We start from the raw sequence: 49,865 nt of genomic DNA, 5'->3' as shown, positions 1-49,865 counted from the left end.
AGACTTCCTCCACACCTACAACCACCACCGCTGCCACACCGCACTCGACGGCAAGCCACCCATCAGCCGTGTGAACAACGCTGCGGGTCAATACACCTAGCAGCCGAGCAGGCGGCTGCCGAGGTAGCTCTGGATCTGGTCCAGGGAGACGCGCTCCTGCTTCATGGTGTCGCGCTCGCGCACGGTCACCGCGTTGTCGTCCAGGGTGTCGAAGTCGACGGTGACGCAGAACGGCGTACCGATCTCGTCCTGGCGGCGGTAGCGGCGGCCGATGGCGCCCGCGTCGTCGAACTCGATGTTCCAGTTCTTGCGCAGGTCGGCGGCGAGGCCCTTGGCCTTCGGCGACAGCTGCGGGTTGCGGGACAGCGGCAGGACGGCGACCTTGATCGGGGCCAGGCGCGGGTCGAGGCGCATCACGGTGCGCTTCTCCATGACGCCCTTGGCGTTGGGGGCCTCGTCCTCGATGTACGCGTCGAGCATGAAGGCGAGCATGGCGCGGTTGACACCGGCCGCCGGCTCGATGACGAACGGGGTGTAGCGCTCGCCGGCCTCCTGGTCGAAGTAGGTGAGGTCCTGGCCGGAGGCGGCGGAGTGGGCCTTCAGGTCGTAGTCGGTGCGGTTGGCCACGCCCTCCAGCTCGGAGAACTCGTTGCCGCCGAAGTTGAAGCGGTACTCGATGTCAGCGGTGCGCTTCGAGTAGTGGGACAGCTTCTCCTTCGGGTGCTCGAACCAGCGGATGTTCTCCTCGCGGATGCCGAGGTCGCGGTACCAGTTCCACCGCTCCGCCATCCAGTACTCCTGCCACTGCTCGTCCTCGCCCGGCTTGACGAAGAACTCCATCTCCATCTGCTCGAACTCGCGGGTGCGGAAGATGAAGTTGCCCGGAGTGATCTCGTTCCGGAAGGACTTGCCCATCTGCGCGATGCCGAAGGGCGGCTTCTTGCGCGAAGTGGTCTGCACGTGGGCGAAGTTGGTGAAGATGCCCTGGGCGGTCTCCGGGCGCAGGTAGGCCTTGGAGTCCTGGGTCGGGCCGAGGTGGGTCTCCAGCATGCCGGAGAACTGCTTGGGCTCGGTGAACTGGCCCTTCACGCCGCAGTGGGGGCAGTTGACGTCGGCGAGGCCGTTGGCGGGCAGCCGGCCGTGCTTGGCCTCGTACGCCTCTTCCAGGTGGTCCGCGCGGTGGCGCTTGTGGCAGGCGGTGCACTCGGTCAGCGGGTCCGAGAAGGTCGCGACGTGGCCGGAGGCCACCCAGACCTCGGGGGCCAGGATCACGGACGAGTCGAGGCCGACGATGTCCTCACGCCCGGTGACCATCGCCTTCCACCACTGGCGCTTGATGTTCTCCTTGAGCTCGACACCGAGCGGGCCGTAGTCCCAGGCGGCCTTGGAGCCGCCGTAGATGTCACTGCAAGGGAAAACGAAGCCACGGCGCTTGCTCAGGCTGACGATGGTCTCGATCTTGTCGGCGGCCACGGTGCTCTCTTCAGTACGAGGACGAACGGCGAAGCCTTTAGGTTACCGGCGCCCGTACCCTCCCCTTCAAATCGGATCCCCCTTCCACGGCCCGCCCCCGCCCTCCCACCTGGCTTGTTGACAACCGTTTCCATCTTTGATGAAAATGGATGTCATGAACGTACGACGCCTCATACCCGCAGCCGCCCTCGCCGGAGCCGTAGCCCTCGGCGCCACGGCCCTCACCGCCTGCTCCGACGCCGGCGCCGCCAGTGGGAGCGGGAGCGGCGGGCTCGACGTGACGGCGTCGTTCTACCCCATGCAGTTCCTCGCCGAGCGGATCGGCAAGGACCACGTGAAGGTCTCCACCCTGACCAAGCCGGGTGTCGAGCCGCACGACCTGGACATCACCCCCAAGCAGACCGCGCAGCTCGGCGAGGCCGACGTGGTCCTCTACCTCAAGGGCCTCCAGCCCGCCGTGGACGAGGCCGTCGCGCAGTCCGGCGTGAAGAACGTGGTCGACGCCGCCACCCTCACCGAGCTCGAGGCGCACGCGGCCTCCGGCCACGACGGCCACGACCACGCGGCCGAGGGCGGAGCCGAGGCCGAGGGCCACGGCCACGACCACGGGCACGACGAGGGCGGCAAGGACCCGCACGTGTGGCTCGACCCCAGCAAGTACGCGGAGATCGCCAAGGGCGTCGGCGCGTCCCTGGAGAAGGCAGACCCCGACCACGCGGCGGACTACAAGAAGAACACTGCGGACCTGGTCGCCGAACTGGGCGCGCTGGACACCGAGTTCAAGGACGGCCTGAAGAACACCGCCTCCAGGACCTTCATCACCACCCACTCCGCCTTCGGCTACCTCGCCGAGCACTACGGCCTGGACCAGGAGGGCATCGCCGGCGTCGACCCCGAGTCCGAGCCCAGCCCCGCCCGGATGAAGGAGCTCCAGGCGGTCGCGAGGAAGGACAATGTCACCACCGTGTTCTTCGAGACCCTGGCCAGCGACAAGACGGCCACGACCCTCGCCCGGGACACCGGCCTGAAGACCGACGTCCTCGACCCCCTCGAGGGGATCAGCGACACGTCCCAGGGCGACGACTACTTCGAGGTCATGCGGTCGAACCTGAAGAACCTCCAGAAGGCGCTCGGAGCCAAGTGATGACAGCAGCAGCAACGGAGGCGCGAGCCATGCAGTCCACACCGGGACGGGCAGCGGACCAGCCCGTCATATCCCTGCGCGGGGCCTCGGCCTCGCTCGGCTCGCGCCCCGTGCTGCGCGGGGTCGACCTCGCCGTCCACCGCGGGGAGGTCGTCGCCCTGCTCGGCGCCAACGGCTCCGGCAAGTCCACGGCCGTCCGCGCCGTGGTCGGCCAGGTCCCGTTGACCGACGGCGCCCTGTCCCTCTTCGGTACGGACTTCAGGCGCTTCCGCACCTGGTCGCGGGTCGGGTACGTCCCCCAGCGCACCACCGCCGCCAGCGGCGTCCCCGCCACCGTGCGGGAGGTCGTCTCCTCCGGGCGGCTCGCCCGGTCCCGCTTCGGCCTCCTGCGCAGGGCCGACCGGGAGGCCGTCACGCGCGCCCTGTCCCTGGTGGACATGGATGCCCATGCCGACGCCTCGGTCAACGCCCTCTCCGGCGGCCAGCACCAGCGGGTGCTCATCGCCCGGGCCCTCGCCGTCGAGCCCGAACTCCTGATCATGGACGAGCCGATGGCCGGTGTGGACCTCGCCAACCAGGAGGTCCTCGCCAACGCCCTGCGCACCCAGGTCGCCGCCGGGACCACCGTCCTGCTCGTCCTGCACGAGCTGGGTCCGCTGGAACCGCTGATCGACCGCGCCGTCGTCCTGCGCGACGGCTGCGTCGTCCACGACGGCCCGCCGCCCGAGGCCGTGGGGCAGCACGCCCTGCCCGGCCACGACCACGTACACCCCCACGCGGCGCACGACGCCGAGCCCCTCCGGACGGGACTGCTGAGCTGATGGAGATCCTCGACTACGCCTTCATGCAGCGGGCCCTGCTCGCGGCCGTCCTCGTCGGCCTGACCGCCCCGGCCATCGGCACGTACCTGGTCCAGCGCCGCCAGGCCGTCATGGGCGACGGCATCGGCCACGTGGCCATGACCGGCGTCGCGCTCGGCTTCCTGCTGAACACCAGCCCCGTGTGGATGGCCACCCTGGTCGCCGTCGTCGGCGCCGTCGGCATGGAACTCATCCGCTCCCGCGGCAGGACCAGCGGCGACATCGCGCTCGCCATGCTCTTCTACGGCGGCCTGGCCGGCGGCGTCATGATCATCAACCTGTCGCCGGGCGGCTCCACCGCCAATCTGACCAGCTACCTCTTCGGCTCCATCACCACCGTCTCGGCCGAGGACATCACGGCCGTGGTCGTCCTCGCCGCGTTCGTCCTCGCCGTCACCGTCGGTCTGCGCCGCCAGCTGTTCGCCGTGTGCCAGGACGAGGAGTTCGCCCGCGTCACCGGCCTGCCGGTGCGCGCGCTCAACCTGCTGATGGCGGTCACCGCCGCCGTCACCGTCACCGTCGCGATGCGCATCGTGGGCCTGCTGCTGGTCAGCGCCATGATGGTGATCCCCGTCGCGGCCGCCCAGCGCGTCACCCGCGGGTTCACCGCGACCCTCTCGGCGGCGATGGCCATCGGCGTGCTGGTCTCGCTGACCGGCACGGCCACCACGTACTACCTCGACGCGCCCTCCGGCGCCACCATCGTGCTGCTCGCGATCGCCGTCTTCACGGTGATGACGGCGCTGTCGACGCCCCTGGCCCGGCGCCGGGCGAAAGCGGCGCGCGCGGCCGAAGAGGTCTGCACCCGAGACGACGTGAAGGTCTAGGGGAGTCGGCCGCCTGGCACAATGGGCCGAGGCCGATACGAGGAGGAACCGGTGGCGACTGCGCCTGGCGAGATGAATACCGCGCCAGTACGAGGACGATCCACCCGGCAGCGGGCCGCAGTGGCGGCGGCGCTGGACGAGGTGGACGAGTTCCGCAGCGCCCAGGAACTCCACGACATGCTCAAGCACCGTGGCGATTCCGTGGGCCTGACCACCGTCTACCGCACCCTCCAATCCCTCGCGGACGCCGGCGAGGTCGACGTCCTGCGCACCAGCGACGGCGAGTCGGTCTACCGGCGCTGCTCCACCGGGGACCACCACCACCACCTGGTCTGCCGCACGTGCGGCAAGGCCGTCGAGGTGGAGGGTCCGGCCGTGGAGAAGTGGGCGGAGTCCATCGCGGCCGAGCACGGTTACGTGAACGTGGCCCACACGGTGGAGATCTTCGGCACCTGCGCGGACTGCGCGGCCGCCCCCGCTCCCGCCTAGGCCCTGTCGGTTCCCGCCGGTCCCGCATTCGGCGGGACCGGCGGATGCCTACCGCCTGCGCAGGTGCGCGTCCAGGACCGCGCGCAGGCCGTCCGCGTCGGCCGGGGCCCGGATGCCTCTCTTGGGCAGGACCGTCATGGCCACCGCCCTTTTGTCATCGCTGAGCATGAGGAACGCCTCGGCCGTCTCCACGTACGTCGGCTGCGCCTCCCAGCCGATGTGCGTCCGGCAGGTGGCGGCCGTCACCAGGACCCCGGAGTCGTCCACGACGGTGCGGGTCTCCCCCGCCTTCTCCAGCATCCCTGCGAAGGCCCGCGCTTGGAGCCGCGGGCCGAAGAGCGTGTGGACCCACAACGCGACTCCGCAGGCGAGGAAGAGCAGCGGCTTCCCGACAAGCGGCTCCCCCCACACCGTCGCCAGCACGCTGAACCCCAGGCCCAGCGTCCCTCCGACGGGGAACGCCCACCGCCTGCGGCGTCCCGCGGCGGTGTGGGCGTCCCGCGCGCGCAAGGCGTGCTCGAGGTCCGCCCGAGTCGTCCGGTAGACGAGCTCGACCGCCTGCCCGGTCCGTTCCACCGACTGCACCCCATCCGTGTCCATGACAGCGGATCGTAGGGCAGCGGGCGACGGCCGGGCGTATCGGCCCTGGTCAGCCGGTGGGGCCCTCCGCCTGGTTCGGGAGGGCGCCGCCGAAGCGGCGGTCGCGCTGGGCGTACTCCAGGCAGGCCGCCCAGAGGTTGCGGCGGTCGAAGTCGGGCCACAGGACGTCCTGGAAGACCATCTCGGCGTACGCGCTCTGCCAGAGCAGGTAGTTGGACGTGCGCTGCTCGCCGCTCGGCCGCAGGAACAGGTCCACGTCCGGCATGTCCGGGTAGTACATGTACTTCGCGAAGGTCTTCTCGTTCACCTTCGACGGATCGAGCCGCCCCGCCGCGACGTCGCGCGCGATGGCCTGCGCCGCGTCCGCGATCTCCGCGCGGCCGCCGTAGTTCACGCAGAAGTACAGGGTCATGGCGTCGTTGTCGACGGTCTGCTCCTGGGCGACCTGGAGCTCCTGGACGACCGACTTCCACATCTTCGGCATGCGGCCGACCCAGCGGATGCGGATGCCCAGCTCGTTCATCTCGTCGCGGCGGCGGCGGATGACGTCGCGGTTGAAGTTCATCAGGAAGCGGACCTCGTCGGGCGAGCGCTTCCAGTTCTCCGTCGAGAAGGCGTACAGCGAGAGGTTCTTGACACCCATCTCCAGGCAGCCCTTGAGCACGTCGAGCACGACGCCCTCGCCGACCTTGTGCCCCTCGGTGCGCGGCAGTCCGCGCTCCTTGGCCCAGCGGCCGTTGCCGTCCATGACGACCGCGACGTGGTTCGGAACCAGCTCGCCGGGGATCTTCGGCGGGCGGGCACCGGACGGGTGCGGCTCGGGAACCTTGTACTCGCGGCGAGAGCGTCCCAGAATCCCGCGTCGTGCCATGTGCCCAGCTCCTATTTCTCGACGTATCGCAGGGAGCGCAGCCCGCGCTCCAGATGCCAGTGCAAGTAGGCGGAGACCAGTCCGCTGCCCTCCCGCACGTGACGCGCCTCGCACGCGTCGGCATGGTTCCAGTCGCCCGTCAGCAGGGCGCTGAGCAGGGCGATGGACTCAGACGAGGGTACGACGCTGCCGGGCACCCGGCAGTCCCCGCATATCACCCCGCCCGCGGCGACGGAGAAGTGCCGGTTGGGGCCGTGGATCCCACACTTCGCGCAGTCCTCGAAGCTCGGCGCGTAGCCGTTGACGGCGAGGGAGCGCAGCAGGAAGGCGTCGAGGATGAGGTGCGGCTCGTGTTCGCCGCGCGAGAGCGTGCGCAGGGCGCCCACGAGCAGCAGGTACTGCTGTACGGAGGGTTCGCCCTCGTTCTCCGTGAACCGTTCGGCGGTCTCCAGCATGGCGGTGCCGGCGGTGTAGCGGGCGTAGTCGGTGACGATGCCGTTGCCGTACGGGGCGATGATCTCGGTCTGCGTGCAGAGGGGGAGGCTGCGGCCGATCAGCTCGCTGCCGCGGGCGAAGAACTGCACGTCGGCGTGGGAGAAAGGTTCCAGCCGGGAGCCGAACTTGGACTTCGTCCGCCGAACCCCCCGGGCGACCGCCCGGACCCGGCCGTGGCCCCGGGTCAGCAGTGTGATGATGCGGTCCGCCTCACCCAGCTTCTGGGTGCGCAGCACGATGCCGTCGTCGCGGAACAGGCTCATGCGCCCATTGTCCCCTGCCGCTCACCCGTACGGGGACACCCGTACGGGGACAGCGCCGTCGCCCCGCCGGGACCGGGGTCCGGGCGGGGGTGGCGGCCCCGGGGAGGGATCAGGTGGCGGGCGTCCCCGCGCCGTCCGCGTGCTCGACCGGAGCGGGAGCCGCGGCCGGAGTTGAGGCCGGGGCCGCAGTCGCGGCCTGAGCCGGGACCGGAGCCGCGGCAGCCGGGGCCGGGGCCCGGCCCGGTTCCGCGCCCTGGTCCGGCTCCGCCGCCCGGGGCGGCAGCTCGACCCCGGGGACGGCCGGCACGTCGTCCTGGGCCAGGCCGTTGAAGATCAGGTTGAGGACGATGGCGGCCGTCGCACCGAGGGTGACTCCGCTGTTCAGGAGGGACGAGAGGTCCGCGTCCATGTGCCGGGTGAAGAAGACGGGGACGGTCGCGGGAAGCAGGGCGAAGGCCAGGGAGACGCCGACGATCAGCGCGTTCTTCTCCTCCTTGAGGTCCACCTGGCCCAGGGTCTGGATGCCGGCCAGCGCGACCATGGCGAACATGACGGTCGCCGCGCCGCCGAGGACTCCGTGCGGGACCGCGGCGACGATCGCCGCGGCCTTGGGCAGCAGACCCAGGACGATCATGAAGACGCCGGCGGCGACGACCACGAACCGGCTCTTGACCTTCGTCATCCGCACGAGCCCGACGTTCTCGGCGAAGGCCACGTACGGGAAGGAGTTGAGGATGCCGCCGAGGGCGGTCGCGGCGCCGTCGGCCCGCAGCGCGCGGGCCACGGTCTCGCTGTCGATGTCCTTCTCGACGATCTCGCCGACGGCATGGGTGTCGCCGGTCGTCTCGACCATGGTGATCAGCATGACGATGAGCATCAGGAGGATCGGGAACCACTCGAACTTCGGGACGCCGAAGTGGAAGGGCGTGGTGACGCCGATCCAGCCGGAGTCGCCGACGTCGTCGAACTTCGCGTCTCCGAGGAGGAAGGCGACCGCGGTGCCGCCGACCAGGCCGAGGAGGATCGAGATGCTGGACAGGAACGGCCTGCCGATCTTCATCAGGACGAGGATGAAGAGCATCGTGCCGCCGGCGTAGGCGAAGTGCTTCGGGTCCCCGAAGTCCGGGCTCCCGACACCGCCGGCCGCGTCGTTGAGGCCGACCGGGATCAGGACGATGCCCAGCACCGTGATGACCGTGCCGGTGACGACCGGCGGGAACAGCCGCATGACCGTCCGGAACGCCCGGGCGGGCAGCCAGGCGAAGGCGAAGGTCGCGATGCCGGCGGTGATGACCGCTCCGTAGATGACGAGCAGCGCGGCGGTGCCGCCGCCCGCGCCGAGGCCTATCGCGATCATCGGGGAGACGGCGGTGAAGGTCACGCCCTGGATCAGGGGCAGTCGCGCGCCGATCCGGCCGATGCCCCAGGCCTGGATGATCGAGGCGATACCGCAGGTGAAGAGGTCCGCGTTGATCAGGTAGACGAGCTGTTCGGGACTCAGCTTCAGCGCGTTGCCGACGATGATCGGGACGATCACCGCGCCGGCGTAGAAGGCGAGTACGTGCTGGAAGCCGTACAGAGCGAGCTTGGGGAGGGGGAGCACCTCGTCGACCGGGTGCGTGTTCTTCTGTCCGCTGGCGGAAAGCCGGGCGGCGACACGTGACATCTCTGCCTTGCCCTTCAAGAGGTGGGATGCGCGAGGGAGATCTGGTTGCCCCGGCCGGAGTGGGTCGCCAACCCGTTGATCCGTCAGGGCCGTCAGTGAGTTCACGTGCATCGAAGCCGCGCTGTGTTACCGGCGGCGTCTCGTCGTGTGACCGGAATTGAACGCCTGTGGGGGTGCTCACAGATACCGTCGACTTCTACAGACTGTTGCCCCTGCGGCGCTGTCGATCTGGAGGTTCCTCCCATGGCGCCGTCCGTGGCGCAGGAGTATGGGGCACGCGTCCGAAAGCGGAGCCCCGGCCCCTCGCGGCAGCCCGGAGCCCCCGGGGTGACCTGCGCACGAGGCCTTTACGAAGATCCGGCGGGACGGAGGCGACGCCCTGGTTGCGGCCCGTTCGCCTGGCCGGTACACCGGGCGCGGACCGGCGCCCTCCACCGCTGCGCAGGGTGTGCGCGGGCCTCCGGTCCGGCGTTGCGAGGCCGGATCGTTACGTCGGACGCGGCCGTGGTGGCCGGTTTCGGATACGGCCGGTGCGGTGGAGGCGGGGCGCGGCCACGCGGCGCCGCCACCGCCCTACGGGGCCCGTACCTCCGACAGCAGCCGGACCACCTCGTCCGTGTCGATCCGCAGCGCCGCGCCCACCGTGGCGAGCACCTCGCGCTCGGCCGGGATGTACGGGCCGTCCGCCAGGGCGATCCGGGCGCCCTGCAGCAGAATTGATTCGCGGCCCGGCGCGGCCAGGTGCGGGGCCAGCGGCTCCAGCGCCTCGTGGAGCTCTATCGACAGCGCGGCCCCGCAGCACTCGGGCACGTCGTACAGCCCGAGCCGGCCCTCGTCGCTGGACAGCGCCTCCACCAGGGCTTCCAGTTGCCCCTCCGAGCAGTCCTGGAACCCCGCGGCCCGTACGGTGCCCACCGCGGCCTCCAGGGCGCTGCGCGAGCCCGTCCCGCCGGCCGCCAGCACGGCCAGGGTCACCGTGTGCACCGCGTCGCGCAGCAGCGCCGTGAAGCGGGTGGTCGTCAGGTGGTCCAGGACCTCGGTGTCGAAGCGCTCGCGGCAGCCGTGGCACTCCACGACGGGCCCGGCCTGCCCGCGCGGCACCAGCGGCACCCCGAGGACGGTGAAGCGGCGGCGACCGGTGCGCCGCCGGTAGTTGCGGTCCCCACCGCAGGCGGGGCAGAAGAACTCCCCGTCGCCCACGGTGCTCCAGGTGGTACGGGTGCCCCAGACCCTCAGCTTCCGGCCGTCCCCACCCCGAACTGGCAGCACGTCGCACCTCCGTAACCCTCCGGCAACATCGCCGGGTGGCCGTGATGTTAGCCACATCGGTGAGGATGCGTCAGTCGTGTGACCGGACAACCTTGCCGCGGGGCCGGGACTTGGCCGGTCTGCGCCCCCGCGGTACGGCGGCACCCCGCCCCTCCACGGGGGAGGCGGCGGGGTTTTCCGAGGGGTGGGTCAGCGGCCCGCGCGGTTGACGGCGGAGATGACCGCCTTCAGGGAGGCGCGGGTGGTGTTGGCGTCGATGCCGATGCCCCACAGGACGCGGCCGTCGATCGCGCACTCGATGTACGAGGCGGCGACGGCGGAGGCGCCCTCGCTCATGGTGTGCTCGGTGTAGTCCAGCAGGCGAGCGTCGATGCCGATGCCGGCCAGTGCGTCGAAGAAGGCCGAGATCGGACCGTTGCCGGTGCCGTCCAGCACGGTGTCCACGCCGTCCACGACCGCCTCGACGGTCAGCGTGTCCGTACCGTCCTTGTCGGTGGTGGTCTGGCCGGAACGCAGCTGGACGCGTCCCCACGGGTTCTCGGGGTTGGGCAGGTACTCGTCCTGGAAGACCGACCAGATCGCCTTCGGCGTGACCTCGCCGCCCTCGGCGTCGGTCTTGGCCTGGATGATCCGGGAGAACTCGATCTGCATACGGCGCGGCAGGTCCAGCTTGTGGTCGTTCTTCAGGACGTAGGCGATGCCGCCCTTGCCGGACTGCGAGTTGACGCGGATGACGGCCTCGTAGGAGCGGCCGACGTCCTTGGGGTCGATGGGCAGGTACGGCACGGCCCACTCGATGTCGTCCACGGTCTTGCCGGCGGCGGCCGCGTCGGCCTCCATCGCGTCGAAGCCCTTCTTGATGGCGTCCTGGTGGGAGCCGGAGAAGGCGGTGTAGACCAGGTCGCCCGCGTAGGGGTGGCGCGGGTGGACCTCCATCTGGTTGCAGTACTCGCTGGTGCGGCGGATCTCGTCGATCTGCGAGAAGTCGATCTGCGGGTCGATGCCCTGGGAGAACAGGTTCATGCCCAGGGTGATCAGGTCGACGTTTCCGGTGCGCTCGCCCTGACCGAACAGGCAGCCCTCGATGCGGTCGGCGCCGGCCATCAGGGCCAGCTCGGCGGCGGCGACGGCGGTGCCGCGGTCGTTGTGCGGGTGCACGGAGATGCAGACGTGCTCGCGGCGGGTCAGGTGGCGGGCCATCCACTCGAAGCGGTCCGCGTGGGTGGAGGGCGTCGAGCGCTCCACGGTGGCGGGCAGGTTCAGGATGATCTCGCGCCCCTCGCCCGGCTGCCAGACGTCGCAGACGGCCTCGCAGACCTCCAGGGCGAAGTCCAGCTCGGTGTCGGTGAAGATCTCCGGGCTGTACTGGTAGCCGAAGGTCGTCTCCGGGCCCAGCAGCTTCTCGGCGTACTCCATGACCAGGCGGGTGCCGTCGACGGCGATCTGCTTGATCTGCTCCTTGGAGCCGCGGAAGACGACCCGTCGGAAGGTCGGGGCGGTCGCGTTGTACAGGTGGACGGTGGCGCGCCTGGCGCCGACCAGGGACTCCACGGTCCGCTCGATCAGGTCCTCGCGGGCCTGGGTCAGTACGGAGATGGTGACGTCGTCCGGGATCGCGCCCTCTTCGATGATGGAGCGCACGAAGTTGAAATCGGTCTCGCCGGAGGAGGGGAAGCCGACCTCGATCTCCTTGTAGCCCATGCGCACCAGCAGGTCGAACATCTCGCGCTTGCGGGCGGGGGTCATCGGGTCGATCAGCGACTGGTTCCCGTCGCGCAGGTCGGTCGACAGCCAGCGGGGAGCCTTGGTCACGCGGGCGTCGGGCCACGTGCGGTCCGGGATCTCGACCTGCTCGTAGAAGCCGTACTTGTGGATCGGCATCCCGGAGGGCCGCTGGGTGTGGGTCGCGTTGGTGATGGGCGTGGGGCGACCGACAAAAGGCTGCTGGCTCATGGCGTTGGGCTCCTCGCGTGTCCGCGTGTAGTTCGCTGGGACGGCCGACGGGCGGTGGCGAAACCGCAGCACCGAACTCCGCGGGGAGGGGGCCGGCCTACGACTACAGACCCTCGCCGCGGCGGCTAAGGAGAAGCAGCCCGAAACGCATGATGGGCCGAGCCTAGCCGAGCCGCGCCGGGTACGGGGGTCCTGTTTCAGTATGCAAGACCCTCCGGTCCGATTTACACCCTGTGTGAAGTATGCCGCTTTTACCCAACCGATTTCGGCGGGTCCGTCAACTCGGCGGCCCGCCGTTCAGACGAGTGAATGAATCATGGTTGCAGGTAGTGACAGGCGCGTGACCCACTGCCACATTTCCCGCATGGACGCCTCCCGCTCTCACCCCCACCCCGTCTTCTGCACCGTCGTGCCGCCGCACCTTCTCGACCGCATCGCCCGGTCCCGGAACCCCCGCTTCGCCGATCTCGCCCGGCGCACCCTGGAGCGCGACTCCCTGCTGCGCACCCGCCGGCGGGTCACCGCCGTCCGGGGCGTCGCGCCCGCCCCGGACGCACTCCCCCCGGCCGCGCCCGCCACCGACGGACCGGACCGGACCGTCCACGACGCACAGCACCGCACCCGGCTGCCCGGCCTGAAGGTGCGCGGCGAGGGCGATCCGGCGGGTGACGACGTCACCGTCAACCGCGCGTACGCCGGGCTGGGGGCGACGTACGAGCTGTTCCTCCAGGGCTTCGGCCGGCACTCGATCGACGGCGCCGGGCTGCCGCTGGACGCGACCGTCCACTACGGCCGGGAGTACAGCAACGCCTTCTGGGACGGGCAGCAGATGGTCTTCGGCGACGGGGACGGGGAGCTCTTCCTGGACTTCACGGTGCCGGTGGACGTCATCGGGCACGAGCTGACGCACGGAGTCACCCAGTACACGGCGAACCTGGAGTACCACGGCCAGTCGGGCGCCCTGAACGAGTCCGTGTCGGACGTCTTCGGCTCCCTCATCAAGCAGTACGCGCTCGACCAGACGGCCGCCGAGGCGGACTGGCTGATCGGCGCCGGGCTGCTCGGACCCGCCGTCGACAGCGGCCTGGCGCTGCGCTCGATGAAGGCGCCCGGGACGGCCTACGAGGACGACGAGCTCGGCAAGGACCCGCAGCCGGCCACCATGGACGACTACGTCGAGACCGTCCGCGACAACGGCGGCGTGCACATCAACTCCGGCATCCCCAACCACGCCTTCTACATCGCGGCGTCCGAGCTGGGCGGCAGGGCCTGGGAGCGGGCCGGACAGGTCTGGTACGACACGCTGACCGGCGGGGAACTGGCCGCCGACGCCCGGTTCGCGGACTTCGCCGCCCTGACCGTCGCGGCGGCCGTCGCCCGGTACGGGGAGGGCGGCGCGGAGCACCGGGCGCTCCAGAAGGCGTGGTCGGCGGTCGGCCTGGGGTAGGAGGCGGACATGCGGATCTCAGTGGTGCGGACGGGCGGTTTCGCGGCGATCGAGCGGCGCGGCGAGGTGGACACCTCGGGGGCGCCGGACGAGGACGAGTGGCGGGCGCTGGCCGACCGGGCGCTGCGGCCCGACCCGGCGGGCGGCCCCGACCCGGGGGGCGATCCGGCGGGCGATCCGGCGGGCGAGGTCCGGGACGGCTTCTCCTACACCATCACCGTGGACGGCCGGACGGTGGCGTGCCGGGAGCCGCACCTCTCCGAGGCGCAGCGGTCGCTGGTCTCCCGCGTCCTAAAAGAGGGTGCCTGAGCAGGGGCGCTTTGCTTGGATGGCCCGATGACCGATCAGATGGCCGACCGCACCCTGTCCGAGCTGGAGCAGTACTACGACACCGTGCCGCGGGTGGGCGGGGCCCGGGCCGAGGACTTCGGGTCGCTGACCCTCTTCGTACAGGAGGGCGAGGGCTGGCAGTACTACGCCCGGCCCGCGCTCGGCGGCGTCGCGGGGGCCGCCCCGGCTGAGGTGGAGCGGGTGCTGGCCCGGCAGCGGGAGCTGGAAGTGCCCCAGTCCTTCGAGTGGGTGGCCGAAACCAGCCCCTGGCTGCGGGCCGCCGCCGAGGCGGCGGGGCTGGAGGTCCACGCGCACCCCCTGATGGTGCTGGACCCGGACTCGGCGCCGGTCCCCGCGCATCCGGAGGTCCGGCTGCTCGCCGCGGACGACCCGCTGCTGACGGCGGCGGTGACGGTCCCGGCCCTGGCCTTCGCGGCTCCGGGCACGGCGGTGGGCGAGGCCGGTCCGGCCGAGCTGGCCGCCGCCGCGGCCGGGCCGGACGCGGAGGCGGGCCGGGCCCGGGTGTCCGCGATGATCGCGTCGGGCCGCACCGTGATGGCGGCCGCCGTGCGGGACGGCGTGGTGCTGTGCGCGGGCCAGTACAACCCGGTGGGCGGCGTCGCCGAGGTCGTCGGCGTCGGCACCCTCCCGTCGGCCCGCCGCCAGGGCCTGGCCCTCGGGGTCACGGCGGCCCTGGTCGCACACGCCCTCGGGCGGGGGGCCCGTACGGTCTTCCTCTCGGCGGGCGACGAGGACGTGGCGCGCGTCTACGGGCGCATCGGTTTCCGCCGGGTGGCGACGGCACTGATCGCGGAGCCGCGGAACGGCTGATCCGCCGGACCGCTTCCGCGACGACGCCGCCCGCCGGACGCGGTTTGCCGGAACGGCAACGTAGTTTGCCCATCGGGCGGGCCGGGCGCAGCATCGGCGCTGTCACCGCAGTCCCGGTCGAGGAGGATCACGTGTCCGAGCAGCACCAGCACCAGCACCCCCGGCACCCCCGGCCCGAGAACGAGCACGCGCCCCCGCACGAGGACGCGCGGATCGCCGAGGGCGGGGAGGAGTACTGGGACGGCCGCTACCGCGAGAGCGAGCGGATCTGGAGCGGCGACGCCAATGCCGCCCTGGTCCGGGAGGTGGCCGCACTTCCCCCGGGCCGGGCGCTCGACCTCGGTTGCGGCGAGGGCGGCGACGCCGTGTGGCTGGCCCGGCGCGGCTGGCGGGTGACCGGGACGGACATCTCCGGAGTGGCGTTGGAGAAGGCGGCCGGGCACGCCGCCGAGGCGGGGGTGGCCGACCTCGTCGAGTGGCAGCGGCACGACCTGGCCGAGTCGTTCCCGGCGGGCGAGTTCGACCTGGTGTCCGCGTGCTTCCTGCACACGTACGGCGAGTTCCCGCGGGAACGGATTCTGCGCAGGGCTGCGGCCGCCGTGGCCCCGGGCGGGATCCTGCTGGTCGTCGGCCACGGCGGCTGGGCGCCCTGGCAGGAGAACCCGCACCCGGAGGTGCACTTCCCGACCCCGGACGAGGTGGTGGAGCAGCTGGAGCTGCCCGAGGGGGACTGGGAGGTGCTGGTGGCCGAGGAGCACGAGCGGGTCCAGACACAGCCCGACGGCACCCAGGGGATGCGCACGGACAACGCGGTCAAGGTCCGCAGGCTGCCCCGGCCCGCGTCCGCGCGGGCGTAGGGGGGACGGGAACGGGGCCCGTGCTCAGGCACGGGCCCCGTCCTCGTTCGGCGTCCGGGTGTTTCGGCGGCGGGTGTTCCGGCAGCCGGATCAGAAACCGAGCTTGCGGAGCTGCTTGGGGTCCCGCTGCCAGTCCTTGGCGACCTTCACGTGCAGATCGAGGAAGACCGGGGTGCCGAGCAGCGCCTCGATGTGCTTGCGCGACTTCATCCCGACCTCCTTCAGGCGGGCGCCCTTGGGGCCGATGATGATGCCCTTCTGGCTCGGCCGCTCGATGTAGACGTTGGCGTGGATGTCGAGCAGCGGCCGGTCCGCCGGGCGGTTCTCGCGCGGGATCATCTCCTCGACGACCACGGCGATGGAGTGCGGGAGCTCGTCGCGCACGCCCTCCAGGGCGGCCTCGCGGATCAGCTCGGCCACCATCACCATCTCGGGCTCGTCCGTGAGGTCGCCCTCCGGGTACAGCGGCGGGCTCTCGGGCAGCAGCGGCGCGATCAGGTCGGCCAGCAACTGGACCTGGCTGTCGCCGACGGCGGAGACCGGCACGATCTCGGCCCACTCGAAGCCGAGCTCGGCGGCGAGCTGGTGGATGGCCAGCAGCTGCTCGGCGAGCTGCTTGGACTCGACCAGGTCGGTCTTGGTCACGATCGCGATCTTGGGGGTCTTCTTGATCCCCGCGAGTTCCTTCGCGATGAACTTGTCGCCGGGGCCGAGCTTCTGGTCGGCCGGCAGGCAGAAGCCGATGACGTCGACCTCGGACCAGGTGCTGCGGACGACGTCGTTGAGACGCTCGCCGAGCAGGGTGCGCGGCTTGTGCAGGCCGGGCGTGTCGACGAGGACGAGCTGCGCGTCGGGGCGGTGCACGATGCCGCGGACGGTGTGGCGGGTGGTCTGCGGCCGGTTGGAGGTGATCGCGACCTTGGTGCCCACGAGTGCGTTGGTGAGGGTCGACTTGCCCGCGTTGGGGCGGCCGACGAAGCAGGCGAAGCCCGCACGGTGCGGGCTGGTGGACTCGGGGGAACGATCGCTCATACGGGCCATTCTCCCCGATGCCGCTCCCAGCGCCGACCAAGGCCCGGCCGCGAGGGCGCTCCCGCCCGCGACGAGGGGGACGGGCAGGGGGTGCCCGGTGTGTCCGGCACGGCCCTGAGCTGTGGTTCCGTCGGCCACGGCCCGTACGGTCAACCCGGCCGCCTCCGGAATCTCCACACCCGCCGGGACGACCCGCCCGGCCCACCCGGCCCCGGCACCCGGCCCGGGGGCACCTCCGCCCCGCCGCCCGCTCAGCCGCCCTCCCCGTCGTCTGCCCCGTCGTCCGCCCCCGCGGAGCGGAAGGTGCGCCGGTACGCCGTCGGGCTCACCCCGATCGCCGCCTGCACGTGCTTGCGCAGCGACTGGGCCGTCCCGAAGCCCGTCTCCCGCGCCACCTGCTCCACCGGCAGGTCGGTGCGCTCCAGCAGGCGCCGGGCCCGTTCCACGCGCTGCCCGGTGATCCACTGGCCGGGGCTGATCCCGGACTCCTCCCGGAAGCGGCGGGTGAAGGTCCGCACCGACATCGACTCCTGCCGGGCCAGCTCGGTCAGGCGCAGCGGCTCGTGCAGCCGGTCCAGTACGAAGGCGCGGGCCGCCGTGGTGCTGGCGAGCTGCGGCTCCGGCACCGGGCGCTCGATGAACTGCGCCTGACCGCCGTCCCGGTGGGGCGGTACGACGGTCCGCCGGGCGACGTCGTTGGCGACGGCCGCGCCGTGGTCCCGGCGCACGATGTGCAGGCACAGGTCGATGCCGGCGGCCACCCCCGCGGAGGTCAGCACGTCCCCGTCGTCGGTGTAGAGCACCCCGGGGTCCACCCGCACGGCCGGGAAGAGCCGCTGGAAGTGCTCGGCGCAGGCCCAGTGGGTGGTGGCCGGGCGGCCGTCGAGGTATCCCGCCGCGGCCAGCACGTAGCCGCCCGTGCAGATGGCGACGAGCCGGGTGCCGGGGCGGATGTGCGCGAGGGCGGCGGCGAGCTCCCCGTCCAGCCGTCCGTGCTCGTGCACCGGCCCCAGCTCGTACGAGGCCGGCACCACGATCGTGTCGGCGGTGGCCAGCAGCTCCGGCCCGTGCTCGACGTGGATCGCGAAGTCGGCGTCGGTGCGCACCTGCCCGGGGGCGAGCCCGCAGGTGAGGATCTCGTAGAGCGGCCGCCCCGACGGGTCCTTGGCGCGTCCGAAGATGCGGTGCGGGATGCCGAGCTCGAAGGGCAGCAGCCCGGTGAGGGCGAGGACCACGACGCGGTGCCGCGCGCGACCGTCCGGCCGCGGACCGGACCGCGCCGGCCGTTCCCCCTCCGGGCGTTCCCCCTCCGGGCGCTGCTCCGAGGGCTGCTGCGGGCGCTGTTCCGGGGGCTGCTGCTGCGCGGACGGCTCCATGGCCCGATCGTAGCGAAGCATGACAGTCAGGCCACTGTCTGCGGGGGTCCGGCGGCCGGAGACTGGCCGCGTGACCCAGACAGCCCCCGCCTCCACGGCCCTTCCGCCCGCCCCCCGTCCGGCGGGGCGCGTCCACCGCGCCTGGTTCGTCGCGGCCGTCGCCTTCGTGACGATCATCGGCGCCGCCGGCTTCGCCTCCCTGCCCGGACTGCTCATCGATCCGCTGCACACCGAGTTCGACTGGTCCCGCGGCACGATCGGCCTGGCCGTCTCCGTCAACATGGCCCTGTACGGGCTCACCGCCCCCTTCGCCGCCGCGCTGATGGACCGCTTCGGCATCCGCCGGGTCGTCGCGGTGGCCCTGCTCGTCATATCCGGCGGCTCGCTGGCCACCGTGTGGATGACCGCCTCCTGGCAACTGGTCCTGTTCTGGGGGGTGCTGGTGGGGCTGGGCAGCGGCTCGATGGCGCTCGCCTTCGCGGCGACGGTGACCCACCGCTGGTTCACCGCCCGGCGCGGGCTGGTCACCGGCGTCCTGACCGCGGCCGGGGCGTCCGGACAGCTGATCTTCCTGCCGTTGCTCGCCTGGCTGGTGGAGCACCACGGCTGGCGTCCGGCGGCGGTGACGGTCTCGGCGGCGGCGGTCGCCGTCGTCCCGTTCGTGTGGCTGCTGCTGCGCGACCATCCCGCGGACGTGGGCCTCGCGCCGTACGGCGGGGTGTACGCCGCCAAGCCCGCGCCCGTCCCGGGAGCCGCGCGCCGGGCCGTGGCGGTGCTGTTCAAGGCGGCGCGGACGGGCCCGTTCTGGCTGCTGGCCGGCACCTTCGCCATCTGCGGCGCCTCCACGAACGGCCTGGTGCGGACCCACTTCGTACCGGCGGCACACGACCACGGGATGCCGGTGACGGCAGCGGCCGGGCTGCTCGCGGTGATCGGCGTGTTCGACGTGGTCGGCACGGTGGCCTCGGGCTGGTTCACGGACCGCTTCGAGGCCCGGCGGCTGCTGGCCGTCTACTACGCCCTGCGGGGGGTCTCGCTGCTGTTCCTGCCGATGCTGCTGGCCCCGTCCGTCCGCCCGCCGCTGATCTTCTTCATCGTCTTCTACGGCCTGGACTGGGTCGCGACCGTCCCGCCGACGATCGCACTGTGCCGGCAGCAGTACGGGGACGACGGCGCGATCGTCTTCGGCTGGGTGCTGGCCTCGCACCAGATCGGCGCGGCGGTGGTGGCCTTCCTCGGCGGCCTCGCGCGGGACGCCTTCGGCTCCTACGACGTGGTCTGGTACGCCTCCGGGGCGCTGTGCGCGGTGGCCGCCCTGATGGCGATGGTGATCCGCCGGACCCCCGCGCACCCCGCGCCGCCGCCGCCCGCGCCGGCCTGACCCCCTCGGCCGGGCCAGGAGCCGGGCCCCCCGGAGCCGGGGCGGGCGAACGGCCGCGCGGGGCCGGTCGGCATCAGCCGGCCGGGGGCGGCTTCCGCCCGCCGGGCCGGTCGGCGTCAGCCCGCCGGGGTGGTCGACTTCAGGGTGCCGTCCGGGCCGGCCAGCAGGACCGGGGTGTCCGGGCCGCCGAGGTCGCGTACGGCCGCCCGGTCGGCCGGGGCCGGGGAATCAGCCGTACTGACGACGGCGGCGGCCTCCAGGGACCGCGCCCCGCTGGCCACGGCCATCGCAACGGCGGTCTGCAGCGCGCTGAGCTTCAGGGAGTCGAGCTCCACCGTTCCGGCGACGTAGGTGCGGCCCGTCTCGTCGCGCACCGCCGCCCCCTCGGGCACGCCGTTGCGGGCCCTGGCACTGCGCGCCAGCGTGATGATCTTGCTGTCCTCGGGGTCGATCCCGGTGCTGTCGGTCATGGGCGGAAGCATAGGGAGCGTCCGGGCCACGCCGCACGACGACCCCGCCCGGACGCTTCCCCTCCCCTGCGGTGACCGCACGCCCGCACCCCCGGGCCGGTCCCGCGCACCCGTCCTACGGGCGGTCGAGGCGCAGTCGCTCCGCCTTCGGCAGGCCCGCCACCACGAGGTCGTACGAGTCCTCGACCAGCTCCCGCACCAGCGCGTCCGGCAGCCCGCCCGGCCCGCCCACCGTGACGGTGTTCCAGTGCCGCTTGTTCATGTGGTAGCCCGGCACGATCGCCGCGTGCTCCTCCCGGAGCCGCACCGCGAGCTCCGGTTCGCACTTGAGGTTCACCTTCAGCGGCTCCGCGTCCAGCGCGCTGAGGGCGAAGACCTTGCCCAGCACCTTGAAGACCGAGGTCTCCGGCGTGAAGGGGAACTCCTCCACCGCCGCGTTGAAACCCAGGCAGAGCGCGCGCAGCCGCGCCGGGGTCATTCGCCCTCCTCGCCTTCGCCGGCCGACGGGTCGACCGGCTCCACGAGTACCGTCACGATCTTGTTGCGCCGGCCCGCCGGGGACTCGGCGGTCAGCCGCAGCGGACGCCCGTCCGGCAGCTCCACCATCGCCGAGGCACCCGTGATCGGGACCCGGCCCAGCGCCTTGGCCAGCAGCCCGCCGACCGTCTCGACGTCCTCGTCGTCGAAGGCCTCGACCTTGAACAGCTCGCCGAGGTCGGTGATGTCCAGGCGGGCCGTGACGCGGTAGCGGTCGCCGCCCAGGTCCTCGACCGGCGGGAGCTCCCGGTCGTACTCGTCGGTGATCTCACCGACGATCTCCTCGAGGATGTCCTCGATGGTGACGATGCCGGCCGTGCCGCCGTACTCGTCGATGACGACCGCCACGTGGTTGCGCACCGACTGCATCTCGCGCAGCAGGTCGCCCGCGTTCTTGGTGTCGGGCACGAAGAGGGCCGGGCGCATGGCCGTCGAGACCAGGTCGGACTCCGCCTCGCGGCTGATGTGCGTCTTGCGGACCAGGTCCTTCAGGTAGACGATCCCGACGATGTCGTCCTCGTTCTCCCCGGTCACCGGGATGCGCGAGAAGCCGGACCGCAGCGCGAGCGTGGTCGCCTGACGGATCGTCTTGTAGCGCTCTATGCAGACCAGGTCGGTGCGCGGCACCATCACCTCGCGCACCAGGGTGTCGCCGAGCTCGAAGACCTGGTGCACCATCCGGCGCTCGTCGTCCTCGATCAGCGACTCCTTCTCCGCCAGATCCACCATCGCGCGCAGCTCGGCCTCGGAGGCGAACGGCCCCTTGCGGAAGCCCTTCCCGGGCGTGAGCGCGTTGCCGATGAGGATCAGCAGCTGCGGGATCGGCCCCATGACCCGGGCCAGCGGCACGAGGACGTACGCGGAGGCCGTCGCGGTGTTCAGGGGGTGCTGGCGGCCGATCGTGCGGGGGGAGACGCCCACCGCGACGAAGGAGACGAGCACCATGACGCCGATCGCGACCAGCAGCGCGGTCCAGTTGTCGCCGAACTCGTCGAGGCAGACGTACGTGACCAGTGCGCCCGCCGCCATCTCGCAGGTGACGCGGACGAGCAGCGCCACGTTGAGGTAGCGCGTCGGGTCGGAGGCCACCTGGGCCAGCTTGCCGCTGCCGCGGCGGCCCTCGCGCACGGCCTGCTCGGCGCGGAAGCTGGAGATCCGGGCGAGCCCGGACTCGGCGCAGGCCGCGAACCAGGCCACGACCACGAGCAGGACCGCGCCGGTGATCAGCTGGGGCGCGTTCACGAGACGGTCGGGGCCGGGGACGGGCCGGTGATGCCGCGCTCGGCGCGCCAGCCGTCGACGATGGCCGCCTGGAGGCCGAACATCTCGGCCTTCTCGTCCGGCTCCTCGTGGTCGTACCCGAGCAGGTGCAGCACCCCGTGGACGGTCAGGAGCTGGAGCTCCTCGTCCATGGAGTGCTGCGTCGCGGCTTCCTCGCCCTGCTTCTTGGCGACCTCGGGGCAGAGCACGATGTCACCGAGGAGTCCCTGCGGGGGCTCCTCCTCGTCCTTCGCCGGCGGACGGAGCTCGTCCATCGGGAACGACATGACGTCGGTGGGTCCGGGCAGGTCCATCCACTGGATGTGGAGCTGCTCCATCGCCCCCTCGTCGATCACGATGACGGAGAGCTCGGAGAGCGGGTGGATCCGCATCCGGGCGAGCGCGTAGCGGGCGATGTCGAGGATCGCCTGCTCGTCGACCTCGGTTCCGGACTCGTTGTTGACGTCGATCGACATGGTGCGCTGGGGTCTACTTCCGCTGATGGCCGCCCGGGGCCGGCCGGCTCTCGTCGTACTTCTCGTACGCGTCGACGATACGGCCGACCAGCTTGTGCCGGACGACATCCTCGGACGTGAGCCGCGAGAAGTGGACGTCCGGCACGCCCTCCAGGATGTCCTGGACCTGCCGCAGGCCGGACTTGGCCCCGCCGGGGAGGTCGACCTGCGTCACATCGCCGGTGACGACGATCTTCGAGTCGAAGCCGAGCCGGGTCAGGAACATCTTCATCTGCTCGGTGGTGGTGTTCTGCGCCTCGTCGAGGACGACGAACGCCTCATTGAGCGTGCGACCCCTCATGTATGCCAGCGGCGCCACCTCGATCGTGCCCGCGGCCATCAGGCGCGGGATCGAGTCGGGGTCGATCATGTCGTGCAGCGCGTCGTAGAGCGGGCGCAGGTACGGGTCGATCTTGTCGAAGAGGGTGCCCGGCAGGAAGCCGAGCCGCTCCCCCGCCTCGACGGCCGGCCGGGTCAGGATGATCCGGCTGACCTGCTTGGACTGGAGCGCCTGGACGGCCTTGGCCATGGCGAGGTAGGTCTTTCCGGTACCGGCGGGGCCGATGCCGAAGACGATCGTGTTCTTGTCGATCGCGTCGACGTACCGCTTCTGGTTCAGCGTCTTGGGGCGGATGGTGCGGCCGCGGCTGGAGAGGATGTTCTGGGTCAGCACCTCGGCGGGCGTCTCCTGCGGACCGCCGCCGTTGCCGCTGGCCTTGAGCATGCCGATCGACCGTTCCACTGCGTCCTCCGTCATCGGCTGCCCGGTGCGGAGCACCAGCATCATCTCGTCGAACAGGCGCTGGATCAGGGCGACTTCCGCCGCTTCGCCGACCGCGCTGACCTGATTGCCCCGCACATGGATGTCGGCCTTCGGAAAGGCCCTCTCGATCACGCGCAACAGGGCGTCGCCCGAGCCGAGCACCGTGACCATCGGATGGGTCGCGGGGACGGTGAAGTGGGCGCGCGCCTGGCCCGGCGCCGGGGTATGGGATGTCGGTGTCTGAGTCATGGGCCGGCACTGTGGCCTGCACATACCTCCCGCTGAGGGGCCGCGCCGATCGCCGACCTCGGACTACCAAGCCTACGTCGCCGCCGCACCTTCCCCGAGGGGTTTTAGGCCAGGTCCGCCGGGGGGCCGCCGTTGGGCGCCGGACCGGCCCCCGGCCCCCGGCCCGCGGACGGGGACGGCGCGGTTCGACGGGGGCCGGGGGCCGGGGGCCGGGTGCGGCGCCCGGCCGGGTGCGGCGCCCGGTCCGGTGCGGGGTGCCCGGCCCGCCCGTCGCCGTACCCCGCCCGGCAGGGCCTACGCGGAGTGGCGGAAGCCGATCGTCGGTACGGCCCGCCGCCGGGCCGCCGGGGTGGTGCCCGGCGGCATCAGCTCGTCCAGGAACGCGTACGGACCGCGCAGCTCCCGCGGCGCGGCGTGCCACCAGTGGGCCACCTCCGGCCAGCCCGGCGCCGACAGGGAGCCGCCGAACTCCTGGACCGACAGCGCCGCCGTCAGCCCCGCGAAGGCCAGCCGGTCCGCCAGCGGCCAGCCCGCCAGGGTCCCGGTGACGAAGCCCGCCACGTACACGTCGCCCGCGCCCGTCGGGTCGAGCGCGTCCACGGCGATCCCCGGGACCCGCGCCGTCTCCCCGGTACGGCCGTCCACCGCGTACGAACCCTCCGCGCCCATCGTCACCACCGCGATCGGCACCTTCTCGGCCAACGCCCGCGCCGCGGCGAGCGGACAGTCGGTCCGCGTGTACCGCATCGCCTCCCCCGCGTTCGGCAGGAAGGCCTCGCAGTGCTCCAGGTCGGCCAGTGCCCCCAGGTCCCAGCGGCCGCTCTCGTCCCACCCCACGTCGGCGAAGACCCGCGACCCGCGCCGCGCCGCCTCGGCGATCCACTCCTCACCGCGGCCGGGCCCCAGTGACGCGACGGCCGCGCGGGCCAGCGGCGGACACCGCGGGAACGGCCCGGGGCCCGAGGGGAGCGGTGCCTCGTGGCCGTGCGAGACCATCGTGCGCTCGCCCTCGTACGCCATCGAGACCGTGACCGGGCTGTGCCAGCCGGGGATCGTGCGCGACATCGACAGGTCGATGCCCTCGCCCTGCTCCAACGCGTCCCAGCAGTACTCGCCGTAGTGGTCGTCCCCGAAGGCGGCGGCCAGGGAGGTGCGCAGGCCGAGGCGGGCCAGGGCGGTGGCCATGTTGGCGACGCCGCCGGGGCTCGATCCCATGCCCCGCGCCCAGGACTCCGTGCCCCGCACCGGAGCCGAGTCGAGGCCGGTGAAGATGATGTCGAGGAAGACCGTTCCGGTCAGGAAGACGTCGCAGCCGGGTTCCTGGGGGTCGCGCAGCGGGCCGAGCGGGTCCACGGCGGCTGAGCGGCTGTCGATGCTGTCCCTACTGGTCACGGTGTACTCCCCGTTGCTCTTGGAGGGTCGTTTCTGCGCGCGGGTGTTCGGTGGAAAGCTGCCAGCTCTGCCCGCTCCGGACGGTACCAAAACCCAGTGTGGCGCAGATCACCACAGGAGCGCTCTTCTCCTCAACTCGGGCCGCTCGATAGACAGGGGCCCCGCTCATTCTGCGGCGGCTCCCCCGCACCACGAGGCCGCGGGCTTCCCCGGCATGGGGCTGGTCCTGGGCGGGCTGCTGCTGGCCGTGGCCGGGCCGATGGCCGCCGTGGCCCTGCACGCGGGCGGGCGCCCGCTGACCGCCGGGTCCGTCCGCCGGCGCGGCGGCGCCCCCGCCGCGGTCCTGGCGGCCGGTGCGGGCACCCCGTCGGGCGCGGTGCCGCGCGTGGGCGCCGTGGAGCTGGAGGTCGCGGAGATCCGGCTCCGCCGCGCCCCCCGCCGGACCCTGCTGCGCTCCCCGGCGGCCCGCCGTCCCCGCCAGCGGGCCTGACGGCGGTCCACGGCTCCGGCCCGCCCCGCCCGGGGGCGCACGCACCGCCGGGAAACCGCGCGGGAGCGACCGGTCCCGCCGGCTCCGGCACGAAAACCCGGCCCGGGAACCAACCGCAGCGCCCGGCCCCGCCGGGTCCACGGACCCCGCCGGGGCATCGGCACGGCAACCCGGCACGGGGAGCGGGCCCGAAGACCGGCACGACGGCGCCGGGCCCCGCCCCGCCCCGCCTACGGCCCCCGCCGACTCCGGCACGGCAACCCGGCACGGGAACCGGCACGACGGCGCCCGGCCCCGCCGGGGCTACGGACCCCGCCGGGGCATCGGCACCCGGGCCAGGTCCGCCGCCACCGTCAGCTCCCCTTCGAATCCCGCCGCCCTCGCCTGCCGCTCGAACTCCGAGGGGTCGGAGTACCGCTGCGAGAAGTGCGTGAGCACCAGGTGCCGCACGCCCGCCTCCCGTGCCACCCGCGCCGCCTGACCCGCGGTCAGGTGTCCGTGGTCGGTGGCCAGCCGGACGTCCTCGTCGAGGAAGGTCGACTCGATCACGAGCATGTCGCAGCCCGCGGCGAGCTCCGCCACCCCGTCGCACAGCCTGGTGTCCATGACGAAGGCGAACCGCTGGCCGGTCCTGGTCTCGCTGACCATGTCCAGGGTGGTCTCCCCGAGGCGCCCCTCCCGCTGGAGCCGCCCCACATCCGGTCCCTTGATCCCGTGCCGCGCGAGCAGCTCCGGCACCATCCGCCGGCCGTCCGGTTCGGTGAGCCGGTAGCCGAAGGACTCCACCGGATGCGAGAGCGGACGCGCCTCCAGCGTGTACGAGTCCTCCCGCGCCAGGACCCCGCCCCCGGCCACGGGCTCCTCGCGCAGCGCCACCGTCTCCCGGTAGGCCGTCGCGTACCGCAGCCGGTCGAAGAACTGCTGCCCGGACGCCGGGTAGTGCGCGGTCACCGGGTGCGGGACCCGGTCCAGGTTGATCCGCTGGATCACCCCGGCCAGCCCCAGGCTGTGGTCGCCGTGGAAGTGCGTGACGCAGATCCGGTTGATGTCGTGCGCGGCCACCCCGGCCCGGAGCATCTGGCGCTGGGTGCCCTCGCCCGGGTCGAAGAGGATGCCCTGCCCGTCCCAGCGCAGCAGGTAGCCGTTGTGGTTGCGGTGGCGGGTGGGCACCTGGCTGGCGGTGCCCAGCACCACGAACTCGCGTACGGACACGCTCTATCCGGGGGGCCACTCGAGGCCGCGGCCCCCGAGGACGTGCGCGTGCGCGTGGAAGACGGTCTGGCCGGCGCCGGCGCCGGTGTTGAAGACGATCCGGTAGCCCTGGCCGTCGACCTTCTCGTCGGCCGCGACCTGCCCGGCCTCGCGCAGCACGTCGGCGGCGATCCCCGGCTCGGCGGCGGCGAGCGAGGCCGCGTCCGGATAGTGCGCCTTGGGGATGACGAGCACGTGCGTCGGCGCCTTCGGGGTGATGTCCCGGAAGGCGAGGGTGGTCTCGGTCTCCCGGACCACGGTCGCCGGGACGTCCCCTGTGACGATCTTGCAGAACAGGCAGTCGGCCTGCGGTTCCCCGGCCATTGGTGCGCCTTTCGTGACGGTGATCGGTCCGGGCATCGTATCCAGCCCGGGTCCGTCCAGGACGAGCGGCCGCTGCCGAGGAGCCGCGGCCGCGCGAGCTATGGCCGCGCGAGCTACGGCTCGCGCAGACCGCGGCCCCCGCGGACTGCCGCCCGCCCGCGCGACCCGAGCGTCAGGACCAGCGCCCCGTGCGCGCGAGCAGGACCGCCGTCGCCGCGGTGCCCGCCGTGGAGGTGCGCAGGACCGAGCGCCCCAGCCGGTACGGGTGGGCGCCAGCCGCGGCGAACGCCGCGAGCTCCTCCGGGGACACCCCGCCCTCCGGGCCGACCACCAGCACGACGGAGCCCGCCTCCGGGAGGGCCGCCGCGGCCAGGGCCTCGGAGGGGGTGTCGCGGTCCTCGTGGAGGACCATCGCCAGGTCGGCGTCGGCCAGCAGCCCCGCCACCTGCTTGGTGGACAGGGCCTCCGCCACCTCCGGGAAGCGGACCCGGCGCGACTGCTTGCCCGACTCGCGGGCCGTGGCCCGCCACTTGGCCAGCGACTTGGCGCCCCGGTCGCCGCGCCACTGCGTGATGCAGCGCGAGGCCTGCCACGGCACGATCGCGTCCACGCCCGTCTCGGTCATGGTCTCGACGGCCACCTCGCCGCGGTCGCCCTTGGGCAGGGCTTGGACCACGGTGATCCGGACGGCCGGCTCGGCTTCCTCGAAGACGCCGGACACGGTCACGACCAGCCGGTCCTTGCCCTCGGCCGCCTTCACCACGGCCTCGGCCCAGCGCCCCCGGCCGTCCGCGAGGACGACGGCCTCGCCCGGGTTCAGCCGCTTGACCGACACCGCGTGCCGGCCCTCCGGGCCGTCCAGGACGAACTCCGGCCCCGCGGGGACCTCTTCGACCACGAACACCGGGGCGGTCATGACGCACTCCTCATCTGCATGGCTTTCAACGTGCTCTGCGCCTCGGCCAGTTCGGCCGCCAGCACCTCCATCAGCTCCCCGGCCGGCAGCCTCCGCGCCAGCCGGTGGCCCTGGCCCGCCCACAGGGCCATGCCCTGCGGGTCCCCGGCCGCGGCGGCCGCCTTGCGCAGCCCCGAGGTCAGGTGGTGGACCTGCGGGTACGCGGCCGGGGCGTACGGTCCGTGCTCGCGCATGAACCGGTTGACCAGCCCCCGCGCGGGCCGCCCGGAGAACGCCCGGGTCAGCTCCGTCCGGACGAACAGCGGGTCCGTGAGCGCCTTCTTGTGCAGCGGGTGCGCGCCCGACTCCGGGCACGCCAGGAAGGCCGTCCCGAGCTGGGCCGCCACCGCGCCGGCCGTGAGCAGCGCCGCGATCTGCGAGCCGCGCATCAGGCCGCCCGCCGCGATGATCGGCAGGGCGACGGACTCCCGTACCTGGGCCACCAGCGCGAGCAGCCCGACGGACGCGGTGCCGTCGGCCTGCGGGTCGTCCCAGTGGGTGCCCTGATGCCCGCCGGCCTCCACGCCCTGGACGCAGAGCGCGTCGGCGCCCACCTCCTGCGCACTGCGGGCCTCGTCCACGGAGGTCACGGTGACCACCGTGTACGTACCGGCCTGGCGCAGGGCGGTGAGCGCGGCGCCGGACGGGCAGCCGAAGGTGAAGGAGACGACCGGCACCGGGTCTTCGAGGAGGATGGCGAGCTTGGCGTCGTAGCCGTCGTCGCAGGTGCCGATGATGTCGTCGTCGGCGAGGGAGACCCCGTACCAGTTCGCCTCGCCGGCCAGCTGTCCCCGGTAGGCCTCGACGGCGGCCGGGTCCACGTGCCCGGTCTGCGGCAGGAAGAGGTTGACGCCGAAGGGGCGCCGCGTGAGCGCGCGCACCTGCTTGATCTCCTGGTACATGCCGTCGGCGGTCTTGTATCCGCCGGCCAGGAAGCCCAGTCCGCCCGCCTCGCACACGGCCGCGGCGAGCGGCGGGCACGAAGCGCCGCCCGCCATGGGAGCCTGCACGATCGGATACGGGGAGAGACCGTTCGGTGCGGTGGACATGGACTGCATCGTGCCATGTCCGGCTCATCGCACCGAATCACGGCATTCGCCTGGCATAGTCCGCTTCCCGGCCGGCCCGGGAGGATGCGGCGAGCCCGGCCGGGGTCGTCCCCGGCCGGGCTCGTACGCAGGTCGCGGGCGCGTCAGCGGCCGTTGAAGGCGTCCTTCAGCCGGCTGAAGAGACCCTGCTGCCCGGGCGCGAACTGTCCCGTCGGCCGCTCCTCGCCGCGCAGCTTGGCCAGCTGGCGCAGCAGCTCCTCCTGCTGGGCGTCGAGCTTGCTCGGGGTGGTGACCTCGACGTGCACGATCAGGTCGCCGCGCCCGCCGCCGCGCAGGTGCGTGACGCCGCGCCCGTGCAGCGGGATCGCCTGGCCGGACTGGGTGCCGGGCCGGATGTCGATCTCCTCCAGGCCGTCCAGCGTCTCCAGCGGGCACTTGGTGCCCAGTGAGGCCGCCGTCATCGGGATGGTGACCGTGCAGTGCAGATCGTCCCCGCGGCGCTGGAACGTCGAGTGCGGCAGCTCGTGGATCTCCACGTACAGATCGCCGGCGGGACCGCCGCCGGGGCCGACCTCGCCCTCGCCCGCGAGCTGGATGCGGGTGCCGTTCTCGACGCCGGCCGGGATCTTGACCGTCAGGCTGCGACGGGAGCGGACCCGGCCGTCGCCCGCGCACTCGGGGCAGGGCGTCGGGACGACGGTGCCGAAGCCCTGGCACTGCGGGCAGGGGCGCGAGGTCATGACCTGGCCCAGGAAGGACCGGGTGACCTGCGAGACCTCACCGCGGCCGCGGCACATGTCACACGTCTGCGCCGAGGTGCCGGGTGCGGCGCCCTCGCCGGAGCAGGTGGTGCACACGACGGCCGTGTCGACCTGGATGTCCTTGGTCGTCCCGAAGGCCGCCTCGTCCAGCTCCAGGTCCAGGCGGATCATGGCGTCCTGGCCCCGGCGGGTCCGTGAGCGCGGGCCGCGCTGCTGGCTCTGGCCGAAGAAGGCGTCCATGATGTCGGAGAAGTTGCCGAAGCCACCCGCCCCGAAACCGCCCGCGCCGCCGCCGCCCGAGGAGGACAGCGGATCGCCGCCGAGGTCGTAGACCTGCTTCTTCTGCGGGTCCGAGAGCACCTCGTACGCCGCGTTGATCTCCTTGAAACGCTCTTGCGTCTTGGGATCGGGGTTCACATCCGGGTGCAGCTCGCGCGCAAGCCGCCGGAATGCCTTCTTGATCTCGTCCTGGGAGGCGTCGCGGCGCACGCCGAGAACGGCGTAGTAGTCCGTGGCCACTTACGACTCCGCCAGGATCTGTCCGACGTAACGTGCCACTGCGCGTACCGCTCCCATCGTTCCGGGGTAATCCATGCGGGTCGGTCCGACCACGCCGAGTTTGGCGACGGATTCGCCGCCCGAACCGTAACCGACCGAGACGACGGACGTGGAGTTCAGTCCCTCGTAGGCATTCTCATGCCCGATCCGTACGGCCATTCCCGACTCACTGGCCTCGCCCAGCAGCTTGAGGAGCACGACCTGCTCCTCCAGCGCCTCGAGCACCGGCCTGATCGTCAGGGGAAAATCGTGTCCGAAGCGGGTGAGATTGGCGGTTCCGCCGATCATCAGCCGCTCTTCGGCCTCCTCGACCAGGGTTTCGAGGAGCGTCGCGAGCACGGTGGAAACCGTGCCGCGGTCCTCCGCCTCGAAGGATTCGGGCAGGTCCTGGACGAGCGGGGGCACATCGGTGAAGCGGCGCCCGACGACGCGGCTGTTGAGCCGGGCCCGCAGGTCCGCGAGCGAGGTGTCCGCGAAAGGGGCCTGGCAGTCGATGAGCCGCTGCTCGACGCGCCCGGTGTCCGTGATCAGTACGAGCATCAGCCGGGCCGGGGCCAGCGACAGCAGCTCGACGTGGCGCACGGTGGAGCGCGTCAGCGAGGGGTACTGGACGACGGCGACCTGCCGGGTGAGCTGCGCGAGCAGCCGCACCGTGCGGCCGACCACGTCGTCGAGGTCCACGGCGCCGTCGAGGAAGTTCTGGATGGCCCGGCGCTCGGGGGTCGACAGCGGTTTGACCCCCGCCAGCCGGTCGACGAAGAGCCGGTAGCCCTTGTCCGTGGGGATGCGGCCGGCGCTGGTGTGGGGCTGGGCGATGTAGCCCTCCTCCTCCAGCACGGCCATGTCGTTGCGCACGGTGGCGGGCGAGACGCCGAGCCGGTGCCGCTCGGTCAGCGCCTTGGAGCCGACCGGCTCCTCCGTCCCGACGTAGTCCTGGACGATGGCGCGCAGGACTTCGAGTCTGCGTTCACTGAGCATCGCGCACACCTCCAGCTGTGGTCCGTTGCCGCGGTCGTTTGGCACTCTGGGAGTTCGAGTGCCAGAGATCCCCCGCTCAGTGTACGGCCGGGTGGTCAGACCCTGGCAAGGGCGGCCCGCCAAGGTAGCGTCGCCGCATGGACGTGCGTTGGGAAGAGGCGGGCTGGGAACGGCTGACCGGACGGACCGGACGGCGCCGCCTTCCGGTGTGGGACTGCACGGTGGGGCTGGTGGTGGGCGACGACGCGGTGCTCCTCGTCGACCCGGGCTCGTCCCTGCGGGAGGGCGCCCGGGTCCGCGCGGAGGCGGAGCGCCTGACGGGCCGGCGCGTGACCCATATCGCATTCACGCACGGTCATTTCGATCACGTGCTGGGTGCGGCCGCCTTCTCCGGGGCCGAGGTGTACGCGGCGGTCGGGCTGGACTCCGTACTGGACAACACCGGGCGCGAGCAGCTGCGGCAGTCCGCCGTGGGGCACGGTCTCGCGGAGGCGGAGGCGGCGCAGGCCGTGGAGGTGCTGGTGCTCCCCCGGCACCCGGTGTCCGGCGAGTGGACGCTGGAGCTGGGCGGGGTGCGGGTGCTGCTGGCCAATGTGGGACCGGGGCACACGGGGCACGACCTGGCGGTCTTCGTGCCGGGCGAGCGGGAGGTGGCCTTCTGCGGGGACCTGGTCGAGGAGTCCGGCGAGCCGCAGGCGGGCCGGGACGCCGTGCCGTCGCGCTGGCCCGAGGCACTGGACCGGGTGCTCGCCCTCGGCGGTGACGACGCCCTGTACGTGCCGGGTCACGGAGCGGTGGTCGACGCGGCGTTCGTCCGCGTGCAACGCGCCGCACTGGCCGTGCGTTTCGGCGTGTCGGGGGCGTGAGCGCCGCGGCTCTCCTAGTGTCGGCCGGATGCGCGAGTACTCCCCCGACCTGACCCCGCAGTGGAAGCGCCCCCGGGCCGTGCCGGAGGTGGCGGCCGAGCCCGACCTGGTGGTCGAGGTGGCCGGTACGGACTTCTGCGGTGCGGTGGTGGGCTGCGAGGCGGGCACGGTCACCCTGGAGGACCGCTTCGGCAAGCGCCGGGTGTTCCCCATGGAGCCCGCCGCCTTCCTGCTCGACGGCGCGGTGGTCACGCTGGTCCGCCCGGCCCGGGGCCCGGCGGCCCCCTCCCGTACGGCGTCCGGGTCGATCGCCGTGCCGGGGGCGCGCGCCCGGGTGGCGCGGGCGGGCCGGATCTACGTCGAGGGCCGGCACGACGCCGAGCTGGTGGAGCGGGTCTGGGGCGACGACCTGCGGATCGAGGGCGTGGTGGTGGAGTACCTGGAGGGCATCGACGACCTCCCGGCCGTCGTGGCGCAGTTCGGTCCGGCCCCGGACGCGCGGCTGGGCATCCTGGTGGACCACTTGGTGCCGGGGTCGAAGGAGTCCCGCATCGCGGCCTCGGTGACCTCCCCGCACGTCCTGATCGCGGGCCACCCGTACGTGGACGTCTGGCAGGCGGTGAAGCCGTCCGCGCTGGGCATCGGCGCCTGGCCGGTGGTGCCGCGCGGGCAGGACTGGAAGACGGGTGTCTGCCGGGCGCTGGGCTGGCCGGAGAACACCGGCGCCGCCTGGCAGCACATCCTGTCGCGGGTGACCTCGTACAAGGACCTCGAGCCGACGCTGCTGGGCCGCGTCGAGGAACTGATCGACTTCGTGACGGCCCCCTAGGCCCTGTCGTCCACGCCGGAACCGCGCCGCGGGGGCCCGGTCGGCCGACCGGGTCCCGCGCCGCGGGGCGCGGTCAGTCGACCAGGTCCCGCACCACGGCGTCGGCCAGGAGCCGCCCGCGCAGGGTGAGGACCGCGCTCCCGGCCTCGTACGGAACGGGCTCCAGCAGGCCGTCGGCCAGGGCGCGGCGGGACGCCGCCAGGCCCGCCGGGGCCAGCAGCGACAGCGGGCAGCCCTCCAGCAGCCGCAGCTCCAGCAGGATGCGCTCCACGCGCCGGTCCTCCGCCGAGAGCAGTTCGCGCCCGGCGCCCGGGGACCGGCCCCCGGCCAGGGCGGCGGCGTAGGCGCCGGGGTGCTTCACGTTCCACCAGCGGACCCCGCCGACGTGCGAGTGCGCTCCGGGCCCCGCTCCCCACCAGTCGGCCCCGCGCCAGTACAGCTCGTTGTGCAGGCAGCGCCCGGCCTCGGTGGTGGCCCAGTTCGACACCTCGTACCAGTGGTAGCCGGCCTGGGCCATGACCTCGTCGGCGATCAGGTACCGGTCGGCGTGGACGTCGTCGTCCGTCATCGGGACCTCACCGCGGCGGATCCGCCGGGCGAGCTGCGTCCCCTCCTCCACGATCAGCGCGTAGGCGCTGACGTGATCGGGGCCGGCTCCGATGGCCGCCGACAGGGACGCGCGCCAGTCGTCGTCGCTCTCGCCGGGGGTCCCGTAGATCAGGTCGAGGTTGACGTGCTCGAAGCCGGCCGCACGCGCCTCCGCGACGCAGGCCTCGGGGCGCCCGGGCGTGTGCGTGCGGTCGAGCACCTTCAGGACGTGCTGCCTGGCGCTCTGCATGCCGAAGGAGACCCGGTTGAAGCCGCCTGCGCGCAGCTCCGCGAGGTACTGCGGGTTCACCGACTCCGGGTTGGCCTCGGTGGTGATCTCGGCGTCCTCGGCCAGGCCGAACTCGTCCCGGACGGCGGCGAGCATCCGGACGAGGTCCGCGGCGGGGAGCAGGGTGGGGGTGCCGCCGCCCACGAACACGGTCCGCACCGCGCGGGGGTCGTCGCCGAGGACCTTGCGGGCGAGGCGGACCTCGTCGATCAGGGTGTCGGCGTAGTTCTCCCGGGAGGCGAGCACGCCGCCGGTACCCCGCAGCTCGGTGGCCGTGTAGGTGTTGAAGTCGCAGTATCCGCAGCGCGTGGCGCAGTACGGCACGTGCAGGTAGAAGCCGAGCGGCCGCTCGCCGGCGCCCGCCAGGGCGTGCGACGGCAGCGAGCCGTCTTCGGGCATGGGTTCACCGTCGGGCAGTGCGGAAGGCATGCCCCCATTGTCCCGCACCCGCCGCACCGCCCGGCCCCGCGTGCGTCCGGTCCCGGCTGCGTCACGTCGGGCCCCGCCGGCGTTCGGGGCGCGGGGTCCGGGACGGAGCCACGGCCGACGGCTCGCGGGCGACGCCCGGGGCCGCCGGGAAAGGCCGGGTCCGCGGGGCGGGCCACCGCCCCGCCCCGCACAGCCCGCGGCGGGCGCTACACCTCGCGGGAGCCCTCGTACATCTCCTCGATCAGGTGCTTGAACTCACGCTCGACCACCGGCCGCTTCAGCTTCAGGCTCGGCGTGAGGTCGCCGTGCTCCACGTCCAGGTCCCGGGGCAGCAGCCGGAACTTCTTGACCGTCTGCCAGCGCTGCAGGCCCTCGTTGAGGGTCTGGACGTACGTCTCGATCAGCCGCGTGGTCTCCGGAGCGGCCACGACCTCGGCGTACGTCTTGCCCTCCAGCCCGTTCTCGGCGGCCCAGCCCAGGATCGCCGGGCCGTCCAGCGCGATCAGCGCCGAGCAGAAGTTCCGGTCCGCGCCGTGCACCACGATGCTCGACACGTACGGGCAGATCGCCTTGAACTGCCCCTCGACCTCGGCGGGGGCGACGTACTTGCCGCCCGAGGTCTTGATCAGGTCCTTCTTGCGGTCGGTGATCCGCAGGTAGCCGTCGGCCGACAGCTCGCCGATGTCCCCGGTGTGCAGCCAGCCGTCCGCCTCCAGGACCTCGGCGGTCTTGTCCGGCAGCCCGTGGTAGCCCTCCATGATGCCGGGGCCGCGGAGCAGGATCTCGCCGTCGTCGGCGATCCGGACCTCGGTGCCGGGGAGCGGCTTGCCGACCGTGCCGGTGCGGTAGGCCTCGCCCGGGTTGACGAAGGAGGCGGCGCTGGACTCCGTGAGGCCGTAGCCCTCCAGGATGTGGATGCCCGCGCCGGCGAAGAAGTAGCCGATGTCGGGTGCCAGGGCGGCGGAGCCGGAGACGGCGGCGCGCAGCTTGCCCCCGAAGGCCTCGCGGAGCTTGGAGTAGACGAGCGCGTCGGCGATCTTGTGCTTGGTGGTGAGGCCGAAGGGAGCCGTGGCGTTGCCGGTGCGCCGGAAGTTGTCCTGCGTGACCTTGGCGTATTCGCGGGCCACGTCCACCGCCCACCGGAAGATCTTGTACTTGGCCCCGCCGCCGGCGCGGGCCTTGGCGGCGACCCCGTTGTAGACCTTCTCGAAGATGCGCGGGACGGCCGCCATGTAGGTCGGCTGCACGATCGGCAGGTTCTCGATGATCTTGTCGATGCGGCCGTCGACGGCGGTGACGTGCCCGACCTCGATCTGCCCGGAGGTGAGCACCTTGCCGAAGACGTGGGCGAGCGGCAGCCACAGGTACTGGACGTCGTCCTTGGTGATCAGGCCGGTCGCCACCGTCGCCTTGGCCATGTACGACCAGTTGTCGTGCGGCAGCCGTACGCCCTTGGGGCGGCCCGTGGTCCCGGAGGTGTAGATGAGGGTGGCGAGCTGGTCGGCGGTGATCGCCGCGATGCGCTCCCTGACCGCCTCGGGGTTCTTGGCGAGGTGCTCCGCACCGCGCCTCTCCAGCTCGGCGAGGGAGATCACCCAGTCTTCCGGGTCCCCCTCGACCGCCACGGCGTCGGCGGTCTCCACGACCACGACGTGCGCCAGTTCGGGCAGGTCGGCGCGGTGCGCGCGGGCCTTGGCCAGCTGCTTGGCGTCCTCGGCGATCAGCACCCGGCTCGCGGAGTCCGCGAGGATGTACGCCGACTCCTCCGCGTTGGTGCTCGGGTAGACCGTGGTGGTCGCGGCGCCGGCGCACATCACGCCGAGGTCGGCGAGGATCCACTCGACCCGGGTGTTGGAGGCGAGCGCGACGCGGTCCTCCGCCCGCAGGCCGAGGGTGATCAGGCCGGCGGCGATGGAGAAGACTCGCTCGGCCGCCTGGCCCCAGCTGAGCGACTTCCAGTCGTCGGGGGCGTCGGGGCCGGCGCCGGCCGCGGGCACGGGGAACCGGTATGCCTCCGCGTGGGGCGTGGCGGCGACGCGCTCAAGGAAGAGGGCCGCCACGGTGGGCGGACGGTTCTCGATCAAGGTCTGTGTGTCGCTCACGACATCCTCCGGACCGGTCCACGCGGCAGTGCGTGGGGGTGGGGCGCTTGGGGGGCGCTTGGGACTGGCGGGGTTTGAGGCGCGCCGGTTAGTGACTGGCGGGTAACCATCGAGCAGTGATCAGACTAGAGGCCGTCCGGCCGGTGCGTAAGGGCTCGCAAGCGGCCGGTTCATAACGAAAGGAGCCCCCACGCCTGCGCGTGGGGGCTCCGTTCCGTACCGGTCGCTACTTCTTCTTGCCGCTGGACTCGTCGCTGGACAGGACGGCGATGAAGGCCTCCTGCGGGACCTCGACCGAGCCGACCATCTTCATCCGCTTCTTGCCCTCCTTCTGCTTCTCCAGCAGCTTCCGCTTGCGGGAGATGTCACCGCCGTAGCACTTGGCGAGGACGTCCTTGCGGATGGCGCGGATCGTCTCGCGGGCGATGACGCGGGAGCCGATCGCGGCCTGGATCGGGATCTCGAAGGCCTGGCGCGGGATGAGCTCGCGCAGCTTGGCGACCAGGCGCACCCCGTAGGCGTAGGCCGCGTCCTTGTGCGTGACGGCGGAGAAGGCGTCCACCTTGTCGCCGTGCAGCAGGATGTCGACCTTGACCAGGCCGGAGGCCTGCTCGCCGGTGGGCTCGTAGTCCAGGGAGGCGTAACCGCGCGTCTTGGACTTCAGCTGGTCGAAGAAGTCGAAGACGATCTCCGCGAGCGGGAGGGTGTAGCGGATCTCGACCCGGTCCTCGGAGAGGTAGTCCATCCCGAGGAGGGTGCCGCGGCGCTGCTGGCAGAGTTCCATGATCGCGCCGATGAACTCGGAGGGCGCGAGCAGGGTGGCCCGTACGACCGGCTCGAACACGTCCGAGATCTTGCCCTCGGGGAACTCGCTCGGGTTGGTGACGGTGACCTCCTTGCCGTCCTCCAGGACGACGCGGTAGACCACGTTGGGCGCGGTGGCGATCAGGTCGAGGCCGAACTCGCGCTCCAGGCGCTCGCGCACCACGTCCAGGTGGAGCAGGCCGAGGAAGCCGACGCGGAAGCCGAAGCCCAGCGCCGCCGAGGTCTCCGGCTCGTAGACGAGCGCCGCGTCGTTGAGCTGGAGCTTGTCCAGGGCCTCGCGCAGGTCCGGGTACTCCGAGCCGTCGAGCGGGTACAGGCCCGAGAAGACCATGGGGCGCGGGTCCTTGTAGCCGCCGAGGGCCTCGGTCGCGCCGTTGTGCAGGCTGGTGATGGTGTCACCGACCTTGGACTGGCGGACGTCCTTCACGCCGGTGATGATGTAGCCCACCTCGCCGACGCCGATGCCGTCGGAGGGGGTCATCTCCGGGGAGGAGACACCGATCTCCAGCAGCTCGTGCGTGGCGCCCGTGGACATCATCCGGATGCGCTCGCGCTTGTTCAGCTGGCCGTCGACCACACGCACGTACGTCACGACGCCGCGGTACGAGTCGTAGACCGAGTCGAAGATCATCGCGCGGGCGGGGGCGTCCTTGACGCCGACCGGGGCCGGGACGGTGGCCACGATCTTGTCCAGCAGCGCGTCCACGCCCAGACCGGTCTTGGCGGAGACGCGCAGCACGTCCTCCGGCTGGCAGCCGACGAGGTTCGCGAGCTCCTCGGCGAACTTCTCCGGCTGGGCCGCCGGCAGGTCGATCTTGTTCAGGACCGGGACGATCGCGAGGTCCTTCTCCATCGCCAGGTACAGGTTGGCGAGGGTCTGCGCCTCGATGCCCTGGGCGGCGTCCACGAGGAGGACGGTGCCCTCGCACGCGGCGAGGGAGCGCGAGACCTCGTAGGTGAAGTCGACGTGCCCGGGGGTGTCGATCATGTTGAGGACGTGGGTGGTGCCCTTGTCCCCGCCCTCCGTGGGCGCCCAGGGCAGACGGACCGCCTGGGACTTGATCGTGATGCCGCGCTCACGCTCGATGTCCATGCGGTCGAGGTACTGGGCGCGCATCTGCCGCTGGTCCACCACACCGGTGAGCTGGAGCATCCGGTCGGCGAGGGTCGACTTGCCGTGGTCGATGTGCGCGATGATGCAGAAGTTGCGGATCAGCGCCGGGTCGGTACGGCTCGGCTCGGGCACGTGGCTGGGGATCGCGGGCACGCAGTGTCCTGATTCTCGGGTCGCAGTCGGAAGCGTTTGCGGAGCGTCGGTCTCAGCGGCAGTCCGGCTCCCGCCGCTCGCGGCGGGGTGACACGGATCTGTACGCAGACTCCCATGGTCCCATGGACGGGGCAGTGCGCTCGGTTTGGGCCGCCCGGAGCGTGCCTGGTAGCCTGAGCAGCTGTGTCTCGTCTGCCTTCTCCATCGGGGTCCCCCCGGGACGGAGTCTGCGGGAGGGGCGCAATCCGAAGAACAAAACTCTGAACCTGAAAAGGCTCTTTCGTGGCGAACATCAAGTCCCAGATCAAGCGGAACAAGACGAACGAGAAGGCGCGCCTGCGCAACAAGGCCGTCAAGTCCTCGCTCAAGACCGCGATCCGCAAGGCCCGCGAGGCCGTCGTCGCCGGTGACGCCGAGAAGGCCACCGCGGCTTCCCGTGACGCCGCCCGTGCGCTCGACAAGGCTGTCTCGAAGGGTGTCATCCACAAGAACGCCGCCGCCAACAAGAAGTCGGCGCTGGCCACCAAGGTTGCCTCCCTGCAGGGCTGAGCCCTCGATGTGAATCGCCGGTAAGGACCCAGCGGGCCCTCTCTCCCGCTCCGGACCGGCACCCCGCGCCGCACGCGGCCTGCGTTCGCCACGCGGGTGCGGCGCACACGAGCAGCGCACAGCGGTGCTCGGCAGAACTCGGCAGTACGACGAAGGCCCCGGCCTCCGCCCTCCCCAGGGCGGCGACCGGGGCCTTCGTCCTACCCGGGCGGGCTCCGCTCAGCGGGCGGATCGCTGCGGGCGGGCAGCGCGGGCCACCGCGACCACGGCCTTCTCCAGGGCGTACTCCGGGTCGTCGCCGCCGCCCTTGACACCCGCGTCGGCCGCGGCCACGGCGCGCAGGGCGTCGGAGACCCCGTCGGCCGACCAGCCCCGCATCTGCTGGCGGACCCGGTCGATCTTCCAGGGCGGCATCCCGAGGTCCCGGGCGAGGTCCCCGGGACGGGCCCCGCGCGGAGCCGAGGCCAGCTTGCCGATGGCCCGGACCGCCTGGGCCAGCGCGCTGGTGATCAGCACGGGGGCCACGCCGGTGGACAGGGACCAGCGCAGGGCTTCGAGGGCCTCCGCCGCGCGCCCCTCGACGGCCCGGTCGGCCACCGTGAAGCTGGAGGCCTCGGCCCGGCCCGTGTAGTACCGGCCGACCACGGCCTCGTCGATGGTGCCCTCGACGTCCGCGCACAACTGCGCGGCGGCGCTCGCCAGCTCCCGCAGATCGCTGCCGATCGCGTCCACCAGGGTCTGGCAGGCCTCGGGCGTGGCGGACCGGCCGAGCGTGCGGAACTCGCCCCGGACGAAGGACAGCCGGTCCGCGGCCTTGGTCATCTTCGGGCAGGCGACCTCGCGGGCCCCGGCCTTGCGCGCCGCGTCGAGCAGGCCCTTGCCCTTGACCCCGCCGGCGTGGAGCAGGACGACGGTGATCTCCTCGAAGGGCGAGGCGAGGTACGCCTTGACCTCCTTGACCGTGTCCGCGGACAGGTCCTGCGCGTTGCGCACGATCAGCACCTTGCGCTCGGAGAAGAGCGAGGGGCTCGTCAGCTCGGCCAGCGTGCCGGGCTGGAGCTGTTCCGGCGCGAGGTCGCGCACGTCCGTGTCGGCGTCCGCGGCGCGGGCGGCCACCACGACCTCCCGTACGGCGCGGTCGAGCAGCAGGTCCTCCTGCCCCACCGCGAGGGTGAGCGGGGCGAGGAGGTCGTCGGTGGAATTCTTCCTGGTGGCCATCGGCTCCAGCATCCCACGCCGCACCGACAGTCCCCGGCGCCGCGTGCCCGAGAATGGTCGCGTGAACGTGCGACATGTACTCGTCCTGCCCGACCGCGACACCGCCGAGGAGGTGGCTCAGGAGGCCGCCGACCGTTTCGGCCTGCCCGAGGAGCCGCAGCTGGTCCGCGACGCCCTGGCCGGCGAGGACGACGCCGAGGACGCCCAGTGGCTGGTGGTGGTCGAGGACCCGCGCGAACGCCTCGACCCCGCGGTGCTGGACGCCCTCGCCGCCGAGTACGAAGGCTGGCTGGAAGCCCCTTGACCTGGCGGGAGGCCCCCTGACCCCTTCCGCTCCCCGCCCCCGGCGGTCCGGGGAACGGGAGGCCGAGCGGGAGGGGCGCGGGGCAGTCGCGGAAGGGGCGCCGGCTCGTCAGGCCTTGTGGACGATCTGGACGTCCAGCGTCACGTCCACGTTCGAGCCGATCGCCGCGATCCCGTGCGCCAGCATCGACTGCCAGTTCAGCGTGAAGTCCTCGCGGTGCAGCTCGGCGGTGGCCCGGCAGGCGGCCCTCGGCTCCCCCTCCAGGCCCGTGCCCAACCCCAGGTACTGGGTGTCCAGGGTGACGGAGCGGCTGACGCCGTGCATGGTCAGGGCCCCGGCGACGGCCCAGCGGCTGCCGCTGCGGTGGATGAAGCGCTCGCTGTAGAACTCCACCGTGGGGAAGCGGGCCGCGTCCAGGAAGTCCGCGGACCTCAGGTGGTCGTCGCGCCTGCGCATGCCCGTGTCGATGCTCCCCGTGTCGATGATCACGTGCATGGAGGAGTCCTCCATGCGCTCGGCGATCCGCACCCCGCCGGCGAAGGTGGTGAACCGGCCGCGAATCCGGGCGAAGCCGATGTGGCGGGCCGAGAAGCCGATCGAGGAGTGCGTGGGGTCGAGCTCCCAGTGGCCGGGCTGGGGCAGCAGCGGCGGCTCCACCGCGTCGAGGACGATCTCCGCCGTGCCGGGCTGCGCCGGGTCCCCCACGAGCGTCGCCCCGTGGAACGGCGCGTACCCCTCGGCGGTGACCGAGAGCCGGTACTCCCCCTCCGGCACCGCCGCCGTGAACCCGCCGTACGGGTCGGTTTCCCCGCTGACGACGTGTCGGCCGATCGGGTCGGTCACCTCGAACGCGGCCAGCCGGACGGGCTGGTGGACCGTGTCGAGAACCCGACAGCTGAGCAGACGTGCCGTCGGCGGCAGCGTCAGTGTCGCGGAAGTGTGCGGACTGGAACTTCCGACCGTCTCGATCCCACGTCGGCGACCGAACATGGCTGATGCACCCCCGTGCTGTGTGGACTTGTACCGCTATGGCGAAGACGCATTCGATCATGCTGTCGGGTTGTGGGCAAACAGAACGGTCGCGCCCGGTATGCCCGCGCCGGTTCCGACGCCGGTTGGCCGGGAATGCCCGCAGGTGCGGACCCGCTCCGGTGACGGCGATCGAACCGTCGGTGTCGGTGCGCAGCACGGTCGCCCCCGACGCCCGTAGCTGCGTGAGCGTACCCGGTGCGGGGTGCCCGTAGCGGTTGTCCGCGCCGACCGGCACGATCGCGAACCGCGGCCGGACCCTGGCGAGCAGCTCGGGGGCCTGGTGCGCCGAGCCGTGGTGGGCGACCTTGAGGACGTCCACCGGGCCCAGGTCCGGATGCGCCCTCAAGAGGGCCTGCTGCGCCGGGGGTTCGAGGTCTCCCAGCAGGAGGATGGTCAGACCCGCTCCGCGCACCAGCAGGGCCACGCTCGCGTCGTTGGGCCCCTCGGGCGGCGGCCCCGCCGGCGGCCACAGCACCTGCCACTCCAGCGGCCCGGCCCGGCGCCGCTCCCCGGCCGACACCGGTACGACGGGCACCCCCGCGCCCGCCGCGGCCCGGCGGACGGAGTGCGCCTGTCCCGGCGGCTCTTCCAGGGTGGTGGTCTGAATCACACCCACGGACCGGCCCCGCAGGACTCCCGCCAGTCCGCCCACGTGGTCGGCGTGGAAGTGCGTCAGCAGGAGCAGCGGCACCCTGTGGACGCCCAGCGCGCGCAGGCACGCGTCCACCGGGCCGGGCTCCGGGCCGGTGTCCACGACCACGGCCTCGCCCGGCGCCAGGGCCAGTACGGCTGCGTCCCCCTGGCCCACGGCGCACTGGACGTGGCTCCAGCCGGGCGGCGGCCAGCCCGTGAGCGTACGGGTCGCCTGCGGCGGCCGCAGTACCGCGAAGAGCAGCAGCGCGGCCAGGACGGGGCAGAACCATCGCCGACGGCCGAGCCGTGCGCCGAGGCCGACAGCGGCCAGGGTGGCGGCGGCCAGCAGCACGCCGCCGGTGAGTCCGCCGGGCCAGGGCAGCTCCGCGCCCGGCAGCGCCGCCCCGCCCCGGGCCACGGCGGCGATCCACCCGGCCGGCACTCCCGCACATCGGGCCAGCAGCTCCGCGGCGGGCATCCACACCGGGGCCGCGGCGAGCGCCGCGAAGCCGAGGACGGTCGCCGGGCCCGCGGCGAGCTCGGCCAGCAGGTTGCACGGCACCGCCACGAGGCTGACCCGGGCCGCGAGGACGGCGACCACGGGGGCGCACACCGCCTGGGCGGCCGCGGCGGCCCCGAGCGCCTCGGCGAGCCGGGGCCCCACCCCGCGGTTCCGCAGCGCCCCGCTCCACCGCGGGGCGAGGGTCAGCAGAGCGCCGGTGGCCAGGACGGAGAGCAGGAAGCCGTAGCTGCGGGCCAGCCACGGGTCGTAGAGCACGAGCAGCAGCACGGCGGCGGCCAGGGCCGGGATCAGGGACCGGCGCCGCCCGGTGGCGAGGGCGGTCAGCGTGACCGCGCCGCAGGCCGCGGCCCGCAGCACGCTCGGCTCCGGCCGGCACACCACCACGAACGCCAGGGTCAGCGCCGCCCCGCCCAGGGCGGTCGCCCGCAGCGACAGCCCGAGGACGGGCGCGAGCCCACGGCGCTCGGCGCGTTGCGCGCGGGACGGCGGCCCGATGAGCAGGAACAGCACCACGGTCAGGTTGGACCCGGAGACGGCCAGCAGGTGCAGCAGGTCGGTGGCGCGGAACGCCTCGTGCAGATCGGGCGGCACCCTGGAGGTGTCCCCGACGACCAGGCCGGGCAGCAGGGCCCTGGCGTCCGGGGCGAGCCCCTCGGTGGCCCGGCGCAGCCCGGCGCGCAGCCGGCCCGCGATCCGCTGGACGGCGTCGGGGCCGCCGGTCACCCGGGGCGGGGCGTTCCCGGCCGGGCGCAGCAGCGCCACGGCCCGTTCCCCGCTCCGGGCCGGGGACAGCCGGCCGACCACCTCGATCCGGGTCGAGGGCAGCAGCCCGGCCCAGCCCCGGTGTCCCGCCAGCACCCGCACCGGTGTCCGGACCCGGTGGCGCGCTCCGTCGGGCCCGGTCACCCGGGTCACGACCGCGTCCAGTGCCACCAGGGGCGGCCCGTTCCCGGTGCGGGGGACCCGGGGGTCGGAGCCGACGGTGATCTCGGCGAGGACGCGGGTGTGCCCGTGCGCGAGCCCCACGACCGGGCCGGCCCGCGCCTCGGCCCGCTGAAGCCCCGCCACACCCGCCCCCGCGGCCGCGCACAGCAGGGCGGCCGCGGCCGCGGCGGCGAGCCGCCACCGCGCTCCCGGTAGCCGGCACCCGGCCAGGAGCAGCAGCCCGGCGCCGGCGACCCCCAGGCCCGCCCCGACGGCGGTCCAGGCGCCGGGGACGTCCAGGGCGAGGGCGGCCGCCCCCCAGGCCGCCAGGGCCGGGACGGCGAGCCGCAGGTCCACCGGCCCCGGTCCCTCTGGGCGGTTCACGGCCGCACCAGCGGGCGCAGGTCGGCGAAGCGGCGCTCGCCGATGCCGTTGACCTGGCGGAGCTCCTCCACGGAGCGGAAGCCGCCCCGGGCGGTGCGGAAGTCCACGATGTGCCGCGCCAGTACCGGGCCGACCCCCGGCAGCCCGTCCAACTGCTCCACGGTGGCGGACCCGAGGCTGAGCGGGCCGGGGCCTGGCCCGGCCCCGCCCGGCGGCGGCTGCGCCTGGGGCGGTACGGGAACGCCCACCAGTACCTGCTCGCCGTCCACCAGCACCCGGGCGCGGTTGAGCCCGGTGGTGTCCGCCCCCGGCCGCACTCCCCCGGCGGCGGCCAGCGCGTCCTCCACCCGCGACCCGGCGGGCAGCCTCCGCACACCCGGCTCCCGTACCTTGCCGCCGACATCGACGACGATCCGGGCACCCCCCGGCCCGGTGGCGCCGGGTCCGGGGGAGGACAGGGCAGCGGAGGACAGGGGGGTCAGGGACCGGCCGGTCCCGGCCTCGGCGGCCGCACCCACCGCGTGAGCCGCCGCCGGGACCGGCGCGGAAGCGGGCGCGATCACCGCGGGGGCCGTCACCGGCTGCGGACCGGCCGACCGGTACTGCTGCACGGCGAAGCCGACAGCCACGGCGAGCACCACGGCGACGGCGCCCACCGTGCGCGGCTCCACCGCACAGCGGACCTGGAGCCACACCGGCAGCCGCTCCCGCACCGCCGACCTCAGGGCGCCCGCGACGGGCCGCCCGACCTCCCCGTCGGGCTGCGACGCCGCCCCCGGCCCGAGCCCCGGCGCACGGTCGGCCCCCGCATCCTCGCGCGGCAGCGGCGCCGGCTCCGCACGGGGCCGCGTGAGCGCGCCGGCCCCCGGCCCGAGCCCCGCCGCACGGTCGGCCCCCGCGCCGTCCTGCGGCGGCGGCGCCGGCTCCGCACCGGGCCGCGGGCGGGCCCGCGTGAGCGCGCCGGGCCTTCGCACGGGCGGCGCCGGCTCCGCCCCGGGCGGCGCCTGCGGGCCCGCCCCGGGCGGGCTGCTGCTGCCGAGCAGCGCTTCGGCCCGGCGCCGCACCGCCCCCGGGTCGGGGCCCGGGCGGGCCGCACGGCGGCCGAGGCCACCACGGTGCCGCATCCGGCCGTCGGAGCGGCGGGGACGGCCCGGCCCGCTGGTGGCAGCGGAGGGAAGAGGGGTCTGCGTACGGGTTCGCGGTCGCGTTCGGAGAGTCATGACACGACCGTAGGGGCCCGCCCCCACGACCGTTCGGACGCTTCAATTCCGGTGGAAGAAAGCCCTCTTGTGGATAACCTTGCCACTCGTTCCGGTGATCAGCGGGGTGAGACGACGGCCGCCAACAACCCCGGCCCGGTGTGTGCCCCGATCACCGCGCCGACCTCGCTGACGTGCAGCTCGACCAGGCCCGGGATGCGCTCGCGCAGCCGCTGCGCGAGCCTCTCGGCCCGCTCGGGGGCAGCCAGGTGGTGCACCGCCACGTCGACGTCGGCCGATCCGGCCCGTTCGACGGCCAGCTCCTCCAGGCGGGCGATGGCCTTGGAGGCCGTACGCACCTTCTCCAGCATCTCGATCCGCCCGCCGTCCAGCGTCAGCAGCGGCTTCACCGAGAGCGCCGAGCCGAGCAGGGCCTGCGCGGCCCCGATCCGGCCGCCGCGGCGCAGGTAGTCGAGGGTGTCGACGTAGAAGTACGCCGACATGTCCGCCGCCCGCTTCTCCGCTGCGGCCACGGCCTCGTCCAGGGACCCGCCCGCCTCGGCCGCCTCGGCGGCGGCGAGGGCGCAGAAGCCGAGCGCCATCGCGACCATGCCGGTGTCGACGACCCGGACCGGCACGGGGGCGGTGCGGGCGGCGACCACGGCGGAGTCGTAGGTCCCGGAGAACTCCGCGGACAGGTGCAGGCTGACGATGCCGGTCGCACCGGCCTCCGCGGCCGCGCGGTAGGCCCGGACGAACTCCTCCGGCCCGGGGCGCGAGGTGGTGACCGACCGCCGCTTCTGGAGCGCCAGCGCGAGGCTGCGCGCTGAGATCTCGGTGCCCTCCTCCAGTGCCTCGTCGCCGAGCACCACGGTAAGCGGGACGGAGGTGATTCCGTGCCGCGCCATGGCCGAGGGGGGCAGGTAGGCCGTGGAATCGGTGACGATGGCGACATGGCGGGACATGAGCCGGAGGTTACCGCCCGTGGGCGCTGCGCGGCAGCCCGGGCCCCGGCTCGGCTCCTCGCTCAGGCCCCGGCTGGGGTCCCGACGGCAGTCCGCCCTCCCGCCGCGGGCTCAGGTCGTGCTCTCCGGCCGACGCGTCTTCTGCCACGGGTGGGGCGTCGCCGGAGCGGCCGGGTCCAGGGCCGCGCGCCCCGCCTCGGAGCCCCGCCCGCCAGCGGTCGGCCCCGCGCCCCGGGCGGTCGGGCCGGGGCTCTGCGCCGCCGGCCCCTTGGCCTGCGCGGCGTCCCACGCCGCGGCCGCCGCGGCCAGCTCGTCCACGGATTCGCGCGACCAGTCCCGCAGGGCGCCCGACTCCATCTCGATCTCCGCCGACAGCAACGTCAGGTCGTCGGCGGCGAAGCGGCGGGCCCGGTCACGCACCGCCCACCGCAGCGAGTCCGCGGCCTGCGTGATCCGCGCCGCGCGCTCCCGCAGGTCGGGCAGGCCGTCGGCGATCCGCTTGCGGTCCGGCTCCTGCTCCAGCCGCTTGAGCTCGTCGTCCAACTCGTGCCCGTGCGCGCTCAGCCGCTCGAAGAGGCTGATCGACTCCTTCAACGAGGCGTCCGCCTGGACCCCCTGGTACAGCGCCTGCTGCGTGGAGCGCATCGACGTCCGCAGGTCGAGCCGCAGCTGCGCCAGCGCGCCGCTCACCCCGACCTGCCCCAGGCTCTTCGCCCGCAGCGTCGTGTCCTCGACCGTCCGCCGGGCCTGTGTGATCGTCCGGTCCACACCGCGCTTCGCGGCCCCCACCACCTTGGCGGTCACGTAGACGCCCAGGCCCAGGAAGGCGAAAAGCACCACCAGCGCGAAGATGATCAACGCGGCGTCCATGAGGTTCCTCTCCCCGGCCCATTCGGTCTCCTCCACCGTAAACGCCACGGGCAGGCCAGGGGTTCCCATCGAACCCCCAACCTGCCCGTACGGGAATACCCCTAGACCGTGGCGCGGCCCGGTCAGATCACAGTCAGTCCCGGTCAGTCCGTTTCAGATGACGATGTTCACCAGCTTCGGCGCGCGCACGATCACCTTGCGGACCTCCGCTCCACCCAGCGCCGCGACGACGCCGGCATCGGTGACCGCCAGCTTCTCCAGATCGGCCTCGGAGATCGTCGGCGGCACCTCCAGCCGGGCCTTGACCTTGCCCTTGACCTGCACGACACACGTCACGGTCTCGTCCACCACGTACGCCGGGTCCGCGACCGGGAAGTCCTGGTGGACCACCGAGTCGGTGTGGCCCAGCCGGTGCCACAGCTCCTCCGCGATGTGCGGCGCCAGCGGGGCGATCAGCAGCACCAGCTGCTCCGCGACCGGGCGCTCCAGCGGGCGGCCCGCCTTCGTCAGCGCGTTGTTCAGCTCGGTGATCTTCGCGATGGCGGTGTTGAAGCGCAGGGCGGCGAGGTCCGCGCCGGCCCCGTCGATCGCCTTGTGCAGCGCGCGCAGGGTGTCCTCGGCGGGCTCGGCGTCGACGACCGTCACCGCGCCCGTCTCCTCGTCGACGATGTTGCGCCACAGCCGCTGCAGCAGCCGGTACTGGCCGACGACGGCTCGGGTGTCCCACGGACGCGAGACGTCGAGGGGGCCCATCGCCATCTCGTACAGGCGCAGGGTGTCCGCGCCGTACTCCTCGCAGATCTCGTCCGGGGTGACGGCGTTCTTCAGGGACTTGCCCATCTTGCCCAGCTCGCGCTTGACCGGCTCGCCCTCGAAGTAGAACCTGCCGTCCCGCTCCTCGACGTCGGTGGCCGAGACCGGGAAGCCGCGCTCGTCGCGGTAGACGAACGCCTGGATCATGCCCTGGTTGTACAGCTTGTGGAACGGCTCCACCGAGGAGACGTGGCCCAGGTCGAAGAGCACCTTCGACCAGAACCGCGCGTACAGCAGGTGCAGCACCGCGTGCTCGGCGCCGCCCACGTACAGGTCGACGCCGCCGTGCGGCTGCCCCTCGCGCGGCCCCATCCAGTACTGCTCGATCTCCGGGTCCACCAGCGCCGACGCGTTGTGCGGGTCCAGGTAGCGCAGCTCGTACCAGCAGGAGCCGGCCCAGTTCGGCATGGTGTTCGTCTCGCGCCGGTAGCGCTTGACGCCCTCGCCGCGGCCCAGGTCCAGCTCGACCTCGACCCAGTCCGCCTTGCGCGACAGCGGGGTCTCCGGCAGCGACAGCGCGTCGTCCGGCTCGAAGGTGCGCGGCGAGTAGTCCTCGACCTCCGGCAGCTCCAGCGGCAGCATCGACTCGGGCAGCGGGTGGGCGACGCCGTCCTCGTCGTAGACGATCGGGAAGGGCTCGCCCCAGTACCGCTGGCGGCTGAACAGCCAGTCGCGCAGGCGGAAGTTGACGGTGCCCTCGCCGATGCCGCGCTCGGCCAGCCACTCGGTGATCAGCGCCTTGGCCTCGACCACGCCCAGACCGTCGAGCGCGATGCCGTCGCCCGTCGAGTCGACCAGCTTCGCGTCGTACGAACTGAACGCGTCGTCCCACTCCGCGGGGTCGGTGCCGCGCCCGTCCGAGGGCTGCACGACGCAGCGCATCGGCAGCTCGAAGGCGCGCGCGAAGGCGAAGTCGCGGCTGTCGTGCGCCGGGACGGCCATGATCGCGCCGGTGCCGTAGCCCATCAGCACGTAGTCGGCGATGAAGACGGGGACCTGCGCGCCGCTGACCGGGTTCGTCGCGTACGCGCCGGTGAAGACGCCGGTCTTCTCCTTGGCGTCCGCCTGCCGCTCGACGTCCGACTTCGACGCGGCCTGCTTGCGGTAGGCGTTCACGGCCTCGGCCGGGGTGGCGTGGCCGCCGGTCCACACGGGGTGGGTGCCTTCGGGCCAGGCGGCCGGGACGATGGCGGAGACCAGCTCGTGCTCGGGCGCGAGCACCATGTAGGTGGCGCCGAACAGCGTGTCCTGGCGGGTGGTGAAGACGGTGATCGCGCCGGCGCCGTCGACCGGGAAGTCGACGCGCGCACCCTCGCTGCGGCCGATCCAGTTCCGCTGCTGCAGCTTGATGGCCTCGGGCCAGTCCAGCGCGTCCAGGTCGTCCAGCAGCCGGTCGGCGTATGCGGTGATGCGCATGTTCCACTGGCTCAGCTTGGCCTTGAACACCGGGAAGTTGCCGCGCTCGGACCGGCCGTCCGCGGTGACCTCCTCGTTGGCCAGTACGGTGCCCAGCCCCGGGCACCAGTTCACCGGCGCGTCCGAGGAGTACGCCAGCCGGAAGTTGTTCAGCACATCGGCCCGCTCGCCCGCGCTCAGAGCCGCCCAGTCGCGGCCGCCCGGGACTTCACGGGAGCCGTCCTCGAAGGCGGCGACCAGCTCGGCGATCGGCCGGGCCTTGGCGGCCCCCGCGTCGTACCAGGAGTTGTAGATCTGCAGGAAGATCCACTGCGTCCACTTGTAGTAGTCCGGGTCGATCGTCGCGAAGGAACGGCGCTTGTCGTGGCCCAGCCCCAGTCGGCGCAGCTGGACCTTCATGTTCTCGATGTTCGCCTCGGTCGACACCCTCGGGTGCGTGCCGGTCTGGACGGCGTACTGCTCGGCCGGCAGGCCGAAGGCGTCGAAGCCCAGGGTGTGCAGGACGTTGTGCCCGGTCATCCGCTGGTGGCGGGCGAAGACATCGGTGGCGATGTACCCGAGCGGGTGGCCCACGTGCAGCCCCGCGCCGGACGGGTACGGGAACATGTCCATGATGAACTTCTTGGGCTTGGCGACGACCGCGGGGTCCCCCGCCAGGTCACCGGTCGGGTTCGGGGCCTCGTAGGTGCCCTGCTCGTCCCAGACGTCCTGCCAGCGTGCCTCGATGTCGGCGGCCATGGCAGCCGTGTAGCGGTGCGCCTCGGCCGCCTCGGGGGCCGGGGTGTTCGTCTCGCTCATGATTCTGAAGCTCCATCGATCGTCTCTGCCGTCTCTGCCTGCCCAAACGAAAAAACCCCTCGCACAGGAGGGGACGCCGCGCCGATGCCGACCGTCTCGAAGGGGTCGGTACTGATCAGCGCGGCTCGGTAAGCAGAAGGCGTACGGCACGCATGGCGTCAGGGTACCGCAGCGCCCCCGGCACCCGCTCGGACCGACCGCCTGCCGGACCGCGGGGCCGGTACGACGAGAAGCGGGGCCCCCCAACCCCGGGGGCCGGGGGGTGGCGTTGGGGGGAAGGGGAATTTTAAACCATAACACCAGGAAGACCAGCAAGCGCGCAAACA

General features: G+C 72.8%; 43 protein-coding genes and 3 pseudogenes. 15 read left to right on the top strand and 31 right to left on the bottom strand.

The features are described 5' to 3' along the window. A pseudogene (locus ACFWU6_RS24690) lies at window positions 1-100 on the top strand (IS481 family transposase); the annotation flags it as partial. On the opposite strand, the gene ACFWU6_RS24685 reads toward ACFWU6_RS24690, so the two are convergent. Next, window positions 97-1,473 (bottom strand): glycine--tRNA ligase, encoded by a 1,377-nt coding sequence (locus ACFWU6_RS24685; RefSeq protein WP_383803787.1) that lies wholly within the window; start codon window positions 1,471-1,473, stop codon window positions 97-99. The pseudogene ACFWU6_RS24690 and the gene ACFWU6_RS24685 overlap by 4 nt on opposite strands. Window positions 1,474-1,627: 154 nt before the next feature. Here ACFWU6_RS24685 and ACFWU6_RS24680 point away from each other — a divergent pair, with 154 nt between their 5' ends. The 4 genes from ACFWU6_RS24680 to ACFWU6_RS24665 are packed head-to-tail and all read left to right on the top strand — an operon-like array spanning window position 1,628 to window position 4,793. Then, window positions 1,628-2,617, top strand: a complete 990-nt coding sequence (locus ACFWU6_RS24680) for a metal ABC transporter substrate-binding protein (RefSeq protein ID WP_383983073.1) — start codon at window positions 1,628-1,630, stop codon at window positions 2,615-2,617. 29 nt (window positions 2,618-2,646) lie between these two features. Further along, a complete protein-coding gene (locus ACFWU6_RS24675) occupies window positions 2,647-3,438 on the top strand; it encodes a metal ABC transporter ATP-binding protein (RefSeq protein WP_383803861.1) in 792 nt (263 codons plus the stop codon). Next, window positions 3,438-4,304: a metal ABC transporter permease gene (locus ACFWU6_RS24670; protein WP_383803791.1), complete on the top strand. Its 867-nt coding sequence runs from the start codon at window positions 3,438-3,440 to the stop codon at window positions 4,302-4,304. The genes ACFWU6_RS24675 and ACFWU6_RS24670 overlap by 1 nt, the downstream gene beginning before the upstream one ends. Window positions 4,305-4,355: 51 nt before the next feature. Next, window positions 4,356-4,793 carry a Fur family transcriptional regulator gene (locus ACFWU6_RS24665; RefSeq protein WP_383803793.1) on the top strand — a complete coding sequence of 146 codons (438 nt, stop codon included), beginning with the start codon at window positions 4,356-4,358 and terminating at the stop codon, window positions 4,791-4,793. Between the two features lie 48 nt (window positions 4,794-4,841). On the opposite strand, the gene ACFWU6_RS24660 is transcribed toward ACFWU6_RS24665, so the two are convergent. The 6 genes from ACFWU6_RS24660 to leuA form a co-directional block, all read right to left on the bottom strand. Continuing rightward, a complete protein-coding gene (locus ACFWU6_RS24660) occupies window positions 4,842-5,393 on the bottom strand; it encodes a hypothetical protein (protein WP_383983071.1) in 552 nt (183 codons plus the stop codon). A gap of 49 nt (window positions 5,394-5,442) precedes the next feature. Beyond that, window positions 5,443-6,264, bottom strand: a complete 822-nt coding sequence (locus ACFWU6_RS24655; protein WP_383803796.1) for an isoprenyl transferase — start codon at window positions 6,262-6,264, stop codon at window positions 5,443-5,445. Window positions 6,265-6,275: 11 nt separating this feature from the next. Beyond that, window positions 6,276-7,022, bottom strand: a complete 747-nt coding sequence (gene recO / locus ACFWU6_RS24650; protein ID WP_383803798.1) for a DNA repair protein RecO — start codon at window positions 7,020-7,022, stop codon at window positions 6,276-6,278. A 109-nt stretch (window positions 7,023-7,131) separates the two neighbouring features. Beyond that, on the bottom strand, window positions 7,132-8,688 hold the full coding sequence (locus tag ACFWU6_RS24645; protein ID WP_383983069.1) for a nucleobase:cation symporter-2 family protein: 1,557 nt from the start codon (window positions 8,686-8,688) through the stop codon (window positions 7,132-7,134). Between the two features lie 573 nt (window positions 8,689-9,261). Further along, window positions 9,262-9,957, bottom strand: coding sequence for a TerB family tellurite resistance protein (locus ACFWU6_RS24640; protein WP_383983067.1), 696 nt, complete (start codon window positions 9,955-9,957; stop codon window positions 9,262-9,264). A gap of 189 nt (window positions 9,958-10,146) precedes the next feature. Continuing rightward, window positions 10,147-11,910 carry a 2-isopropylmalate synthase gene (leuA, locus tag ACFWU6_RS24635; RefSeq protein ID WP_383803803.1) on the bottom strand — a complete coding sequence of 588 codons (1,764 nt, stop codon included), beginning with the start codon at window positions 11,908-11,910 and terminating at the stop codon, window positions 10,147-10,149. Between the two features lie 364 nt (window positions 11,911-12,274). Here leuA and ACFWU6_RS24630 point away from each other — a divergent pair, with 364 nt between their 5' ends. From ACFWU6_RS24630 to ACFWU6_RS24615, 4 genes are all read left to right on the top strand, one after another. Beyond that, entirely contained in the window at window positions 12,275-13,357 is a 1,083-nt protein-coding gene (locus tag ACFWU6_RS24630; protein WP_383803805.1) for a M4 family metallopeptidase, read from the top strand. A 9-nt stretch (window positions 13,358-13,366) separates the two neighbouring features. Next, the gene (locus ACFWU6_RS24625) at window positions 13,367-13,666 is read left to right on the top strand and encodes a protealysin inhibitor emfourin (RefSeq protein WP_383803807.1); all 300 of its coding nucleotides are present in this window, start codon (window positions 13,367-13,369) and stop codon (window positions 13,664-13,666) included. A gap of 27 nt (window positions 13,667-13,693) precedes the next feature. Next, window positions 13,694-14,518: a GNAT family N-acetyltransferase gene (locus ACFWU6_RS24620; RefSeq protein ID WP_383803809.1), complete on the top strand. Its 825-nt coding sequence runs from the start codon at window positions 13,694-13,696 to the stop codon at window positions 14,516-14,518. Window positions 14,519-14,730: 212 nt separating this feature from the next. Beyond that, window positions 14,731-15,375, top strand: a complete 645-nt coding sequence (locus ACFWU6_RS24615) for an SAM-dependent methyltransferase (protein ID WP_383803863.1) — start codon at window positions 14,731-14,733, stop codon at window positions 15,373-15,375. A 90-nt stretch (window positions 15,376-15,465) separates the two neighbouring features. On the opposite strand, the gene era is transcribed toward ACFWU6_RS24615, so the two are convergent. Together era and ACFWU6_RS24605 are read right to left on the bottom strand one after the other, a co-directional pair. Continuing rightward, complete coding sequence (era, locus tag ACFWU6_RS24610; protein ID WP_383803811.1) at window positions 15,466-16,416, bottom strand: GTPase Era; 951 nt, start codon at window positions 16,414-16,416, stop codon at window positions 15,466-15,468. Window positions 16,417-16,658: 242 nt separating this feature from the next. Beyond that, complete coding sequence (locus ACFWU6_RS24605; protein ID WP_383983065.1) at window positions 16,659-17,804, bottom strand: GlxA family transcriptional regulator; 1,146 nt, start codon at window positions 17,802-17,804, stop codon at window positions 16,659-16,661. 49 nt (window positions 17,805-17,853) lie between these two features. On the opposite strand from ACFWU6_RS24605, the gene ACFWU6_RS24600 reads away from it, so the two are divergent. Then, window positions 17,854-19,164 (top strand): MFS transporter, encoded by a 1,311-nt coding sequence (locus ACFWU6_RS24600; protein WP_383983063.1) that lies wholly within the window; start codon window positions 17,854-17,856, stop codon window positions 19,162-19,164. 116 nt (window positions 19,165-19,280) lie between these two features. Here ACFWU6_RS24600 and ACFWU6_RS24595 read toward each other — a convergent pair whose 3' ends face one another. The 6 genes from ACFWU6_RS24595 to ACFWU6_RS24570 all read right to left on the bottom strand — a co-directional run bounded on the left by ACFWU6_RS24595 (window position 19,281) and on the right by ACFWU6_RS24570 (window position 24,350). Further along, window positions 19,281-19,634: a cytidine deaminase gene (locus ACFWU6_RS24595; RefSeq protein WP_383983061.1), complete on the bottom strand. Its 354-nt coding sequence runs from the start codon at window positions 19,632-19,634 to the stop codon at window positions 19,281-19,283. 115 nt (window positions 19,635-19,749) lie between these two features. Then, window positions 19,750-20,112 carry an MmcQ/YjbR family DNA-binding protein gene (locus tag ACFWU6_RS24590; RefSeq protein ID WP_383803819.1) on the bottom strand — a complete coding sequence of 121 codons (363 nt, stop codon included), beginning with the start codon at window positions 20,110-20,112 and terminating at the stop codon, window positions 19,750-19,752. Next, a complete protein-coding gene (locus ACFWU6_RS24585; RefSeq protein WP_383983059.1) occupies window positions 20,109-21,413 on the bottom strand; it encodes a hemolysin family protein in 1,305 nt (434 codons plus the stop codon). Before ACFWU6_RS24585 ends, ACFWU6_RS24590 begins: the two co-directional genes overlap by 4 nt. Then, window positions 21,410-21,907: an rRNA maturation RNase YbeY gene (gene ybeY, locus ACFWU6_RS24580; RefSeq protein ID WP_383803823.1), complete on the bottom strand. Its 498-nt coding sequence runs from the start codon at window positions 21,905-21,907 to the stop codon at window positions 21,410-21,412. The genes ACFWU6_RS24585 and ybeY overlap by 4 nt, the downstream gene beginning before the upstream one ends. Before the next feature lie 13 nt (window positions 21,908-21,920). Continuing rightward, window positions 21,921-22,958: a PhoH family protein gene (locus ACFWU6_RS24575; protein WP_383803825.1), complete on the bottom strand. Its 1,038-nt coding sequence runs from the start codon at window positions 22,956-22,958 to the stop codon at window positions 21,921-21,923. A gap of 294 nt (window positions 22,959-23,252) precedes the next feature. Next, a complete protein-coding gene (locus ACFWU6_RS24570; RefSeq protein ID WP_383983057.1) occupies window positions 23,253-24,350 on the bottom strand; it encodes a PfkB family carbohydrate kinase in 1,098 nt (365 codons plus the stop codon). 193 nt (window positions 24,351-24,543) lie between these two features. On the opposite strand from ACFWU6_RS24570, the pseudogene ACFWU6_RS24565 reads away from it, so the two are divergent. Further along, window positions 24,544-24,840 (top strand): annotated as a pseudogene (locus ACFWU6_RS24565) (MFS transporter); the annotation flags it as partial. A gap of 303 nt (window positions 24,841-25,143) precedes the next feature. On the opposite strand, the gene ACFWU6_RS24560 reads toward ACFWU6_RS24565, so the two are convergent. The 6 genes from ACFWU6_RS24560 to hrcA form a co-directional block, all read right to left on the bottom strand. Next, window positions 25,144-26,052: a ribonuclease Z gene (locus ACFWU6_RS24560; protein WP_383803829.1), complete on the bottom strand. Its 909-nt coding sequence runs from the start codon at window positions 26,050-26,052 to the stop codon at window positions 25,144-25,146. Between the two features lie 3 nt (window positions 26,053-26,055). Next, on the bottom strand, window positions 26,056-26,415 hold the full coding sequence (locus tag ACFWU6_RS24555) for a histidine triad nucleotide-binding protein (RefSeq protein WP_383803831.1): 360 nt from the start codon (window positions 26,413-26,415) through the stop codon (window positions 26,056-26,058). A 172-nt stretch (window positions 26,416-26,587) separates the two neighbouring features. After that, on the bottom strand, window positions 26,588-27,331 hold the full coding sequence (locus tag ACFWU6_RS24550) for a 16S rRNA (uracil(1498)-N(3))-methyltransferase (RefSeq protein ID WP_383803833.1): 744 nt from the start codon (window positions 27,329-27,331) through the stop codon (window positions 26,588-26,590). Beyond that, window positions 27,328-28,419: a nitronate monooxygenase gene (locus tag ACFWU6_RS24545; protein ID WP_383983055.1), complete on the bottom strand. Its 1,092-nt coding sequence runs from the start codon at window positions 28,417-28,419 to the stop codon at window positions 27,328-27,330. The genes ACFWU6_RS24550 and ACFWU6_RS24545 overlap by 4 nt, the downstream gene beginning before the upstream one ends. A 143-nt stretch (window positions 28,420-28,562) precedes the next feature. Beyond that, window positions 28,563-29,699: a molecular chaperone DnaJ gene (gene dnaJ, locus ACFWU6_RS24540; RefSeq protein WP_267718542.1), complete on the bottom strand. Its 1,137-nt coding sequence runs from the start codon at window positions 29,697-29,699 to the stop codon at window positions 28,563-28,565. Further along, complete coding sequence (hrcA, locus tag ACFWU6_RS24535) at window positions 29,700-30,716, bottom strand: heat-inducible transcriptional repressor HrcA (protein ID WP_383983053.1); 1,017 nt, start codon at window positions 30,714-30,716, stop codon at window positions 29,700-29,702. Window positions 30,717-30,853: 137 nt separating this feature from the next. Between hrcA and ACFWU6_RS24530 the strand changes: the two genes are divergently transcribed. Then, window positions 30,854-31,582 (top strand): MBL fold metallo-hydrolase, encoded by a 729-nt coding sequence (locus tag ACFWU6_RS24530; protein WP_383983052.1) that lies wholly within the window; start codon window positions 30,854-30,856, stop codon window positions 31,580-31,582. A gap of 28 nt (window positions 31,583-31,610) precedes the next feature. Then, the gene (locus ACFWU6_RS24525) at window positions 31,611-32,411 is read left to right on the top strand and encodes a DUF3097 domain-containing protein (RefSeq protein WP_383983049.1); all 801 of its coding nucleotides are present in this window, start codon (window positions 31,611-31,613) and stop codon (window positions 32,409-32,411) included. 73 nt (window positions 32,412-32,484) lie between these two features. Here ACFWU6_RS24525 and hemW read toward each other — a convergent pair whose 3' ends face one another. The 3 genes from hemW to lepA all read right to left on the bottom strand — a co-directional run bounded on the left by hemW (window position 32,485) and on the right by lepA (window position 37,911). Then, on the bottom strand, window positions 32,485-33,717 hold the full coding sequence (hemW, locus tag ACFWU6_RS24520) for a radical SAM family heme chaperone HemW (RefSeq protein ID WP_383803845.1): 1,233 nt from the start codon (window positions 33,715-33,717) through the stop codon (window positions 32,485-32,487). 206 nt (window positions 33,718-33,923) lie between these two features. After that, window positions 33,924-35,819, bottom strand: a complete 1,896-nt coding sequence (locus ACFWU6_RS24515; RefSeq protein ID WP_383803847.1) for an AMP-dependent synthetase/ligase — start codon at window positions 35,817-35,819, stop codon at window positions 33,924-33,926. A 226-nt stretch (window positions 35,820-36,045) separates the two neighbouring features. Continuing rightward, the gene (lepA, locus tag ACFWU6_RS24510; RefSeq protein WP_383803849.1) at window positions 36,046-37,911 is read right to left on the bottom strand and encodes a translation elongation factor 4; all 1,866 of its coding nucleotides are present in this window, start codon (window positions 37,909-37,911) and stop codon (window positions 36,046-36,048) included. Between the two features lie 282 nt (window positions 37,912-38,193). Here lepA and rpsT point away from each other — a divergent pair, with 282 nt between their 5' ends. Next, window positions 38,194-38,460 (top strand): 30S ribosomal protein S20, encoded by a 267-nt coding sequence (gene rpsT / locus ACFWU6_RS24505; protein ID WP_383803851.1) that lies wholly within the window; start codon window positions 38,194-38,196, stop codon window positions 38,458-38,460. A gap of 219 nt (window positions 38,461-38,679) precedes the next feature. Here the strand turns inward: rpsT and holA are convergent, their stop codons facing one another. Beyond that, window positions 38,680-39,678, bottom strand: a complete 999-nt coding sequence (gene holA / locus ACFWU6_RS24500) for a DNA polymerase III subunit delta (protein ID WP_383803853.1) — start codon at window positions 39,676-39,678, stop codon at window positions 38,680-38,682. 61 nt (window positions 39,679-39,739) lie between these two features. Between holA and ACFWU6_RS24495 the strand changes: the two genes are divergently transcribed. Next, the gene (locus ACFWU6_RS24495; protein ID WP_383803855.1) at window positions 39,740-39,982 is read left to right on the top strand and encodes a hypothetical protein; all 243 of its coding nucleotides are present in this window, start codon (window positions 39,740-39,742) and stop codon (window positions 39,980-39,982) included. A 108-nt stretch (window positions 39,983-40,090) separates the two neighbouring features. Here the strand turns inward: ACFWU6_RS24495 and ACFWU6_RS24490 are convergent, their stop codons facing one another. The 6 genes and pseudogenes from ACFWU6_RS24490 to leuS all read right to left on the bottom strand — a co-directional run bounded on the left by ACFWU6_RS24490 (window position 40,091) and on the right by leuS (window position 49,539). Further along, a complete protein-coding gene (locus ACFWU6_RS24490; RefSeq protein ID WP_383803857.1) occupies window positions 40,091-40,972 on the bottom strand; it encodes a YceI family protein in 882 nt (293 codons plus the stop codon). Window positions 40,973-41,108: 136 nt separating this feature from the next. Next, a pseudogene (locus ACFWU6_RS24485) lies at window positions 41,109-43,478 on the bottom strand (ComEC/Rec2 family competence protein); the annotation flags it as partial. Then, window positions 43,475-44,698: a helix-hairpin-helix domain-containing protein gene (locus ACFWU6_RS24480; RefSeq protein WP_383983047.1), complete on the bottom strand. Its 1,224-nt coding sequence runs from the start codon at window positions 44,696-44,698 to the stop codon at window positions 43,475-43,477. The gene ACFWU6_RS24480 and the pseudogene ACFWU6_RS24485, both read right to left, overlap by 4 nt. A gap of 98 nt (window positions 44,699-44,796) precedes the next feature. Beyond that, on the bottom strand, window positions 44,797-45,642 hold the full coding sequence (locus ACFWU6_RS24475; RefSeq protein ID WP_383811122.1) for a DegV family protein: 846 nt from the start codon (window positions 45,640-45,642) through the stop codon (window positions 44,797-44,799). Between the two features lie 111 nt (window positions 45,643-45,753). Further along, window positions 45,754-46,512 (bottom strand): hypothetical protein, encoded by a 759-nt coding sequence (locus ACFWU6_RS24470; protein WP_383983046.1) that lies wholly within the window; start codon window positions 46,510-46,512, stop codon window positions 45,754-45,756. Window positions 46,513-46,665: 153 nt separating this feature from the next. Then, entirely contained in the window at window positions 46,666-49,539 is a 2,874-nt protein-coding gene (gene leuS, locus ACFWU6_RS24465) for a leucine--tRNA ligase (RefSeq protein ID WP_383983044.1), read from the bottom strand. Window positions 49,540-49,865 lie beyond the last annotated feature (326 nt).

The organism is Streptomyces sp. NPDC058674 (genome assembly GCF_042716505.1).
Taxonomy (GTDB): Bacteria; Actinomycetota; Actinomycetes; order Streptomycetales; family Streptomycetaceae; genus Streptomyces.
Note: the sequence above shows the minus strand (reverse complement) of the source record. Positions and strands in the feature narration are given on the sequence as shown.

Bases quoted from the DNA above. Each gene is read 5' to 3' on its own strand.
- ACFWU6_RS24680 (WP_383983073.1), top strand. From the start codon at position 1,628: ATGAACGTACGACGCCTCATACCCGCAGCCGCCCTCGCCGGAGCCGTA.
- ACFWU6_RS24675 (WP_383803861.1), top strand. From the start codon at position 2,647: ATGCAGTCCACACCGGGACGGGCAGCGGACCAGCCCGTCATATCCCTG.
- ACFWU6_RS24670 (WP_383803791.1), top strand. From the start codon at position 3,438: ATGGAGATCCTCGACTACGCCTTCATGCAGCGGGCCCTGCTCGCGGCC.
- ACFWU6_RS24660 (WP_383983071.1), bottom strand. From the start codon at position 5,393: ATGGACACGGATGGGGTGCAGTCGGTGGAACGGACCGGGCAGGCGGTC.
- ACFWU6_RS24655 (WP_383803796.1), bottom strand. From the start codon at position 6,264: ATGGCACGACGCGGGATTCTGGGACGCTCTCGCCGCGAGTACAAGGTT.
- recO (WP_383803798.1), bottom strand. From the start codon at position 7,022: ATGAGCCTGTTCCGCGACGACGGCATCGTGCTGCGCACCCAGAAGCTG.
- ACFWU6_RS24645 (WP_383983069.1), bottom strand. From the start codon at position 8,688: ATGTCACGTGTCGCCGCCCGGCTTTCCGCCAGCGGACAGAAGAACACG.
- leuA (WP_383803803.1), bottom strand. From the start codon at position 11,910: ATGAGCCAGCAGCCTTTTGTCGGTCGCCCCACGCCCATCACCAACGCG.
- ACFWU6_RS24630 (WP_383803805.1), top strand. From the start codon at position 12,275: ATGGACGCCTCCCGCTCTCACCCCCACCCCGTCTTCTGCACCGTCGTG.
- ACFWU6_RS24625 (WP_383803807.1), top strand. From the start codon at position 13,367: ATGCGGATCTCAGTGGTGCGGACGGGCGGTTTCGCGGCGATCGAGCGG.
- ACFWU6_RS24620 (WP_383803809.1), top strand. From the start codon at position 13,694: ATGACCGATCAGATGGCCGACCGCACCCTGTCCGAGCTGGAGCAGTAC.
- era (WP_383803811.1), bottom strand. From the start codon at position 16,416: ATGGCCCGTATGAGCGATCGTTCCCCCGAGTCCACCAGCCCGCACCGT.
- ACFWU6_RS24605 (WP_383983065.1), bottom strand. From the start codon at position 17,804: ATGCTTCGCTACGATCGGGCCATGGAGCCGTCCGCGCAGCAGCAGCCC.
- ACFWU6_RS24595 (WP_383983061.1), bottom strand. From the start codon at position 19,634: ATGACCGACAGCACCGGGATCGACCCCGAGGACAGCAAGATCATCACG.
- ACFWU6_RS24590 (WP_383803819.1), bottom strand. From the start codon at position 20,112: ATGACCCCGGCGCGGCTGCGCGCGCTCTGCCTGGGTTTCAACGCGGCG.
- ybeY (WP_383803823.1), bottom strand. From the start codon at position 21,907: ATGTCGATCGACGTCAACAACGAGTCCGGAACCGAGGTCGACGAGCAG.
- ACFWU6_RS24575 (WP_383803825.1), bottom strand. From the start codon at position 22,958: ATGACTCAGACACCGACATCCCATACCCCGGCGCCGGGCCAGGCGCGC.
- ACFWU6_RS24555 (WP_383803831.1), bottom strand. From the start codon at position 26,415: ATGGCCGGGGAACCGCAGGCCGACTGCCTGTTCTGCAAGATCGTCACA.
- ACFWU6_RS24550 (WP_383803833.1), bottom strand. From the start codon at position 27,331: ATGACCGCCCCGGTGTTCGTGGTCGAAGAGGTCCCCGCGGGGCCGGAG.
- ACFWU6_RS24545 (WP_383983055.1), bottom strand. From the start codon at position 28,419: ATGTCCACCGCACCGAACGGTCTCTCCCCGTATCCGATCGTGCAGGCT.
- hrcA (WP_383983053.1), bottom strand. From the start codon at position 30,716: ATGCTCAGTGAACGCAGACTCGAAGTCCTGCGCGCCATCGTCCAGGAC.
- ACFWU6_RS24530 (WP_383983052.1), top strand. From the start codon at position 30,854: ATGGACGTGCGTTGGGAAGAGGCGGGCTGGGAACGGCTGACCGGACGG.
- ACFWU6_RS24525 (WP_383983049.1), top strand. From the start codon at position 31,611: ATGCGCGAGTACTCCCCCGACCTGACCCCGCAGTGGAAGCGCCCCCGG.
- hemW (WP_383803845.1), bottom strand. From the start codon at position 33,717: ATGCCTTCCGCACTGCCCGACGGTGAACCCATGCCCGAAGACGGCTCG.
- holA (WP_383803853.1), bottom strand. From the start codon at position 39,678: ATGGCCACCAGGAAGAATTCCACCGACGACCTCCTCGCCCCGCTCACC.
- ACFWU6_RS24490 (WP_383803857.1), bottom strand. From the start codon at position 40,972: ATGTTCGGTCGCCGACGTGGGATCGAGACGGTCGGAAGTTCCAGTCCG.
- ACFWU6_RS24480 (WP_383983047.1), bottom strand. From the start codon at position 44,698: ATGACTCTCCGAACGCGACCGCGAACCCGTACGCAGACCCCTCTTCCC.
- ACFWU6_RS24475 (WP_383811122.1), bottom strand. From the start codon at position 45,642: ATGTCCCGCCATGTCGCCATCGTCACCGATTCCACGGCCTACCTGCCC.
- ACFWU6_RS24470 (WP_383983046.1), bottom strand. From the start codon at position 46,512: ATGGACGCCGCGTTGATCATCTTCGCGCTGGTGGTGCTTTTCGCCTTC.
- leuS (WP_383983044.1), bottom strand. From the start codon at position 49,539: ATGAGCGAGACGAACACCCCGGCCCCCGAGGCGGCCGAGGCGCACCGC.